Source organism: Exiguobacterium sp. MH3 (assembly GCF_000496635.1).
In the GTDB taxonomy this organism is placed as follows: domain Bacteria; phylum Bacillota; class Bacilli; order Exiguobacteriales; family Exiguobacteriaceae; genus Exiguobacterium_A; species Exiguobacterium_A indicum.
Genome location: NC_022794.1, coordinates 576,045 through 633,715 on the forward strand (window position 1 = coordinate 576,045; position 57,671 = coordinate 633,715).

The 57,671-nt window shown below is 46.1% G+C and carries 54 protein-coding genes, 1 tRNA gene and 1 other annotated feature (2 of these 56 cut by a window edge); of the genes, 32 read left to right on the forward strand and 23 right to left on the reverse strand.

The window, feature by feature from the left end; all coding sequences use genetic code 11:
- The 4 genes in view from U719_RS02915 to argF are tightly spaced (each overlapping or abutting the next) and all read left to right on the forward strand, a layout consistent with a single transcriptional unit that may run on beyond the window.
- A protein-coding gene (locus U719_RS02915) for an acetylornithine transaminase (RefSeq protein WP_023467221.1) crosses the window boundary here: on the forward strand, positions 1-966 show its 3' portion. It extends 180 nt beyond the left edge of the window; the window shows 966 of its 1,146 coding nt (coding positions 181-1,146); its start codon lies off the left edge, out of view; the stop codon is at positions 964-966.
- A complete protein-coding gene (locus U719_RS02920) occupies positions 963-2,021 on the forward strand; it encodes a carbamoyl phosphate synthase small subunit (RefSeq protein ID WP_023467223.1) in 1,059 nt (352 codons plus the stop codon). The genes U719_RS02915 and U719_RS02920 overlap by 4 nt, the downstream gene beginning before the upstream one ends.
- Positions 2,011-5,043, forward strand: a complete 3,033-nt coding sequence (gene carB / locus U719_RS02925) for a carbamoyl-phosphate synthase (glutamine-hydrolyzing) large subunit (protein ID WP_023467224.1) — start codon at positions 2,011-2,013, stop codon at positions 5,041-5,043. The genes U719_RS02920 and carB overlap by 11 nt, the downstream gene beginning before the upstream one ends.
- The gene (gene argF / locus U719_RS02930) at positions 5,040-5,969 is read left to right on the forward strand and encodes an ornithine carbamoyltransferase (protein ID WP_023467226.1); all 930 of its coding nucleotides are present in this window, start codon (positions 5,040-5,042) and stop codon (positions 5,967-5,969) included. Before carB ends, argF begins: the two co-directional genes overlap by 4 nt.
- A 53-nt stretch (positions 5,970-6,022) precedes the next feature.
- On the opposite strand, the gene U719_RS02935 is transcribed toward argF, so the two are convergent.
- Positions 6,023-6,832 (reverse strand): MBL fold metallo-hydrolase, encoded by an 810-nt coding sequence (locus U719_RS02935; RefSeq protein ID WP_023467227.1) that lies wholly within the window; start codon positions 6,830-6,832, stop codon positions 6,023-6,025.
- A gap of 152 nt (positions 6,833-6,984) precedes the next feature.
- Positions 6,985-7,058 (reverse strand) — tRNA-Gly (locus tag U719_RS02940).
- Positions 7,059-7,227: 169 nt separating this feature from the next.
- On the opposite strand from U719_RS02940, the gene U719_RS02945 reads away from it, so the two are divergent.
- Positions 7,228-7,773, forward strand: a complete 546-nt coding sequence (locus U719_RS02945) for a hypothetical protein (RefSeq protein ID WP_023467228.1) — start codon at positions 7,228-7,230, stop codon at positions 7,771-7,773.
- Positions 7,770-8,189, forward strand: a complete 420-nt coding sequence (locus U719_RS02950) for a hypothetical protein (RefSeq protein WP_023467229.1) — start codon at positions 7,770-7,772, stop codon at positions 8,187-8,189. The genes U719_RS02945 and U719_RS02950 overlap by 4 nt, the downstream gene beginning before the upstream one ends.
- 73 nt (positions 8,190-8,262) lie before the next feature.
- Here the strand turns inward: U719_RS02950 and U719_RS02955 are convergent, their stop codons facing one another.
- Positions 8,263-9,219 (reverse strand): alpha/beta fold hydrolase, encoded by a 957-nt coding sequence (locus tag U719_RS02955; protein ID WP_041254998.1) that lies wholly within the window; start codon positions 9,217-9,219, stop codon positions 8,263-8,265.
- Positions 9,220-9,235: 16 nt separating this feature from the next.
- Positions 9,236-10,915: a formate--tetrahydrofolate ligase gene (locus U719_RS02960; protein ID WP_023467231.1), complete on the reverse strand. Its 1,680-nt coding sequence runs from the start codon at positions 10,913-10,915 to the stop codon at positions 9,236-9,238.
- A 166-nt stretch (positions 10,916-11,081) separates the two neighbouring features.
- Here U719_RS02960 and U719_RS02965 point away from each other — a divergent pair, with 166 nt between their 5' ends.
- From U719_RS02965 to U719_RS02985, 5 genes are all read left to right on the forward strand, one after another.
- Positions 11,082-11,969 carry a carbohydrate ABC transporter permease gene (locus U719_RS02965; RefSeq protein ID WP_023467232.1) on the forward strand — a complete coding sequence of 296 codons (888 nt, stop codon included), beginning with the start codon at positions 11,082-11,084 and terminating at the stop codon, positions 11,967-11,969.
- Positions 11,966-12,853, forward strand: a complete 888-nt coding sequence (locus U719_RS02970) for a carbohydrate ABC transporter permease (protein ID WP_023467233.1) — start codon at positions 11,966-11,968, stop codon at positions 12,851-12,853. The genes U719_RS02965 and U719_RS02970 overlap by 4 nt, the downstream gene beginning before the upstream one ends.
- Positions 12,854-12,997: 144 nt before the next feature.
- Positions 12,998-13,245: a binding site (T-box leader), on the forward strand.
- Between the two features lie 66 nt (positions 13,246-13,311).
- Positions 13,312-14,286 (forward strand): aspartate--ammonia ligase, encoded by a 975-nt coding sequence (gene asnA, locus U719_RS02975; protein WP_023467234.1) that lies wholly within the window; start codon positions 13,312-13,314, stop codon positions 14,284-14,286.
- Positions 14,287-14,452: 166 nt separating this feature from the next.
- On the forward strand, positions 14,453-14,674 hold the full coding sequence (locus U719_RS02980; protein WP_023467235.1) for a hypothetical protein: 222 nt from the start codon (positions 14,453-14,455) through the stop codon (positions 14,672-14,674).
- Between the two features lie 16 nt (positions 14,675-14,690).
- Positions 14,691-15,314: a DedA family protein gene (locus tag U719_RS02985; protein WP_023467236.1), complete on the forward strand. Its 624-nt coding sequence runs from the start codon at positions 14,691-14,693 to the stop codon at positions 15,312-15,314.
- 64 nt (positions 15,315-15,378) lie between these two features.
- On the opposite strand, the gene U719_RS02990 is transcribed toward U719_RS02985, so the two are convergent.
- Positions 15,379-16,839 carry a potassium/proton antiporter gene (locus U719_RS02990; RefSeq protein ID WP_023467237.1) on the reverse strand — a complete coding sequence of 487 codons (1,461 nt, stop codon included), beginning with the start codon at positions 16,837-16,839 and terminating at the stop codon, positions 15,379-15,381.
- Between the two features lie 188 nt (positions 16,840-17,027).
- On the opposite strand from U719_RS02990, the gene U719_RS02995 reads away from it, so the two are divergent.
- Complete coding sequence (locus U719_RS02995; protein ID WP_023467238.1) at positions 17,028-18,308, forward strand: ABC transporter substrate-binding protein; 1,281 nt, start codon at positions 17,028-17,030, stop codon at positions 18,306-18,308.
- Between the two features lie 58 nt (positions 18,309-18,366).
- Here the strand turns inward: U719_RS02995 and U719_RS03000 are convergent, their stop codons facing one another.
- On the reverse strand, positions 18,367-19,656 hold the full coding sequence (locus U719_RS03000; RefSeq protein WP_023467239.1) for an NCS2 family permease: 1,290 nt from the start codon (positions 19,654-19,656) through the stop codon (positions 18,367-18,369).
- 197 nt (positions 19,657-19,853) lie between these two features.
- Here U719_RS03000 and U719_RS03005 point away from each other — a divergent pair, with 197 nt between their 5' ends.
- The 11 genes from U719_RS03005 to U719_RS03050 all read left to right on the forward strand — a co-directional run bounded on the left by U719_RS03005 (position 19,854) and on the right by U719_RS03050 (position 30,754).
- Positions 19,854-21,617, forward strand: a complete 1,764-nt coding sequence (locus U719_RS03005) for a sensor histidine kinase (protein WP_023467241.1) — start codon at positions 19,854-19,856, stop codon at positions 21,615-21,617.
- Entirely contained in the window at positions 21,614-22,318 is a 705-nt protein-coding gene (locus U719_RS03010) for a helix-turn-helix domain-containing protein (RefSeq protein WP_023467243.1), read from the forward strand. Before U719_RS03005 ends, U719_RS03010 begins: the two co-directional genes overlap by 4 nt.
- Before the next feature lie 24 nt (positions 22,319-22,342).
- Positions 22,343-23,050 carry a purine-nucleoside phosphorylase gene (gene deoD, locus U719_RS03015; protein ID WP_023467244.1) on the forward strand — a complete coding sequence of 236 codons (708 nt, stop codon included), beginning with the start codon at positions 22,343-22,345 and terminating at the stop codon, positions 23,048-23,050.
- Between the two features lie 100 nt (positions 23,051-23,150).
- Entirely contained in the window at positions 23,151-24,533 is a 1,383-nt protein-coding gene (locus U719_RS03020; RefSeq protein ID WP_023467246.1) for an aldehyde dehydrogenase, read from the forward strand.
- Between the two features lie 64 nt (positions 24,534-24,597).
- Complete coding sequence (locus U719_RS03025) at positions 24,598-25,767, forward strand: CDP-glycerol--glycerophosphate glycerophosphotransferase (protein ID WP_035398867.1); 1,170 nt, start codon at positions 24,598-24,600, stop codon at positions 25,765-25,767.
- 17 nt (positions 25,768-25,784) lie between these two features.
- Positions 25,785-26,174 carry a glycerol-3-phosphate cytidylyltransferase gene (gene tagD / locus U719_RS03030; RefSeq protein ID WP_023467250.1) on the forward strand — a complete coding sequence of 130 codons (390 nt, stop codon included), beginning with the start codon at positions 25,785-25,787 and terminating at the stop codon, positions 26,172-26,174.
- A gap of 63 nt (positions 26,175-26,237) precedes the next feature.
- Positions 26,238-27,371, forward strand: a complete 1,134-nt coding sequence (locus tag U719_RS03035) for a CDP-glycerol glycerophosphotransferase family protein (RefSeq protein ID WP_235147662.1) — start codon at positions 26,238-26,240, stop codon at positions 27,369-27,371.
- A gap of 158 nt (positions 27,372-27,529) precedes the next feature.
- The gene (locus U719_RS03040; RefSeq protein ID WP_023467252.1) at positions 27,530-28,243 is read left to right on the forward strand and encodes a Crp/Fnr family transcriptional regulator; all 714 of its coding nucleotides are present in this window, start codon (positions 27,530-27,532) and stop codon (positions 28,241-28,243) included.
- A gap of 221 nt (positions 28,244-28,464) precedes the next feature.
- A complete protein-coding gene (locus tag U719_RS16725; RefSeq protein WP_023467253.1) occupies positions 28,465-28,578 on the forward strand; it encodes a hypothetical protein in 114 nt (37 codons plus the stop codon).
- A 12-nt stretch (positions 28,579-28,590) separates the two neighbouring features.
- Positions 28,591-29,061 carry a cytochrome c oxidase subunit II gene (locus U719_RS03045; protein ID WP_023467254.1) on the forward strand — a complete coding sequence of 157 codons (471 nt, stop codon included), beginning with the start codon at positions 28,591-28,593 and terminating at the stop codon, positions 29,059-29,061.
- Between the two features lies 1 nt (position 29,062).
- Positions 29,063-30,754, forward strand: a complete 1,692-nt coding sequence (locus U719_RS03050; protein WP_023467255.1) for a b(o/a)3-type cytochrome-c oxidase subunit 1 — start codon at positions 29,063-29,065, stop codon at positions 30,752-30,754.
- Between the two features lie 297 nt (positions 30,755-31,051).
- Here U719_RS03050 and U719_RS03055 read toward each other — a convergent pair whose 3' ends face one another.
- From U719_RS03055 to U719_RS03075, 5 genes are read right to left on the reverse strand one after another with little or no spacing between them, the layout of a single operon-like run.
- Positions 31,052-31,681 carry a response regulator transcription factor gene (locus U719_RS03055; protein WP_023467256.1) on the reverse strand — a complete coding sequence of 210 codons (630 nt, stop codon included), beginning with the start codon at positions 31,679-31,681 and terminating at the stop codon, positions 31,052-31,054.
- Positions 31,678-32,703 (reverse strand): sensor histidine kinase, encoded by a 1,026-nt coding sequence (locus tag U719_RS03060; RefSeq protein ID WP_023467257.1) that lies wholly within the window; start codon positions 32,701-32,703, stop codon positions 31,678-31,680. Before U719_RS03060 ends, U719_RS03055 begins: the two co-directional genes overlap by 4 nt.
- Complete coding sequence (gene liaF, locus U719_RS03065; protein ID WP_023467258.1) at positions 32,700-33,419, reverse strand: cell wall-active antibiotics response protein LiaF; 720 nt, start codon at positions 33,417-33,419, stop codon at positions 32,700-32,702. Before liaF ends, U719_RS03060 begins: the two co-directional genes overlap by 4 nt.
- Before the next feature lie 59 nt (positions 33,420-33,478).
- Positions 33,479-34,096, reverse strand: coding sequence for a hypothetical protein (locus U719_RS03070; RefSeq protein ID WP_023467259.1), 618 nt, complete (start codon positions 34,094-34,096; stop codon positions 33,479-33,481).
- A gap of 51 nt (positions 34,097-34,147) precedes the next feature.
- Complete coding sequence (locus tag U719_RS03075) at positions 34,148-34,525, reverse strand: hypothetical protein (protein WP_023467260.1); 378 nt, start codon at positions 34,523-34,525, stop codon at positions 34,148-34,150.
- Between the two features lie 273 nt (positions 34,526-34,798).
- Here U719_RS03075 and rsgA point away from each other — a divergent pair, with 273 nt between their 5' ends.
- Positions 34,799-35,848 carry a ribosome small subunit-dependent GTPase A gene (gene rsgA / locus U719_RS03080; protein ID WP_023467261.1) on the forward strand — a complete coding sequence of 350 codons (1,050 nt, stop codon included), beginning with the start codon at positions 34,799-34,801 and terminating at the stop codon, positions 35,846-35,848.
- Between the two features lie 72 nt (positions 35,849-35,920).
- On the opposite strand, the gene abc-f is transcribed toward rsgA, so the two are convergent.
- From abc-f to pflB, 4 genes are all read right to left on the reverse strand, one after another.
- The gene (gene abc-f / locus U719_RS03085; protein WP_023467262.1) at positions 35,921-37,621 is read right to left on the reverse strand and encodes a ribosomal protection-like ABC-F family protein; all 1,701 of its coding nucleotides are present in this window, start codon (positions 37,619-37,621) and stop codon (positions 35,921-35,923) included.
- Between the two features lie 20 nt (positions 37,622-37,641).
- Positions 37,642-37,809 (reverse strand): hypothetical protein, encoded by a 168-nt coding sequence (locus U719_RS16800; RefSeq protein ID WP_158408684.1) that lies wholly within the window; start codon positions 37,807-37,809, stop codon positions 37,642-37,644.
- A gap of 86 nt (positions 37,810-37,895) precedes the next feature.
- Positions 37,896-38,615 carry a pyruvate formate-lyase-activating protein gene (pflA, locus tag U719_RS03090; RefSeq protein ID WP_023467263.1) on the reverse strand — a complete coding sequence of 240 codons (720 nt, stop codon included), beginning with the start codon at positions 38,613-38,615 and terminating at the stop codon, positions 37,896-37,898.
- Between the two features lie 34 nt (positions 38,616-38,649).
- The gene (gene pflB / locus U719_RS03095; protein WP_023467264.1) at positions 38,650-40,899 is read right to left on the reverse strand and encodes a formate C-acetyltransferase; all 2,250 of its coding nucleotides are present in this window, start codon (positions 40,897-40,899) and stop codon (positions 38,650-38,652) included.
- A gap of 339 nt (positions 40,900-41,238) precedes the next feature.
- Between pflB and U719_RS03100 the strand changes: the two genes are divergently transcribed.
- From U719_RS03100 to U719_RS03110, 3 genes are read left to right on the forward strand one after another with little or no spacing between them, the layout of a single operon-like run.
- Positions 41,239-41,667 carry a hypothetical protein gene (locus tag U719_RS03100; protein ID WP_023467265.1) on the forward strand — a complete coding sequence of 143 codons (429 nt, stop codon included), beginning with the start codon at positions 41,239-41,241 and terminating at the stop codon, positions 41,665-41,667.
- A 28-nt stretch (positions 41,668-41,695) separates the two neighbouring features.
- Positions 41,696-42,868, forward strand: a complete 1,173-nt coding sequence (locus U719_RS03105; protein ID WP_023467266.1) for a DEAD/DEAH box helicase — start codon at positions 41,696-41,698, stop codon at positions 42,866-42,868.
- Positions 42,865-43,509 carry a hypothetical protein gene (locus U719_RS03110; RefSeq protein ID WP_023467267.1) on the forward strand — a complete coding sequence of 215 codons (645 nt, stop codon included), beginning with the start codon at positions 42,865-42,867 and terminating at the stop codon, positions 43,507-43,509. The genes U719_RS03105 and U719_RS03110 overlap by 4 nt, the downstream gene beginning before the upstream one ends.
- A 55-nt stretch (positions 43,510-43,564) precedes the next feature.
- Here U719_RS03110 and U719_RS03115 read toward each other — a convergent pair whose 3' ends face one another.
- The 7 genes from U719_RS03115 to U719_RS16910 all read right to left on the reverse strand — a co-directional run bounded on the left by U719_RS03115 (position 43,565) and on the right by U719_RS16910 (position 50,950).
- Complete coding sequence (locus U719_RS03115; RefSeq protein WP_023467268.1) at positions 43,565-45,352, reverse strand: GGDEF domain-containing protein; 1,788 nt, start codon at positions 45,350-45,352, stop codon at positions 43,565-43,567.
- Between the two features lie 10 nt (positions 45,353-45,362).
- Complete coding sequence (locus U719_RS03120) at positions 45,363-47,204, reverse strand: GGDEF domain-containing protein (RefSeq protein ID WP_023467269.1); 1,842 nt, start codon at positions 47,202-47,204, stop codon at positions 45,363-45,365.
- Between the two features lie 171 nt (positions 47,205-47,375).
- Positions 47,376-49,277, reverse strand: coding sequence for an ABC-F family ATP-binding cassette domain-containing protein (locus tag U719_RS03125; protein ID WP_023467270.1), 1,902 nt, complete (start codon positions 49,275-49,277; stop codon positions 47,376-47,378).
- Position 49,278: 1 nt separating this feature from the next.
- The gene (locus tag U719_RS03130; protein WP_023467271.1) at positions 49,279-49,977 is read right to left on the reverse strand and encodes a 1-acyl-sn-glycerol-3-phosphate acyltransferase; all 699 of its coding nucleotides are present in this window, start codon (positions 49,975-49,977) and stop codon (positions 49,279-49,281) included.
- Positions 49,978-50,055: 78 nt separating this feature from the next.
- Entirely contained in the window at positions 50,056-50,313 is a 258-nt protein-coding gene (locus tag U719_RS03135) for a hypothetical protein (protein WP_023467272.1), read from the reverse strand.
- Between the two features lie 38 nt (positions 50,314-50,351).
- The gene (locus U719_RS03140; RefSeq protein ID WP_023467273.1) at positions 50,352-50,657 is read right to left on the reverse strand and encodes a hypothetical protein; all 306 of its coding nucleotides are present in this window, start codon (positions 50,655-50,657) and stop codon (positions 50,352-50,354) included.
- A gap of 125 nt (positions 50,658-50,782) precedes the next feature.
- Positions 50,783-50,950 carry a hypothetical protein gene (locus U719_RS16910; protein WP_023467274.1) on the reverse strand — a complete coding sequence of 56 codons (168 nt, stop codon included), beginning with the start codon at positions 50,948-50,950 and terminating at the stop codon, positions 50,783-50,785.
- Positions 50,951-51,183: 233 nt separating this feature from the next.
- On the opposite strand from U719_RS16910, the gene U719_RS03145 reads away from it, so the two are divergent.
- From U719_RS03145 to map, 5 genes are all read left to right on the forward strand, one after another.
- On the forward strand, positions 51,184-52,038 hold the full coding sequence (locus U719_RS03145; RefSeq protein ID WP_023467275.1) for a S1 RNA-binding domain-containing protein: 855 nt from the start codon (positions 51,184-51,186) through the stop codon (positions 52,036-52,038).
- Between the two features lie 332 nt (positions 52,039-52,370).
- Complete coding sequence (locus U719_RS03150) at positions 52,371-53,933, forward strand: DEAD/DEAH box helicase (protein WP_023467276.1); 1,563 nt, start codon at positions 52,371-52,373, stop codon at positions 53,931-53,933.
- 106 nt (positions 53,934-54,039) lie between these two features.
- Entirely contained in the window at positions 54,040-54,306 is a 267-nt protein-coding gene (locus U719_RS03155) for a hypothetical protein (RefSeq protein WP_023467277.1), read from the forward strand.
- A 72-nt stretch (positions 54,307-54,378) separates the two neighbouring features.
- The gene (locus U719_RS03160; RefSeq protein WP_023467278.1) at positions 54,379-55,569 is read left to right on the forward strand and encodes an EAL-associated domain-containing protein; all 1,191 of its coding nucleotides are present in this window, start codon (positions 54,379-54,381) and stop codon (positions 55,567-55,569) included.
- A gap of 13 nt (positions 55,570-55,582) precedes the next feature.
- Positions 55,583-56,344 (forward strand): type I methionyl aminopeptidase, encoded by a 762-nt coding sequence (gene map / locus U719_RS03165; protein WP_023467279.1) that lies wholly within the window; start codon positions 55,583-55,585, stop codon positions 56,342-56,344.
- 292 nt (positions 56,345-56,636) lie between these two features.
- Here the strand turns inward: map and menC are convergent, their stop codons facing one another.
- Positions 56,637-57,671 carry the 3' portion of an o-succinylbenzoate synthase gene (gene menC / locus U719_RS03170; protein WP_023467280.1) on the reverse strand. The gene runs 36 nt beyond the window's last position, so only the last 1,035 of its 1,071 coding nucleotides appear in the window; its start codon lies beyond the right edge, outside the window — the gene reads right to left on this strand; it ends in the stop codon at positions 56,637-56,639.

Genomic DNA, 57,671 nt, shown 5'->3' on the forward strand with positions numbered 1-57,671 from the left:
ATTTGGCATACGTCGAATCTGTTTCAAATCGCGGCACAAGAGCGGGTCGCCGAGCGACTGACGGAAGACAGTCATCTCAGTCATGCCTTCTTTTGTAACAGTGGTGCGGAAGCAAACGAGGCGGCGTACAAACTCGTTCGAAAATGGACAGGGAAAACGGAAGTCGTCACATTTAAACAATCTTTCCACGGACGGACATTTGCGATGATGGGCGCAACAGGACAGGAGAAAATCAAAGCGGGATACGGGGAGATGGTGAATGGCTTCAAACATCTATCGTTTAACGAGATGGAGAGCCTATCAGCGATTACGGAACAAACTGCTGCCGTATGGCTCGAAATCATTCAAGGAGAGGGTGGGGTCGTCGTTGCTGACGATGCGTGGCTCGAAGCGTTGATGAAGAAAGCGCAACAATACGATGTCAAAATCATCGTCGACGAAGTACAGACTGGCATCGGTCGAACAGGCTCTCGTTTTGCGTTTGAGCAGACACCACTCGTACCGGATATCATCACTCTTGCGAAAGGGCTCGGAAGTGGGCTTGCGGTCGGTGCGCTACTCGCGACGGCAGAAGCGGCAGAAGTATTTACACCTGGATCGCATGGTTCGACCTTTGGTGGAAATCCACTCGCGATGACAGCTGCGGAAGCCACACTTGACCTTTTGTTAAATGACACTGTCATGGCAGACGTTCAAGGAAAAGGCGAATTTTTGAGACAGCAATTAGAGCAAAAGCTACCTAAATCCATCGTTCGCTCTGTTCGCGGACGTGGCTTGATGATTGGTATCGAGTGTGTGATGCCTGTTGCACCGCTGATTGACGCTTTGCGTGAGAATGGTCTTCTCGTCGTCTCGGCTGGTCCTCATGTCATTCGCTTGTTGCCATCATTATTCGTGACAGAACAGGAACTCATGCACGCCATCGAAAAAATACAACTTGTTTGTCAACAGGAGGTCATCGTATGAAACAATCCGGAAAATTAACGCTTGCGAACGGAACGACGTTTACCGGTTCGTGGCAAGGAACAGCTCCAGTCAAAGGAGAGGTCGTCTTTTTTACAGGAATGACAGGATATCAGGAAGTCTTGACGGATCCATCTTATCAAGGACAAATTCTTGTCTTCACATACCCGTTGATCGGTCAATACGGTATTCAAGCGGAAGCGTCAGAAAGCAACCAGATTCAAGTCGCTGGTGTCATCGTCCAAACTTTGGCTGAGGACGGGGAAGGAACATCGCTCGCGAGTTGGTTGGGTGAAGCAAATGTGCCGATTTTGTCGGGAGTCGATACGCGTTCTCTTGTGCATCTATTACGGACGGAAGGCGATCAATTCGGTGACATGATGCAAGTGGATATGAGCGTCACTGCGTCAATCGACACAGCATACATCGCTTCCGTATCAACGACTTCAAACATCGAATACGTACCGGAAGTCGAACAGGGGCACATCGTCTGTATCGATTACGGTGTGAAACAATCGATGATCGATGCTTTGCTTGAACGCCATATGCGTGTAACGGTCGTGCCATATGATACGACACCGGAACGGATTCAAGCGCTGGCTCCAGATGGTCTACTGTTTTCCAACGGACCTGGTGATCCGACACAACTGGATCCATTTCTTTCAGGAATCCGTGAACTGGCGACGAGCTATCCGACACTTGGTATTTGTATGGGACATCAGGTTCTCGCTCATGCCTTCGGCTGTACCTTATTAAAACAACATCACGGACACCGAGGAGCGAATCATCCTGTGCGTCATCTAGCATCCGGACAAGTGTTCATGACGTCTCAAAATCATGGTTATGCCGTTGATGTAAAAAGTATCGAAGCGTCTGAGATGGAACTTGCGTACGAACACATCAATGATGGATCCGTTGAAGGATTGATTCATCCGGTACTACCGATCATGACAGTCCAATTTCACCCAGAAGCGAGTCCAGGACCGACAGAGGCGATGGTCGTCTTCGATCAATTCGTAAATAGCGTATTACATCAGGAGGTAGCATATGTGGGATAAACAGAAAGTACTCGTCATCGGTTCGGGTCCGATCGTCATCGGGCAAGCAGCAGAATTTGATTATTCCGGCACACAAGCCTGTCAGGCGCTTCGAGAAGCGGGATGCGAGGTCATCTTAATGAATTCGAATCCGGCTACTATCATGACGGATCCGAGCACGGCAGATCATGTCTATATTGAGGCGATGACTCTTGAAAAAGCAACGGCCATCATCGAACAGGATCGACCATCCCATCTCCTAGCGACGGTCGGCGGTCAAACGGCACTCAATCTTGCGATGTCACTCGAAGAAGCAGGCGTACTTGAACAATACGGTGTCGAACTTCTAGGGACTTCGCTTGAGACGATCCGAGACGGAGAAGATCGTGAACGATTCAAGCAAAAGATGATCGAACTCGCGCAACCGCTCCCGGAAAGTCAAACGATCGAATCGTTAGCAGAGCTTGAGGAATTCATGGCAGTACACGGGGTACCACTCGTCATCCGACCAGCCTTTACGCTCGGTGGAACGGGCGGCGGAATCGCAGTAACGAAGGACGAGGCACGTCTGTTGGCGCAGAACGGTCTACAAGCAAGTCCGATTTCACAGTGTTTGGTTGAAGTGAGTATCGCTGGCTATAAAGAAGTCGAATATGAAGTCATGCGTGATAGCGCAGATACGACGATCATCGTCTGTAACATGGAAAACATCGATCCTGTCGGTGTCCACACTGGAGACTCGGTCGTCTTTGCACCGATTCAGTCGATTTCGGATCGAATGAATCAACAATTGCGTACGGAAGCGCGTAAAATCGTATCGCATCTCGGTGTCATCGGTGGATGCAACATTCAATTCGCAATCCATCCGATGGAAGAACGCTATTTCGTCATTGAAGTCAATCCGCGTGTCAGTCGTTCTTCGGCACTTGCTTCCAAGGCGACGGGATATCCGATCGCAAAATTAGCGACACGTCTTGCGCTCGGTGAGCGACTCGACGATTGCATCAATCCTGTCACGAAAGAAACGATGGCAAGTTTTGAACCGACGATGGATTATATTACGGCAAAAGTGCCGTGTTTCCCGTTCGATCTATTTACTGGCAGTAACCGGACGCTTGGAACACAAATGAAGGCGACGGGTGAGAGCATGGCGATGGGGAAGACGTTAGAAGAAGCGTTACAAAAGGCGTGGCGCGGTGCAGGAGTCGAGCAATCGCCTCTTTATCCGACATGGATGAAAACAGCGGAATCGGATGCGTTGTGGAAGGAAGTGATGGCGCCGACGGATCGTCGCTTGCTTGCGATGCTCGCGCTACTCGATCGCAAGGAGACGACCGTCGAATCACTCGTCGAACAGACGAAAGTACAAGCTTTATTCGTCAAAGTACTTCAACGCCTCGTCGATCAGCAACAAAACATCGATGTATCGAATGAAAGTTCTCTAAAGCAAACCAAAATGATGGGCTTCACGGACGAACAAATTGCGCTTCTGACAGGTGTTAGTGCTGTAGAGATCGAGCACTTACGTAAAGAAAAAGGCATCCTCCCTGTCTATCATATGATTGATACATGTGCAGGAGAGTTCAAGAGTGCGACACCTTATTTCTACGGAAACTGGAGTGGTCAAACGGAAGTCACAGCATCGACGAAAAAGAAAGTTGCTGTCATCGGTGCGGGACCCATTCGAATCGGTCAAGGAATCGAATTTGATTATTGCTCCGTTCACGCGGTACGTGCATTGCAAGCATCCGGTTATGAAACGATCATGATTAACAATAACCCAGAGACCGTCTCGACCGACTTCGAAGTCGCAGATCGCCTGTATGTCGAGCCGTTGACACTTGAAGACGTCATGCATGTGCTAGAAGCAGAGGATTGCCAAGACGTCCTAGTCCAGTTCGGAGGACAAACGGGAATTGCGCTGGCGTCTGGTTTGGAGAACGCCGGTTATCATCTTCTCGGAACGACGGCAGATGTCATTGACCAAATGGAAGACCGTGAGCGGTTCTATCAATTTTTAGATGATATCGGTATCGATCGTATTCCAGGACAAGAAGTGGCGACGCATGAACAAATGACAGAAGTTGCAACAACGATCGGTTATCCGGTTATGATTCGTCCTTCCTATGTCATCGGAGGTAAAGGAATGCATATCATCCACGATCAAGAGCAATTAGAGACGATCGTGTCTGAATTGGCATTCCCTGTCCTCGTGGATGCCTACCTCCAAGGAAAGGAAATCGAAGTCGACTGTATTACGGACGGCACAACGACGTACGTTCCGATTTTGATGGAGCAATTGGAACGGGCAGGGGTTCACTCTGGAGATTCAACGATGATTCTGCCACCTGTATCGCTCAGCGCTACCGTTCAGAGCGAAATCGAGCGATTTGCACAGATGATCGGGCAACGAATGGATTATAAAGGAGCGTACAATATCCAATTCGTCTTGCACGACGATCAAGTCTACGTGCTAGAAATCAATCCACGTGCCTCCCGCACGTTACCAATCGTCGCCAAAGTAACCGGTCAACCGATCTTGCAGTGGGCAGTCCAAGCAGCGGTCGGTCAAGCGGTCGCACTACCAACGGAACAGACGAAACTTGATTTCCATGCCGTCAAGACCCCTGTTTTTTCAACGTTGAAACTACAAGGCGTCGATCCGAAAACAGGTCCCGTCATGCGTTCGACAGGTGAAACGCTGCAATGGACGACAGACGGACTGGCGCTGGAACGTTTCATTTTCGACGAGACGACAAAACGACATTTGACGACGAGAGACATCATCGTTGCTGGAGCAGATACAGAGGCTTTCGGAACGGGTGTAGCATTAGATGAAACGATTGACTGGGCACAATGTGCGATTTTCTATTCGCACGTGATAGAAGAAAAAGCGAGTCGCGAAGCAGCGCTTGCTGCCGGGGTACAAGTACTGACAGAACCTGAATTAGCGCATTATCATCTACAAGCGATAGAAAAGTCCTCTTATGCTGTGAAGCCACTTCATACATGGACAGAGCCGATCAAGGAGGAAGTAAAATGAAGACGATGCAACAATTAAAGCATTTCTTGACGATGGCGGAACTGACGCCGGAAGCACTGACGGAGCTATTGGCACTCGCGAAAGACATCAAGCATCAGCCGAGTGTCTACCAAAACGCATTAAGCCATAAAAAAGTGGCCTTATTGTTTGAAAAGGCATCGACGCGAACACGTCTATCGTTTGAGGTGGGTGTCGTCGAACTCGGTGGACATCCGATCGTGCTAAGTGGAGCAGATATGCAAATCGGGCGGGGGGAGCCGCTCTCAGATACGATTCAAGTCATGAGCCGTTACGTCGATGCCCTGATGATTCGGACGTTCGGTCATGAGATCGTCGACACACTTGCGGCACACGGTACGATTCCAATCATCAATGGATTGACGGATCTACACCATCCGTGCCAAGTCCTTGCTGACTTGCTGATAATCGAAGAGACATTTGGAACACGATCTGGAAAGATTTTGACATATATCGGGGACGGAAATAACATGGCCCATTCGCTGATGATTGGTGGAGCGCTCAGTGGAATGGAAGTTCGCATCTGTGCGCCGGAGGCGTATGCTCCTGATCCACAAATCGTTCATGAGGCACAAGTCATTGCGAAGGAAACGGGTGGAAACATCATCGTCATGACGGATCCTGAGGAAGCAGCGAGTGGTGCAGACGTCGTATATACGGATGTCTTCGCGAGTATGGGACAAGAAGAAGAAGCGACGATGCGTCTGCAAGCATTTGAAGGATATCAGGTTAATGCCAATATCATGAATCAAGCAAATGATAAAGCTATTTTCTTACATTGCCTTCCGGCGCATCGCGGGGAGGAAGTCACGGCGGACGTCATCGATGGCAAGCAATCGGTCATCTTCGATCAAGCTGAGAATCGCCTCCACGCACAAAAAGCGTTGCTCGTCACATTACTTGGATAACCCTAAAAGACTCGGTCACCAATTTGGCGACCGAGTCTTTTAGTTGAGCGAAGTTAATCATAATGGCGTCGGGCTAATCGTTCTTCTTGTTCTTTTTTGACTTGTCGCTTATTTTTTTCATGCAGACGTTTCATAAAAGGAGTCGTTTGCCAAGATGGAGCCCAGTCGGATTCTTTTCCGGCACGGAGGGCAAGAATATAATCATAGCTCTGATGAAGTCGTTCGATCATCTCTGTTCGGATATCACAAATGTGACCGTGTCCGGGAATCAAGAGTTTGACTTCATATTCATAAATGAACGACTCGAGTAACTCGAGCGTCGTCAAATACTCAGAGGAATCGTGTTCGATCAAGGGGATTTCAACGTCTGAAGCGTAATCGCCGCAGACTAACAAGTGAAGTGGCATGACGATGAAGGAAAGATGAGTCGCTTCATGACCGGGCGTCAAAAAGAAGATTAACTTCGTTTGTCCGATCGTTAAAATCGTCTCAGACTCATGGATGACATGTGTCACGTCTGGGAAAAGGACGGGAGAATCGATATAGAATTCATCATTAAAATCTTGTACGGCTTGGAGCGCTTCTTGTCGGTCGACATCGATGAACGGTTTAGAAGCGATGACGATGGCATCCGTAAAGGCATAGGCTCCTAAAATATGATCGAAATGGGCATGCGTATAGACGACGTATAATGGTCGTTCGCGACGCACGATTTCGACGTCTCGACGAATCGTTGCAATCTCATCGGGAAGCCAGCCAGGGTCGACGACGATCAGACAATCAGGCGTCTCGATTAATGTCGAAGTCGTTTTCATGAGTGTACTTTGATAGATCGTCACGCCGGGCATTTTCATCTGAATCATACGAATCCTCCTTTACGAATCTCTATCTATATCGTTGTATACCCATAAATTCGTTGGAATCATCAGCAGAATCAATAAAAAAGACGACTCGCACGTCGCGAGTCGCCTGCCCTCTAGAGGGAAATGGTCCTAGACCTATGTTATGTCATAATTGGAGCGGGTGAAGAGAATCGAACTCTCGTCATCAGCTTGGAAGGCTGAGGTTTTACCATTAAACTACACCCGCGTATTGGCTACATGAAATATAGTAGCATAGCAAAGAGGGCATTTCCATAACTTTTATGAAAAAAAGCAATTTCTTTTAAGATTCGGTGTACAATAATACTAGTTAATCGTTTCCAATGGTAATCTTGATTTGCAATATGGGTAAAGTTGGGTAGAGGAGAGAGTGTCTGGTGAATGAAGTGCGAGTTTGGAGCGAACAGCCGATGGGAAAAGGATGGAAGGCGATCTGTCACCATCAATTCGATCGTCATCGCTTATTGATAGGAGAGTGGTTCCATAACGTAGGTGTACTTGCTTTTTCCATCAATCAAGATGCGGATTTGCTACCGGATGTCCTTCCAAACACATTCGATCTGCCGCTCGTCTCGGAACGTGTGCAACGCGTCATTGCAGCATACGCGCCTTTTTCTGTACAATGTCTCAAGGTACATCTTGAGACGAAGGACGGAGTGGTTCCGTACTATCTTCTCAATCTCTTATCTGTCAGTCGGATCGAACATCTACATACGACGGATGTATTCCGTCCGGTCCCGAGACGACGCGTCTATTTTTTGACAGAGCGACGAATCAGCGATTCGATTTGTCCGCATCATCTTATGCGAGATGAGCGCACGCATCGCATGTTCGTCTCTGCTCAACTCGCTCGACAATTCGAGCGTATGGCTGTGACGGGTATCCGCTTTGAAGAGATACAACGAATGGAGGAATTCAAATGAAACAGTACACAGTCGATCATTGGATCACGCTAGAATATCCAAAGGTATTCGAATATCAAGAAGAAGAGACATATGTCAGTTTTTATTCGACGGATGAAAATGCAATGGGAACGCTCCAATTATCCATTTATGAGTCCGATTCAGAAGAATTGACACCGTATGAGGCGGCGGAACAAGAAATCAATCTGTTGGTGGAAGAGTTCGGCATCGAACTAACAGGAGCACTTGAAGTCCGTCGTAATTCAACAAAAGAAGCGTTGCTTGCAGTAGATGGGAAAGAAGAAGATATCTTCTTACGGATCTACGCGTATTCGGACGGGGAACGGTTAGTCTTATTGACGTACTCTGCAGAACGCGAGACGCTTGAAATCGAAGAAATCGAAGCTATGATTTCTTCACTGACTTGGATTCAATGAAGGATACGATAGAAGTGCAAAAGGCAACGGATCACAAGGATTCGCTGCCTTTTTTTATATCGATCGATGTAGCTTAAGAAGAACGGGAAGATGACTGTTTAGCTGCAGGATTGACTTGTTTATTCAACCAGCTCGCGATATCGGCAAAAACGCGGATGCGTTCGAACTCATGGAAGAGCTCATGACGTAACCCTCGATAAATCGTCAGCTGTACAGCATCGACACGGACACGATTATACATATCAAACAAATGATGGATACCTTTTCCGTCGAACGCGACCGCGTCATCTCCACCAGCAAGCAATAAGAGAGGTAAATGACGTGGATGCTGATAGATGGAAGCAAGTGCGTTGACGAGTTTCGTTGCATGTAAGAGTTCGTGGAAGAACCCAAGCGTGACTGTTTGACCGGACAATGGATCTGCATCATAGCGCATGACGGATTGAGGATCCGAAGAGAGCCAAGCATTTTTAGAAAGTGCTGGGAAAAAACGTAAGTTATACCGTCCGAACACGAGTTGTCCAAACCGTTCAGCAGGGTGTATTGCTGACAACTGATGGATTTGACGTTCGACGAGTTTTTGGCTGACATCACCGAGTAAACCTGTACTTGTCGGGGGTCCGCTCGCGATGATTCCAGCTACTGTATGACCGAGTGTTTGACCGATTCGGCGAGCAATCAACGAACCAAAACTATGACCGAAGATGAACACCGGTAGCGTCGGATAACGCTCTTTGATGTCAGAGACGAGTTCTTCTGCATCCTGCATCAATTGTTTAAACCCTTGATTCGGCTCGAGGTGTCCAAGTGTTCCGAGCTGTGCTGCTCGGGTTCCGAAACAGCGTAAGTCTGCGATGATCGTGTGGTAATGATGCGCATAGAGGAATTCGGCGAATTCCTCATACCGCGCGCCATGCTCCATCATCCCGTGAAAGACGATCACGACTCCTTTAGGGTCGTGGGCTTCGAGGCTATGCAATGTCGTAGTATAGCCGTCAGAGGCTATCCAATGTGAATGATCAATCGTCATGTAACTCATCCTCTCATTAAGAAAGTCCAAATACCTGTCCGTCTTCCGATACGCCCATGTGGAAGGCGGCAGGAACTGCCGGTAATCCTGGCATCGTTAATACATTCCCAGTCAATGCAACGATGAACCCTGCACCAACCGATGGACGGATTTCGCGGACCGTGATCGTGAAGTCTTCGACACGACCATAACGAGCAGGATCATCCGTTAAAGAAAAGGGTGTTTTTGCCATACAAATCGGTAACTCATTCAATCCCATCTCCGTACACCGTTCGAGTTCGCGGAGCGCTTTGTCTTCAAAATGAACGTCGGCTGCGCCGTAGACACGCTTTGCGATACGCTCGATCTTTTGACGAAGCGGTAAGACGTCAGGATACAGAGGGCGGAACTGGCTCGGTTCCTCAAGAGCTTGCATGACTTCCGTGACGAGTGCTTCGCCGCCAGCTCCCCCTTTACTGAAGACTTCACTTTCCGCGACACGAATATTACGATCCTGACACCATTCCAAGATCATATTCCGTTCTGCTTCCGTGTCGGTGAAGAAACGGTTCAAGGCAACAACGGCAGGGACACCGAACAGATTCATCGTCTCGACGTGTTTTTCAAGTAACGCAAGACCATCTGTTAAGGCGGCGAGATTTTCTTCGCTGAGTTGCGTTTTGTCGACACCTCCGTGCATCTTCAAGGCACGAACCGTAGCGACGATAACGACGGCATCCGGGTGAAGTCCGCCGATCCGTGATTTGATGTTGAAGAATTTTTCGGCACCTAAATCGGCTCCGAATCCTGCTTCTGTGACAACGTAATCACTTAGCTTCAGTGCAGTTTGCGTTGCAATCAAAGAGTTACAGCCATGTGCGATGTTCGCGAACGGTCCACCATGAATCAGTGCTGGTGTTCCTTCGACGGTTTGAACGAGGTTCGGGCGGAACGCATCTTTCAGGAGTAACGTCGCAGCTCCTGATGCCTGAATATCTTTGACTGTAACCGGCTGTTGATCGTACGTATAGGCGACGACGATGCGACTCAACCGCTGTTCAAGATCCGAAATGGAGTCTGCTAGACAGAGGACCGCCATGATTTCGGAAGCGACCGTGATGTCGAATCCATCTTGACGCGGCACACCATGCGCAGGACCACCAAGACCAATCGTAACTTGGCGCAAGGCACGGTCATTCAAATCAAGAACGCGTTTCCAGACGATACGACGCGGATCGATACCAAGGATGTTACCTTGATGCAGGTGATTGTCGAGCAAGGCACTGATTGTATTATGAGCAGATGTGATCGCATGCATATCGCCTGTGAAATGCAGATTGATCTCTTCCATCGGTAGAACTTGGCTATAGCCACCACCACACGCGCCACCTTTTAAGCCCATCGTCGGACCGAGTGAGGGTTCCCGTAAACAAATCATCGTCTTATGGTTTGCCCGATGCAACGCCTGTCCGAGTCCGACAGTGACGGTTGATTTTCCTTCACCGGCAGCTGTCGGATTGATAGCTGTGACAAGGATTAATTTCCCGTCAGATTTCGTTGCCAATCGGTTCAACAGTCCATCTGTCAACTTCGCTTTATACTTTCCGTACGTATCAAAATCCTCTTCTTGCAAACCAATCCGGTCCGCAATTTCTCGAATCGGGCGTAAGACGGTTTGTTGTGCGATTTCTAAGTCTGAACGAATGGTCTTTTCCATGGTATCGACTCCCTCTTTGATTGGATCTCTCTTTTTTCTAATAGTAGCGTATCTAGTGCGAACGCGCCAAAGGAAAACGTTCAATATTTTCCACCCAATGGGTCAAATGGTGACGTGTTCAAGTGTTAGAGAAAGACGTACTGTAGAGTGGAGGAGGGATGAAACAATGACATCTGGACAAAAGAAGTGGAAACGCGGTCTTGATTTTTGGCTCTTCGTCGGACCGGTCTTTCTTGTATTCGCAGTGATCGTGCTTGTACCGTTTTTCAATGGCGTTATGTATTCGTTCACGGATTGGAACGGTGTAACCGGAGAATTGAATTGGATCGGCTTTGATAACTATGTCCGTCTCTTTACGAGTGACGAGCAGTTCCAGCAGTCATTTTGGTTGACGACGAAATATACGGTCGTTGCCGTCATCTTAACGAATGTCGTCGGTTTCATCTTGGCGTTCTTATTGACACAAAATATTCGCACACGTAATTTCTTACGAACGATTTTCTTCATGCCGAACTTGATCGGTGGGTTGATCCTCGGTTTCGTTTGGCAGTTCATCTATGTCAAAGGCTTCGCATCGATCGGTGAATTGACAGGGTGGAGTATATTTGAACTTCCATGGTTAGGAGATGCCCGGACAGGATTCTGGGGTATCGTCATTGTTTCGATTTGGCAAGGTGGCGGTTACATCATGGTCATCTATATCGCGGCTCTGCAAAACGTGCCACAAGAGCTGATTGAAGCGGCAAAAATCGATGGTGCCAATCGTCTATCGACGTTACGGAACATTACGTTGCCACTGATCATGCCGTCGGTCACAATCTGTCTCTTCTTGACGATTTCATGGTCTTTCAAGTTATTCGATACGAACTTATCCCTAACGAATGGCGGACCATTCAAATCGACCGAGATGCTTGCTCTAAACATTTACAAAGAATCGTTTACGAATAATAATCTTGGACTCGGATCAGCGAAGGCAATCATCTTCTTCGTTGTTGTTGCAGCGATTACAGTCACTCAAGTCTATCTGACGAAAAAACGGGAGGTGGAAGCATGAGTACAGCACAACCATTACCCACTCCGCAAGAGGAGAAACCGAAGCGCTCTAAAAAGACGAGAGGTCGTTATTCACTCCGTCTTGGAACAGTCGAACTGGCAGCCTTATTGATGGGGCTACTGTACATGATCCCGTTTTATTACGTTGTCTCGAATTCTTTCAAGACGCAGGGCGATATCTTTACGAACACAACGGGTCTACCAAAGGAATGGATGACGTCCAACTATTCAGAAGCATGGGAAGCCATGAACTTCGGAAAAGTCTTTTTAAACTCCGTCATCATTACAGTCGGTGCTAACGCGGTCATCATCATCTTTTGTTCGATGGCGGCCTGGAAACTCGTCCGGACGAAAACACGCTTGTCGACGATCATCTTTTTCTTATTCGTTGCGGCGATGATCATTCCATTCCAGTCGATCATGATTCCCTTATCGAAATTGTCTGGTGATCTCGGATTGCAGAACAGTTATTGGGGATTGATTCTGATGTATCTTGGTTTTGGATCTGGATTATCAATCTTCTTATACCATGGATTCATGAAGTCGATTCCTGAAGAAATCGAGGAGGCGGCCATCATTGATGGTTGTTCACAATGGGGTGTGTTCTGGCGCATCGTGTTCCCATTACTCAAGCCCATCACGGTCACGATCATCATCTTGAACACGCTGTGGATTTGGAACGATTTCCTACTGCCATCGCTGATGTTACGAGACGTCGATTTACGGACGATTCCACTCGCGACGTTCTATTTCTTCGGTCAATATACGAAGCAGTGGGACTTAGCACTTGCCGGACTCGTCCTCGGGATCATTCCGTTATTGTTGTTCTTCTTTGCCTTGCAAAAACAGATCATTCAAGGAATTACGAGTGGATCGATCAAATAATTTTTGTAAGCGCGTTCTCGCTTCTGCGAGAACGCTTTTTTCATGATTCACACGTCAGATTAATCTGACAACTTTTATTTTTTTTGAAAAAAAGTCTTTTCAAATGCTTGCGACCTGTTGTACGATGTTCTCAATTCAATTGTAACAACGACGTTGAAGGGAAGAGTAACACCTTGTACGACCGTATAGCGAGCTGGGGATGGTGAGAGCCCAGTCGGAAGCAAGATGCGAAGAACCTCCCGGAGTCGCTACCCGAACCCGAATGTCAGTAGGCGTAGCCGGAGTTGCCTGTCCGTTATCATAAGGCCGAAGATGAAGTGATTCGTCTTTTGAGTGAGCAACATCGTTGCTAACATGGGTGGTACCGCGGAACCGAGTCTTTCGTCCCATATTCTTGGGAAAGAAGGGCTCTTTTTTATGGCTTCTTTTTCAAAACACAATTGAGGAGGAACACCACCATGACAACACTCGTATCGATGAAACACACACAGGAAGCGATCACACTCGTAAAGAAACGCTTTGAAGAACGCTTTTCGACAACACTCGGATTGACACGTGTCGAAGCACCATTGTTCGTAGAAAGTACACTCGGTGTCAACGATCATCTCAACGGCGTAGAGCGAATCATTCGTTTCGATGCTTTGGATCACACAGCAGATCTTGAAATCGTACAATCTCTTGCAAAGTGGAAGCGTCAAGCGCTTCATACGTACGGATTTGAAGCGGGAGAAGGATTATACACGTTGATGCATGCGATTCGTCGCGATGAGATGCTGGATGCGACACACTCCATTCACGTCGATCAGTGGGACTGGGAACGGATCATCACGAAAGAACAACGGACGAGTGCTTATTTACAAGAAACGGTACAAGCGATTTATGCAACGATTCGCCAAGTCGAAAAAGAAGTAGAAGCGGAGTATGGTATTTCAGCAATCTTACCGGAAACGATTCATTTTATGACAACACAAGAGTTAGAGGATGCGTATCCGACACTTTCGACGAAAGAACGTGAAACAGAAGTCACGAAAGCATATGGTGCCGTTTTCCTCATGCAAATCGGGGGCGCACTGGCTTCAGGTGAGAAGCATGATGGTCGAGCGGCTGACTACGATGACTGGACGCTCAACGGTGACATTTTAGTACACCACCCAGAAATCGGAGCATTCGAATTGTCTTCAATGGGTATTCGCGTTGATCGTGAAGCGTTGTTGAAACAGACAGCGATTGCTCAAGAAGAAGATAAATTGGCATTCCCATTCCATCAAGGTGTACTCGAAGAGCGTCTACCGTTAACGATGGGTGGAGGAATCGGTCAATCTCGTATGGCGATGTTCTTATTGAAGAAGCGTCATATCGGCGAAGTCCAAGCTTCTGTCTGGTCAGAAGAGACGCGTAAAAGTCTTCAAGCGGAAGGCATCCACTTGCTCTGACATATATATAGTAAGAAAGCGTCAAAACAGGAAGTTTTATAAAGCAAAGGGCATGCTCCGATTCGGAAGCGTGCCCTTTTTTAGGTTCGTACGACCTCAGGCGGAGGAAAGACGTGTCGATTCCTGATAGAATGGGGATAACAATAAATAAGAAAGAGGTGAAAGCATGTCTTCTCTATTAATTGTTGGGATACTCATCCCTATTTTGTTCATTGCGTTTCTTTGGTTTAACATTAAGGGCTTACGAACGATGTGGCGGGATTATAAACGGACAGGCTCAATCGTTGCACTCGGTTTCTTCATTGTCGGGATCATCGGAATCTTCACAGGCGTCTGGACGACACTAGTCGTCATCATCTATTATCTCCTCCGTCCAGCGAGAGGATGAACGGAGGGTTACTTGTATGTTGGAATGGTTGTTCTCAGCCGGAGAATCCAATCTCTGGCTGTTTTTAGGAATTATGATCGTTGGTCTTGGTACGGAATTGATCCCAGCAGAAGTCGGCTTACCATTACTTGGTCTATATGTATCGAACGGAACAGTCAGTTGGACAGTTGCTGTTCTTGTCGGTTTTTTAGGAAGTCTAATGGGCGCGACGGTCTTTTATCTTTTAGGTCGTTATGCTGGTCGTCCGATACTTATCCGGTACGGCAAATGGTTACTGATTAAAGAAAAAGAAATTGAGCAAGGGGAGCGCATCGTCGCGAAATACGGCACATGGTCTGCTTTGTTCGGACGCTTCTTCCCAGTCGTGCGCTCGGTCGTCTCGATTCCATGTGGTTTGTTCGGCTTATCATTCAAACGTTATCTACTCGCTTCAAGTATTGGACTTTTCCCAGTTTCCTTCTTCTACATTTGGGTTGGTGAACGGTTTGGAGTAGAACGCGCGGAATCGATGCTAAAAGGATTAGAGCAAGAGTTGTGGTGGATCTTAGGTGGAATCGTCGTGATTCTTGGAGGGTATATCCTTTATCGTCGCTCTAAAGCAAAACAGAAGGAACAGACGCAAGACACAAAGACGAAATAATAGAATAAGTGAACATATAAAAAGGGAGTAGATGGCAAGCATCTACTCCCTTTTTATATGAAGCTCAAGCGGGTGGGAACAAAAATCGTTTCAGTGTTTTGATGCGATGTTTTGGTGTCAGCAATAACAGTTGATCATTGCCTTCAAGGGCAGTGTCGCCACGCGGTGTGATGATTTGATCATCACGAATGATGGCAGTGATCAAAAATTCTTGTGGCAAATCAATCTCTGAGATCGTCGTTCCAATGAATGGATGGGACATTGGTAACGTTAACTCAATAATTTCGGCGTTCGGTTTACCAATCGACATGAATTCAATGACCGTATGAATAGCAGAAGTCTGTGTTTCGTTCAGTCGTAATCGCTCGGAAAGAAACGTCAACATACTCCCTTGAATTAGCGTAGATAGTAAGACTGTGAAAAACACGATATTGAAGATCATCGATGCATTCTCGATATCCGCAACGAGAGGGTATGTCGCGAGAATGATCGGTACCGCTCCTTTTAGGCCAGCAAAGGAAATGAAGACCTTCTCTTGCCACGAATAACGAAACGGAAGAAGACTCACCCAGACTGACAAAGGACGAGCGATGAAAATTAAGATCAGCGCCAGCGCAATGGAAGATAGGATGACCTGGACATCGAGCAATTGTTTCGGAAAGACAAGCAGACCGAGCACGATGAACATTCCGATTTGAGCAAGATGCGCCATACTCATCGTAAAACGAACGAGTGTCTGTCGATAGACGAGTTCATGATTACTGATGTAGATCGCTGTGACATAAACGGCTAAAAATCCACTTGCATGGAACGTATCAGCTAAACCGAAAGACAGGAAAGCAAACGACATGAGCATGATCGGATAAAAGCTAGAAGAGGACAAATCGATCCGATTGATCAATGTCGAAGCTGCCCATCCGATGAACAAACCAATTAGAAGTCCCATCGCCATTTCCCAAACGAGTGATCCAAGTCCCGATAAGAGCGATGCTTCTTCAGGGTTCGTCACGAACTCAAGGAACAAGACAGTCAAAAAGACGGCCATCGGGTCATTCGTACCGGACTCGACTTCAAGTGTTGATCCGACTTTCCGTCGAATCGGCTGACCACTCAAGACAGAAAAGATGGCAGCGGCATCCGTCGAACCAACGATTGCCCCGAGTAAAAAAGCATTCGCCCAACTAAAGCCCAGAATATAATGGGAAGCAACGGCAACGATGGATGTAGCGATGAAGACCCCGAACGTCGCAAGCGAGAGGGAAGGGGCTAATTCATGACGCACTTCCTTCCAAACCGTTTGCAGACCACCCTCGAATAAGATGATGATGAGAGCGACAGTTCCAAGAAGCTGAGCCAGTTCTGCATCGTCAAAACGAATGAACCCCGTAATGTCGCTTCCAGCAATCATACCAAGGGCGATAAAAATCAGTAGAGCAGGAATATTCAGACGACTTGATAGCTTCGTCGTCCAGACGGCGGCAAACAGCAATATACCAATCAATAAAATCGTGAGTTGCAAGGACATGGCATCAAACTCCTATTCATAAAAGAATCTCTAGTTTCATGATACAACAATTCCGATGAAAAGACTCGGATAACGATTGTTCAATATTTTCCACCACACCGGACAACTTTCTCTCTCTTCATTGCAAGCGTTTTCATTTATTGTGAAGATGTAGCACGAAATGAAACGAAATCAGGGAGGGAATCCGAATGCGTAAAAGAAGATGGGCAGCATTACCTGTCGTCACGACGGCGATGGTCGTCGCTTTGGCAGCATGTGGTGGCGGTACATTGAATAGCGATGACTCGAAAGATAGTGGTTCAAAAGACGGTAAGACGCTCAACGTATTCCAATTCAAGGCTGAAATCGCAAAAGACATGGAAAAGATGGCAAAAGCGTATGAAAAAGAAACTGGGACGAAAGTCGTCGTGCAAACAGTCGGTGGTGGATCGGACTATGGCGCGGCTCTGAAATCACAGTTCGCTTCAGGTAATGAACCAGATGTCTTTAACAATGGTGGCTTTACGGAAGCAAAAACATGGCAGGATAAGTTAGAAGATTTGTCAGATGAAAAGTGGGTCGGTGATTTAACGGATCTATCAAAAGAGCCAATGACGATTGATGGTAAATTGTATGGTATGCCAATGAACCTTGAGGGATATGGCTTTATCTACAATAAAGATATCTTCAAAAAAGCCGGTATCACGGAACTTCCAAAAACATTAACGGAATTGACGGAAGCTTCTAAGAAGCTGAAGGCAGATGGAGTGACACCGTTCTCGATCGGATACGGGGAGTGGTGGGTTCTTGGAAATCACCTTTTAAACATTCCGGTCGCACAACAGGATGATCCAGATCAGTTCATTGCAGATCTCAACTCTGGAAAAGCGAAGTTCGAGGACAATAAACAGTTCAAGGAATTCATGAATCTATTTGATTTGACGATTGAGTATGGAAATAAAAATCCGTTAACGACAGACTATAATACACAAGTCTCTCAGTTTGCTGAAGGTAAGACAGCGATGATCCAACAAGGGAACTGGGCACAACAATTGATCACGGATGTCAATCCGGACATCAACATGGGCTTCATCCCGATGCCGATCAATGATGATAAAGAAAAAATGGATCGTCTGCCTGTCGGCGTACCAAACAACTGGGTCGTCAATAAGAACTCGAAGAACAAAGCAGAAGCGAAGAAATTCCTCGAGTGGATGGCGACGTCTGACACAGGAAAAGACTACATGGTCAATAAATTTAAATTCATCCCTGCCTTCAAATCAATCGAAGCGAAGGATTTAGGACCGCTTGCAGATGATATTCAAGCGTACTCGAAAGATGGAAAAACCATCTCATGGAACTGGTTCAAGTATCCGGATGGTGCTGTAAACGAGTTCGGAGCGATCATGCAAGCATACGTTGGTAAGCAAAAAACAGCTGATGAGATGTTGCAGGACTTCACAAAAACATGGGATAAAATGAAGAAATAAGAAGTGATTTAAAAAACATGCCTGTTCCGACTAACTGACGGAACAGGCATGTTTTTTATTATAAGAAGAATAATTGGATGAAGAAGAGAAGCGCGAACACATAGATGAGTGGATGGACACGCTCTTTTTGGATAGCTTTCATGATTGGATAGACGATGAAACCGAATGCGATACCGGTTGCGATGCTACCGGATAATGGCATGATCAAGATGACGAGGAAAGCCGTGAAAGCTTCGCTGAAGTCATCCCATGGAATCTGCTTGATGTTTTGAATCATGAAGGCACCGACTAAGATCAATGCGGGCGCAGTAATCGCAGGGACGCTCGAAATCGATTGAACGAACGGCCCAAAGACGGCAGATAATGCGAATAGAATCCCGACCGTCACGGATGTGAGTCCAGTCCGTCCACCAGCAGCGACACCCGCTGCAGATTCTACGTAAGCCGTTGTAGGACTTGTTCCGAATAATGAACCAGCGACCATCGCAGTCGAATCAGATAATAGGGCACGTTCGCTGTTTTTCAATGATCCATCTTTTTCAATCAATCCAGCCTGTTCTCCGACAGCGACCATCGTACCTGTCGTATCAAACATCGTCACGAGAACGAAGGAGAGGACACCGCTGAACAGACCGTATTGGAACACGTCTTGAATGGCGTTGAACGGATTCGTGATGATCAATCCTTCTGGTAACGTCGGTAACGCAACGAAGGAATCGGAAAACTTCAATTCACCTGTCAGGAATGCAATCAATCCAGAGAGGATCATGGCATATAAAATAGCACCTGGTACACGTTTGATTGTCAAGATCGCTGCAACTAATAATCCGATGAGTGTGATCAATGCTTCTGGTGACGTCAATGCGCCAATCGTGACGAGTGTATCTTCACTAGCGACTAAAATTCCTGACATCTTGAGACCGAGTGAAGCAATGAAGAGACCGATTCCACCTGTGATCGCAAGCTTTAATGTCATCGGAATGATTTCAATCAGCTTCGTACGAATCGGTGAGAGTGATAACAATAAGAAAATGACACCAGCGACGAAGACAACTGAGAGTGCTGTCTGATATGGAATCTTCTCACCAACGACAAGTGTATAAGTAAAATACGCATTGAGTCCCATTCCAGGTGCGACTGCGATTGGTAGATTCGCATAAAGCCCCATCAGAAGCGTACCGATCAATGTCGCGATGATCGTCGCAGAAAAAGCTTGGGCTTGGGGGATACCGGCATCTGCTAAAATCGTTGGGTTGACGAGCAGAATATAGGCCATCGTAATGAACGTCACGAATCCAGCTTGGATTTCACGTTTTACGGTTGTTTGATGTGCGGCAAGTTTAAACATGGGTAAAAGGACCACCTTCATAACAAATTGATTAAAAAACGAACATTGATGATATTATAGTAAAATTCATTCGGAATCAAGTCGAAACAAAAAAGAATTTTTTATAGGAATCATGAAAGAGAATATCAGGAAATGATGTAAGCGGATTCAAGGTTATGATACGATTGATTACAAGAAAAAGGATGGGGGCGCCTTTCATGAAAAGTATCCGGACGCGTTTGATTCGTCTCGTCGTCCTGGCGATCTTGATTCCGACTGCCCTCGCGACATCGATTTCCTATCTGTATGTGCGGCACCAAAACATTGAACAGGCAGAACGTTCTAGCCTGAACGTATTGACGCGGGGAAATACACAGGTGACCCATTATATAGAGGATATCCGCCGTCTATCGACGAGTCTGTACGCGAATCGTTCGTTGATGAACATCATGCGCGTCGGGGCAGATCAGGAACTAGACGAATCCGATGGAGTCGTTTCGCGGGCGATGTTAGGTCTGTTTTTATCACGTCAGGATATCGAGCAGTTACATTTCGTCATTTTAAATGGTTATTCGGAGTATTCGGTCTATAACATGAAAACAACGAGTCGAGGAAAGTTTGATTGGATGCAAGAAACGGATTATTTTCGATTGATGAAACAAAAAAACGGCTGGTTGATTGACGAAGCGCACACGATTGAACCATATAATGTGCACACGATGATTCTTGATGAAAAACAAGTCGTTAGTTTTCGTTATCGCATCGATCGTGTCGAAACAGATGAGCCACTCGGCTTCCTTTCGGTGGATATTCCCGTCCGTGTATTTGAACAACAGTTAAAACTGTTCGAGAATGATCCGGAAGAGTCGTTATGGTTGATGACAGAACAGCGTGTGTTGGCACAGACTGGGGCAGAGATGGAACTACCGGTCGATCGATTCACTGGGCAGAGTGGGAGTTTACGTGTCGGAAAATCGTTCATCGTCTACTCAAAGACGATGACGAATGGCGTTCCACTCATACTCGTCAAACGGATTCCGTATGCGTCAGTCATCCAAGGGGCGAATGAAACGGCATTGATTCTTGTTTTGATTGGTCTCGTCTCACTGTTCGTTATGATCATTGCCGCAAGTCTCGTTGCCATGCAGATCACGAAGCCAATCAAACAGTTGACAGCAAACGTCTGGCGAGTCGAACAAGGGGATTTATCAGCACCATTCGTTGCGACGACGAATGACGAGATTGGATTACTCAACCGTCAGTTCCAACGCATGATTCAACGGATTGATCGTTTAATCAAACGGGAGTATCGACTGGCACTCGAAAACCGGACGAATGAGCTACGGGCATTACAATCTCAGCTCAATCCGCACTTCTTATTCAATGCCTTACAATCGATCGGAACGACGACGTTACAAGGAGACCGGAAGATCGCGTACCGCTCCATCACCGGATTATCACAAATGATGCGCTACTCGATGAATAATGAGCAGACGATCGTGACGTTAAAACAAGAAGTCGATCATCTTCAAGCGTATATTCGTTTGCAACAGCAACGTTTTCCGGAACGTTTCCGTTATATCGTTGACGTCCCGTGGCATCTCAATGACATTGAAGTGCCGAAGATGATCTTGCAACCGTTCGCTGAAAATTACTTTAAACACGGCTTTCGACAGCAATTAGCAGCGACGGAGAACTATCTTGCTTACAAAGTCCGGACGGATGGCGGACGCCTCATTATTCAAATCGAGAATAGCGGTGCCGTCCTCGAAACAGGACGACTTGAAGAGATTGATCGTAAAATGCGCATGCATCGTAGCCCAGAGGATCTCGAGACGAGCGGCATTGGTCTCCATAATATTTATGAACGGCTCTTGATTTTTTACGGGGAACAAGCAAATATGACGCTCTCTTCTTCAGCTGTAGAGGGCGGATTCAAAATCGTGATTCGGATTCCATATGAGAAGGGGGACTTGGCATGAACGTGTTGATCGTAGACGATGAACGACATGTACGGGAAGCGGTCAAATTGCTCGGAGAATGGGACAGTTGGCAGGTCTCACATATTTACGAGGCGGAACATGGGGAAGAAGCGAAACGATTACTGGATACTGGAACGATCGATTTAATGCTGACAGATGTCGAAATGCCTGGACTCGACGGATTAACATTACTAGAATGGACAAAAAATCATCATCCAAAGGTCGTCACGATCGTGCTGACAGGGTATGATGATTATACGTATATGCGACGTGCCATTTTGCATCAATCCTTTGATTATTTATTGAAGCCGGTTGATCCAGATGTACTCAATGATGCCTTGTCCCGCGCGATGGAATGTATCCATCCGGTAGTGGAATCAGGGGAAGCGATTGATCAAATCGCCAAATACATCGAAACGCATTATGCGGAAGAATTGACACTGCAATTCATGAGCGAACGGTTTTACTTGAGCCGAGAGTATATATCACGACGCTTCAAACAGCGTTTTTCTGTTAACTTATCTGATTACATCCAAACGATTCGCTTGAATCGGGCGAAGGAATTATTGAGTGAGACGGAAGCACGCATTTACGAAATCGCACTTGAAGTCGGATATCAGGACGATAAGTATTTTCGGAAAGTGTTCAAAAAACAATTCGGTATGACACCGAATGAGTTTCGTGAATTGTTGTCGATTTAAACGACTATCGAGGAGGAATCGTACATGAGTGTACACATTAACGCAGCTGAAGGACAAATCGCCGAAACGGTCTTACTTCCAGGAGATCCGTTACGTGCTAAATACATCGCTGAGACGTTTTTAGAGGATGTTGTTCTTTATAACGAGGTTCGAGGCATGTATGGCTTCACAGGTACTTATAAAGGGAAAAAAGTTTCGGTTCAAGGAACAGGTATGGGTGTACCATCGATGTCGATCTATGCGAACGAACTCGTTCAGTCATACGGTGCGAAGAACTTGATCCGTGTCGGTACTGCCGGTGGGATCACGCCAGACGTTAAAGTTCGTGACGTCGTCATCGCGATGAGTGCTTCGCATGACATGGCACAGAACCGTGTCCGTTTTAATGGACTAGACTACGCACCGACAGCTTCTTTTGATCTGCTGCATAAAGCATATACAGCAGCTAAAGAACAAGGTATCGATGCAAAAGTCGGTCAAATCTTCACGACGGATCAGTTCTATCAAGATGATTTCCATCATTTCAAAAAATGGGCGGATTTCGGATGTCTCGCAATCGAGATGGAAGCGGCAGGTCTTTACACACTTGCAGCAAAACATAAAGTAAACGCACTGACGATCCTGACGATTTCAGATCATCTGTTGACAGGTGAAGAAACGACATCGGAAGAGCGCCAGACGACATTCAACGATATGATGAAAGTCGCGCTTGAAACAGCGATTCAATTATAAGAAGTAAGACGGAGAAGCCTCTCCGTCTTTTTTCATAGTCGAAAAGAGATATGGTAAGATAAAGGCAGTGTTATAGATCAGTTAAAGGGGAGATTCTCGGATGGAGACAACGATGACAGAGACAGTGCTTTCAGAGCGCCTTGAGACACAGCGTCACTTTTTCCAAACAGGTGCAACACGTAGTCTAGCTTTTCGCTTAAGCATGCTGACATTCTTACGCCAAGCGATTGAAACGCATGAAGCGGAGATCTATGAGGCATTAAAACAAGATCTCAATAAAGGACAGCATGATGCTTTTACGACGGAAATCGGTTTCGTTTATGGGGAGATTCAACGGATGGAGCGACAACTCCGTCGACTGGCACGCCCGAAGCGTGTCGCAACACCGCTTCTGCATATCGGCTCAAAAAGTGAAATCCAGTATGAACCCTATGGCAACGTTCTTGTCATCGCGCCATGGAACTATCCTTTCCAGCTGGCACTTGCTCCGGTCATTGGTGCGATTGCAGCGGGGAATACGGTCGTCCTTAAACCATCCGAGCTGACACCGAACGTCTCTCGTGTATTACGAGAAGTTTTTGAAACGGCATTCCATGAACGATTCGGAAACGTCATAGAAGGAGATGCTGAAGTCAGTAGCGCTTTATTAAACGAACGCTTTGATTATATCTTCTTTACGGGTTCCACACGCGTCGGAAAAATCGTGCATCAAGCTGCAGCGAAGCATTTGACACCGGTCACACTTGAACTGGGTGGTAAATCACCGACAATCGTTCACAAGGATGCGGATCTTCGTCTAGCAGCGAAGCGGATCGCATGGGGAAAATGGCTGAATGCCGGACAGACATGTATCGCCCCGGATTACGTATTGATTCATGAGGACGTTAAAGAACGTTTCTTGCAGTTGATTGAAGAAGAAGCCTTCAAACAGTATGGGAATGGCGTCGGCGTCTCATCCTACGTCAAAATCGTATCGGACGATCATCTGAATCGCCTCAGCAGTTACTTGTCGCAAGGGACGATCGAATTCGGTGGACAAGTCGATCCGGAAACGCGTAAGATGGCGCCGACCGTCATGACGAATGTAGCGGTGGATGCTCCAGTGATGCAAGACGAAATCTTCGGACCGATCCTGCCGGTGTTGACCTACCGTGAAATCGAAGAGGTCATCGCGTTCGTCAATAATCGTGACAAACCGCTTGCACTTTATCTGTTCACAGAGAACAAAGCCGTCGAACATCGTATCCTTGAACGGATTTCATTCGGTGGTGGATGTGTCAATGACACATTGATGCACGTCGCACAACATCACTTACCATTTGGTGGAGTCGGGGCGAGTGGCATGGGTGGATATCATGGCAAGTATAGTTTCGAGACGTTCAGCCATCGTAAAGGAATCGTCAAAAACACGACGACTTTCGATTTACCTTTCCGCTACATGCGAACAAATAGCAATTCCAAATGGATGCGCTTTTTGTTATGATGAGCTGTATTGAATACGTGGTATGAGAGGGATTTTGATTGTGAAGAAGAAATTAATTCGACTCATGAAAAAAACAGGTATGGTGGAGCGAAGTCTTCGGGTCATGATGCGAATCTTCACCTTATTTCCGGTACGGAAAAATCGTGTCATGTTTGAAAGCTTTTTGGGCAAACAGTACAATGATAGTCCTAAAGCCATCTACGATGAGTTGAAAAAGATGAACGTTGACTTAGAATTGATCATCAGCAAACAACGCGGTGTTTCTATGACGGATGAACAGGTGACATCTGTGAATCGGATGACGATCAAATGGATTTTTTTATTAGCTACTTCTCGCGTTTGGGTGTCCAATAGTCGCCTTCCTTCATGGCTAGTAAAACGAAAAGGTACTCTATATTATCAAACATGGCACGGAACGCCACTCAAAAAATTAGCGCTTGATATGGTGGATGTCCGAATGGCGAACACATCAACTGATCAATATAAAAAAGATTTTGTAAAAGAATCAGCAAAATGGGATGTCCTTCTCTCTCCGAACGCATACTCGAGTGAAATTTTCAAAAGAGCGTTTGGATACGAAGGAAAAATGTTAGAAATCGGATATCCTAGAAACGATGTGCTGTACCAAAATGAAAAACATGAAAGTATTATTGAGCGGGTAAAGGCACATTATCAAATAGAAACCGATAAAAAGATTATTTTATATGCTCCAACATGGAGAGATGATGATTACGTTGAGCAAGGAAACTACTCATTTACGTTACCTTTCTCCATTGAACGATTTGAGGAAGAATTTGGAGATGAGTATACAATGCTTGTACGACTCCATTATCTTGTTGGCGATCAATTGGATTTGAGTGCTGTCTCAGCGATTAAGAATGCCTCTAGATATCCGGAAATTTCTGAGCTATACTTAGCGGCAGATATCTTGATAACGGATTATTCCTCAGTGATGTTCGATTATGCGCACTTAAAACGTCCGATGCTATTCTACACCTATGATCTCAAACATTATCGTGATCATCTAAGAGGATTCTATTTTTCTTTTGAGGAAGAAGCACCGGGTCCGTTGATTCAAGAAGAGCAAATTCTTTTTGAAGAAATCAGACAGATCGAGTCGTGGGAGCGACGATTCGATTTGAAAAGTGAAGCATTTCGTCGTCATTATTGCGAATGGGATGACGGTCACGCAGCACAAAGAGCTGCGCTGGATATCTTAGAGAATATTAAATAAACGGGGAGTGTTTTTAGATGAAGAAGGTCATTACGTACGGTACATTTGATTTGTTACATTGGGGACATATCAATATTTTACGTCGCGCTAAAGAAATGGGAGATTACCTCATCGTGGCAATTTCGACAGATGAATTCAATCGTCTTAAGCATAAACAAGCGTACCATAACTATGAGAATCGTAAATTAATCTTAGAAGCAATTCGTTATGTGGATGAAGTCATTCCAGAGAACAACTGGGAACAAAAAGTAGAAGACGTTCAAAAACATAATGTTGATGTATTCGTTATGGGTGACGACTGGAAAGGTGAATTCGACTTCTTAAAAGACCATTGTGAAGTCGTTTACTTGGAGCGCACTGAAGGAATTTCAACTAGCCAAATTAAGAATGAGCTAGGCTCGAATTAATGGATGAAGAGACCTCGCGGGAGTGAGGTCTCTTTTTTAAGGGAGTCACTAAATATGCGTTCAATGATTATTTCGATCTATTTATTTATCTTTCGAATAGCCTATCAACTATTTTGTTTTTTACCCATTCAAGAAAAGACGTTATTTTGGATGAGCTATGGTGAAAATGCTATGCCAATACATCTTCGCTTAAATCAACGAAACAACCAACAAAAGCAAGTTCTTATCTTCGACGAACGCTATATGCGGGCGACAGATTGTTGGAATGTCAGTCGCAAAATTGCTTATCATCCAATGCGATTGATTACGATTTCTTATCATTTAGCTACTTCTCGTCATGTTTTTTTAGATAATTATATTGGAGAATTCAGCGTTTCCTCTACTCGAAAAAATACAAGGCGGATTCAATTGTGGCATGCCGCTGGAACGTTAAAACAGTTTGGGCTGACCTCATCGAAAACTCGTTCGATGTCCACGTCGACACAGAAACGATTTCGACGTGTCTATCAAGAATACGGAGATTTTATTGTTCCAGGAATGCGGTGTGCTGAACAATTCATGATGCCGCACGATTTAGAACGATCCCACTTTAAAGCGTTCGGCATGCCAAGAACGGACTATTGGTTTGATGAGGAGCAACGAAAACAGAAAACAGTGGAATTAAGAAAACAATACGCAAAGACTGATCGTCGGATCTTATTGTATGCACCGACATACCGGGAATACAAAGAAACAGAAGATCATACGATTCAACAGTTTGAAAAACTTGCTCAAGCGGGATGGACGATTCTCGTTAAATTGCATCCGACGATTCAAGCGCTTTCGACCTATCGTTCTAGCCATATCCATCTTGTGGACGATACGTATTCAATCAATGATTACTTGCTGATCACAGATGTGCTCGTAACTGATTATTCCTCCATTCCATTTGAAAGCTGTCTCCTCAACATTCCGGCGTTCCTGTACACACCGGATATCGATACATATCGACAACTACCAGGTCTCGTCGATCAGTATCCGAAACCATTGCCTGTGCGACAGACGGAGCGAATGGAACAATTGATGGATTGGATCATGTCTGAGACGATACTAGAAGAGTGCCGTCAGCACATGGAGGAATTTCAAACGAGTTGGTATGATCATCCCCCTGGTCAAGCAGTGGAACGCATCGTTGATCATTATTACGGAGATATATGATACTCAATCTGACGATTGCTTTAGTTTTAGAAAGCGGTCGTCAGATAAATTTTCGAAAACAAATGTGAAACATTGAACAAAGTTTGACAATCTTTTGAAAATCCATTCTTTTCGACTGTGATGTTCTATACTAAAAGCAGAAGAAGAGGAGAGGAGAAATGGATATGCTAACTTGTGGAACGACTGAAGCCAATACGTTCGTCTTATCACCCGAAACGCGAACGTTGCTTGAGAGCTTCATGACAGAAACGACGTTCAAAAAGGATTCCATTGTCTGTTGGGAAGGGGAAATGAACGATAAGTTGTTTTATGTGAAACAAGGAGGCGTCAAACTATCGAAGTTGACGAAAAAAGGCAGTCCATTACTCATGTTTTTATATTTCAAAGGAGATTTGTTTGGCGAATTTGATGTAGGAGAAGCTTTTCCGAGTTCCTACAGTATTGAAACGATGGAAGATAGCATCATCGGATTCTTATCGAAAAACCAATTAGAAGAGCTTATGAAAAAAGACGGTGCCTTTGCGCTTGAGATCATGCGATGGCAAGCATTAATGCGGAAGCAAACGGAAACGAAATTACGTGACTTACTACTGTTTGGAAAACCAGGGGCATTAGCTTCGACGTTACTTCGCTTGATTGCGATGGAAGGGGAACAAGTGGGAGAAACGTATCGTCTTGCGAAGCGACCATCCGATGGTGAGTTTGGTCAATTGATTGGTGCACCACGTGAGACCGTTAATCGTATGTTTTCTCAGTGGAAAAAAGAAGGGGTCGTTTCGATGACAGCAAAAGAAATCACCATTCACGATCCGCAATATCTACGGGATCTGTGTCATTGTGAAGGGTGTCCAGCAGGTGTTTGTCGAATTTAATAAGATGTACGAATCATCCCGACGCGAAACAGGACTTTCCTGTCTCGCGTTATTTTTGTGTATAAAAGTTTTTTCTACGCTCGTTTAGATGTGAACTTTCTGTGTGTTTTCGAAATGAAAAGTGCGGAATTTTCATATTTAAAGTGATATTTATCACAGTTTCCAGACTTGCTGAATTCTTACAATAAAGACAAGTTCAGAGTAGGAAAGGAGTAATCACGATGAGTCAAAAGACAGAATCGAACCTAAAAGGAACATTCGTTGCCGTCCTGATCGTAGCAGGTGTCATCATCGGGATGTGGAGTTCAATCTTTCTATTGTTCATATCACGTTAAGGAGGAATCACGATGCACATTCATCGTTTAGAAAAAATCTGGCTGATCTTCGGAGTAGCGATGCTAGCGATCTTCTTGACGATCATCGGTATATCCGCTTTTGCATCCGGAAATCAACCGCCATCCGATGCGACATTGATTGATCCGACGAAAGTCGATCAGACGAAACCGTTTGATAAGCCAGGACTAAAGAAAATTGATGACAACCGATATGAAGCGGTCATCGTTTCACAAGCTTTTCAGTTTACACCCAAAGATATGGTCATACCTAAAGGGGCGACAGTCGATTTTCTCGTGACATCGAAGGACGTCGTTCATGGATTTGAAATCGTTAAGACGAACGTCAATATGATGGTCGTTCCCGGACATATTAATTCGATTGAGTATACGTTCAAGGAAGCAGGCGAATATCTCATCGTCTGTAATGAATATTGTGGTAATGCCCATCATATGATGGCAACGAAAATCAAGGTGGTGGAATAAGATGAATGCTATATCAAATAAACTAAGACAGTTCGAGATGGAGCGTGGTCTACCCGCTACCGTCATCGGAGTCAAGGAAGCGAAACTGGCCTTTGCACATGTTAGTTTTTCACTTGTCGCCTTATTGATCGGTGGTCTATGTGGATTACTACAAACGATGGTACGGACAGGTGCCATTCCAGAAATCGCTGGAATCGGATACTATGAGCTTCTGACTGCTCACGGATTGATGCTTGCAATCGTCTTTACGACGTTATTCATTTTCGGATTATTGTTCTCATTTTTAGGTCAATCGTTCGGACGCTTCGAAGAGTTTCCGCGACGTCTCGGATGGGTCGGGTTCTGGTTCATGATTCTCGGTGTCGTCCTCGTCACGTGGATGGTGCTTGCAGGTGAAGCTTCCGTCCTCTATACGTTCTATGCACCACTCAAGGCACATCCTGTTTTTTATATCGGACTCGTCATCTTCGTCGTCGGAACGTGGATCGCGTCTGGTGCCATGTTCCGAATGTATGCTGATTATAAGCGGGAACACCCTGGTGTTCATCCACCGCTTCAAGCCTACATGAGCATTATGACTGCCTTGTTATGGGTGGTTGCGACACTCGGCGTAGCGGCAACGATTCTCTTTCAACTTCTTCCTTTATCTCTTGGTTGGACGGATAAGGTCGGGATCGAGCTATCTCGGACGCTATTTTGGTACTTTGGTCATCCGCTCGTCTATTTCTGGTTGTTACCTGCCTACATCGTCTGGTATACGGTCATTCCGAAAATCGTTGGTGGGAAGATTTTTTCTGACGCGTTAGCACGCATGTCGTTCTTGTTATTCCTACTCTTTTCATTCCCTGTAGGTTTTCACCATCAATTGTTAGAGCCAGGGATTTCTGCATTTTGGAAGTATGTCCAAGTCGTCTTGACATTCCTCGTCATCATTCCATCATTGATGACTGCCTTCTCGATGTTTGCGACATTTGAGCTAGCAGGTCGCCGTAAGGGAGCAACTGGCATATTTGGTTGGGTGAAGAAAATGCCATATCGGGATGTCCGGTTCCTTGCACCGTTCATCGGGATGTTGTTCTTCATTCCAGCAGGTGCAGGTGGTGTCATTAATGCATCGCATCAGCTGAACATCATCGTTCATAACACATTATGGGTTACGGGACACTTTCATATCACGGTCGGTGCTGCTGTCGCACTAACGTTCTTCGGAACAGCCTACTGGCTTGTCCCGCTCTTACGTGGTCGGACGTTAACAGCGGCAATGAATCGTCTTGGACTTATTCAAACGGCTGCCTGGACGATCGGAATGCTCTTCATGTCGACTGCGATGCACATCTCAGGATTACTCGGTAATCCACGACGGACGGGACCAGCCACCTACTTCAAGGATTCAATCGTCGCTGACTGGATTCCATATCATGTCGCAATGGCGATCGGCGGAACGATTTTATTCATCTCGATTCTGCTATTCCTCTATGCGATGTTCCAACTGGCCTTCCGAGCGCCAAAAGGAACGGAAGAATTTCCGATTGCTGAAACGGAAGAAGAGGCGATGGCAACGCCACTCTTCTTTGAAAATTGGAAGCTATGGATTTTCGTGACGTTCGCTTTGATTGCGTTTGCGTACACGGTACCGATTTGGCATATGATTGAAAATGCCCCTCCAGGAGCTCCCGGATGGAGACTCTGGTAAGACAGTGAAGAGGGGACTGACTCAAAAAAAGAATGACGCGTCATTACACACCATTTCCTCAGGCGAGACAAAGCCCCCCTTTCCTACTTCATTTAAGCAAGAAAGGGGGGCTTGTTTGTCTCTGACAACGCATAAATGCGCTTTTCCTGTAGGAGTTGCGTGTGACGCGTCATTCTTTTTATTACGAGATAAGGGAGGCAGATCATCAATCTGCCTCCCTTATCTTTGTAGAGACTGACTTTTGAGTCAGCCCCTTATTTGCGTGAGCTTAAGGAATAAGTAATGAAGGGCTAAATCTTATTTGACGAGATTATGCTTGAAGGCATAGACGACAGCTTGTGTACGGTCTACGACATCGAGTTTCGATAAGATGTTCGAGACGTGTGTCTTGACGGTTTTTAAGGAAATGAATAATTCGTCTGCGATTTCTTGGTTCGCCATACCACGAGCCATCAATTGAAGAACTTCCTGCTCACGTTCCGTCAAATCGTCATGCAAGTGTGTCGTAGGACGACGAAGACGTTCCATCATTTTACCGGTCACTTGTGCTGCCATGACAGATTGACCGTTTGCCGTCTTGCGAATCGCTTCTGCGATGTCAAAGGCGCTAGCCGTTTTTAAGACATAACTCATCGCACCGGCTTCAATGACAGGATAAACTTTCTCATCATCAAGAAAACTCGTCACGACGAGAATTTTTGCTTCCGGCCAGTCTTTGCGAATCAGTCGCGTTCCTTCGACGCCATCGACTGGCTCCATCACTAAATCCATCAAGATGACATCCGGTCGGTGTTCAAGCGCAAGCAAGGCTCCTGCTTGACCATCCGACGCTTCGGCGACGACCTCGATGTCTGGTTGTGTGGAAAGGAAAGCAGACACACCGGCCCGGACCATCTCGTGATCATCTACTAATAATACGCGTATCATACTTGCACCATCCGATCTTTTCTAAGTTTGACTTCGATTTGGGTTCCTTGTCCTGGAACACTGATGAGACGAATCGTTCCGCCCATCTCAGCCGTTCGTTCCCGCATCGAATTAATGCCATAAGAGGCAAGTTTTTTTTCATCAACGACGAATCCAACACCATCATCATTCATGCTCAGAATGATCGTTTCGTTGAATTGTCGGAGCTCGATATCCATATGAGACGCTTTCGCATGACGTAATGCATTCGTCAATCCTTCTTGGACGATCCGGAACAACTCGTTTTCGATTTGTCGTGGAAGTGTCATCTCTTCTAACTTCCAACTCAACTGTGTGGACTGCTTTCTAGATAATTCTTCGAGCAGTTGCGAAAGTCCTTGTTGTAACGTCATCCCTTCTAGTTCGACAGGGCGAAGCTGAAGTAAGAGGGAGCGCATTTCAGACTGCGCCGTTTGCGCCATCGTCTCGACCATCTCGATCTGTTTGGCTGCAGCTTCAGGTTGAGACAGAATCGTCTGTTTAGCTGCTGTCGTCATCATGGAGATGGCATAGAGCTGTTGCGAAACGGAGTCGTGTAAATCACGTGCGAGTCGCTTTCGTTCCTCCGTGACGGCTTGAACTCTTACTTGTTCAACGTGTTGCGGACGTGTACTGATTTTTTGGACGGTCTCGACTTGTTCGTCGATACGTTTTCCAATCCGCGACAAGCGCGTCAACGTATGAAAGTAGGGACCCGGAACGATCGTCACATCTTTTCCTTGTTCCAGTTCAATGATGGCAGTCGTGACACGTTTGAAGTCACGTCGCAAGAAAAAGTAATGCATGCTACCGATGGCAAGCGGTAGTAATAACGAGAGTCCGATGACGAGTAGAAGGACAGGGAAATCTTGTTGACGGACGAATAGGACATGCCAATCGACTTGTCGTGTACTTAAGAATAACAACGTCGTCATGACGGCAGTCAAAAAGCCCGTCATGACTTGGAGTGCAATGACACCAAGCGGGAATTGATCACGCTTCATATCGAAGACACCTCCACGTTGCCAATACCGAGCATGACATGAATGCGAACCTTCCGCGTCGCTTCGCCGTATTCCGGTGCCCGGAATTGAATGCGTCGATTAAAGAAGGTCGGAATCCGGCGGATATCTGTCTTGACGCTTCCGAAGCCGATTGACGTGTCGAGTGTATAGTCGTAGCCGGACGGTAAAAGAATTCGGACGTCCCCGACGACACCACTGACGACGATCAAGGTCTCGCCTTCTGGAACATAGGCGTGCGTCAAATCGATTTCTAAATCCTTGACGATGAACTGTTCGCTCAAATCCTGTAAGACGTACGGTACATCGGCTTGAGTCGAGAAGGAATAAGCGGGTTGAATCTTGATCCCTTCCTCTTCATATTGATGCGGAGCAATCCGTGAAAATAAAAATTCGCGGACAGAATGTCGTGTCACGAGAATGATCCCAAGATAGAGCAAGATACCAGCAATGACAAAACCGATGGCAGCCGAACTAAGGACGACGCCAGCAAGAATGATCGTACCGACGATGTAGAAGAGGATTGCTAATTTTTCATGATTGCGTCGCCGGAAATGAATCCCGACATAATACAGCAGGAACGGAAATAAGACACCAAACAATACATTTCCTGCACCGGACAATAGGTCATAGAACAGACCGAGGGCGAACAGGATCGATACGTAACCGACCAGTTGTTTCGTACTTAATCGTCGCACGATCAATCTCCTTTCTAACATGACAAAGGGAGGCATACGCCTCCTTCATCATTGACTGCTTATTGGTGAATGCGGCGTTCGAGTTCAGCGATACGCGCATCGATATCATCTTCATCAACGGCTGGTTGTTTTGCTTCAGGCTCTTCTGCCGTGAACGGATGTGCTTCTTCTTTTATAGTAGCATTTGGTTCGCGATCTAGCACCTGGTTCATCTTGTTTTTTAAGTTCGAGACGTTTTCGCGCATCATCCATTCGTACCGTTTGTTTTGTAGATCTTCGAGCTTTAACTTCAATTCGAGGGCTTCACGTTCCAATTCGTTCAGCTCGCGTTTCGTCTCAGCGACGAGTTCTTCAAAGAACCGGTACTGCTCCCCGTAATGCTTCGATTCGATGGCTGCACGCTCAGCCAGTTGTTGTTCACCGGCTTCGTTCGCGATTTCGACTTGCTTGAAGCGTTTATCGGCTAAATCCTTCGCTTCTTCCTGTTTTTGTGTCAGTTCCAGCAGCAATGTCCGTTGACGCTCGAGTAGTCGATCAATCTCTTTTAAATCAGCTTCTGTTGATCGGATATGACGAACAAGTTTCTTAGCAGGTACTTCGCCCTGTTCAGCAGCTTTTTTGACTTCTGTCATCATTTGTGTCGCAAAATCGTTGAGTTGATCAAATACGTTTTTCATGAAAAAATTCCTCCTTGGAAGTGGCGAATGATATCGGGTCACACATTTTGATTAGAAACGTTTTTCGTCTAGGTCTTTCCAGTCTGCTTCGAAATGTGTCGTTGATGTACGGCGACGGTTAAAGAGATCTTGAACATTGACACGTTGTAGTTTCATACGCATGTAACCGACGTACAATGCGATGGCTGCTGCGATTCCGATGACTGCCCAGATGTTCGAGAGGGCAAGCCCGATTCCGATGGCTGCTAGGAATCCGAAGCCGAGTTTCGCTGGCCATTTGTTCGACTGCATGAACTTACTGATCGAATAGAACGCGAGTAACGCCCCTAAACCAAGTCCGATCATATGCGGTAATGTTCCGATGACGACGGCAAGTAACGCCAGTCCGGCGAGAATCATCACCAGTTGTTTTCCTTTCGATTGCTTCATGAGGAAGCCTCCCTTGTGTTGATACCTTTATGATACGGGAGTCCTTCTATTCCTACGACACTCTTTGGACCGTATTTGCTCTCGGGCTTAAGGCGGAGAGAAGGTCTGACTTTAAGGGAAGCGCTATCAGCACCAATGATTCATGTGATACTCTATAAGGGAATCGAATCGAGAGGAGTGATGTTGATGAGTGCAACAATCAACGTAAACCAAGTAACATGTGTCGGAAACCAGGGAGGGGTTTCCCTCCCTTAAATCAGAGGAGGAAACCATTTGAACGAATGGGGTACACCACCTGTCTACGAAACGACAGGAACAGAACGATTAGGACGGATCATAGCCGTCTATCAAACACATTATCGCGTCATGACGGAAACAGGAGAATCGCTGAGCGAACTGTCTGGTAAATTGCGTTTTCAATCGGGAACGAAAGCTGAATTGCCAGCGGTTGGTGACTGGATCATCCAAACAGAGCGAGAACCGGGGAAGGGACGGATCGAACGTGTCTTGCCACGATCTTCTCAATTTTCCCGAAAAGCGGCAGGAACGGAGACCGAGGAACAAATCATCTGCGCGAATGTCGACGTTGCCTTGCTCGTCATGGCTTTTGGACATGACTTCAACGTCCGTCGACTGGAACGTTATTTAACGGTTGCTTGGGATGCAGGGGTGACACCAATCATCGTCCTGACGAAAAAAAGTCTGATGCCGTCGATTGAAACGGAACTGCAGGCTGTCGGAGCGATCGCGTTCGGAACACCAATCCTTGCCGTTGATTCTTTGACCGGCGACGGATTAGAGGAGTTGCGTGAACAGTTACAAATCAAGCAGACGATCGTGTTAGTCGGATCGTCCGGCGTCGGGAAGTCGACGCTCGTCAATGCTTTAGCTGGAGAACAGTTAATGGAGACGGGTGGCGTACGAGAAGACGATGAACGTGGACGTCACACGACGACGCATCGCGAACTGAAACGACTATCGAACGGTCTACTGCTCGTTGATACACCGGGGATGCGAGAATTGGCCTTATGGGATGGAAGTGACGGACTATCGTCGACGTTTTCCGATATTGAGGAGCTTGCTGAAAACTGTCGTTTCCGAGACTGTAAACATGATAAGGAACCGGGCTGTGCCGTTCGGACAGCTTTAGAAGATGGCACACTAACTGCTGAACGCTGGAATAGCTTCGTCAAGCTAAAACGAGAAATCGCTTATGCGGAACGCAAGCAAAATGTGGCGTTGCAGGCGGCGGAGAAAGAAAAGTGGAAAAAAATCCACAAGCAGGCCCAAGCGCATACGAAAGTGAAGTATCAAAAGCGATAATACGACTGAAATATGAAAAGCATCTGCAACGGAAAAAGGAGTCTCTTTTTCTATGCAGATGCTTTTTTCTCGTTATTCTTTTGAAAGGAATTCATTTGGTTCTATATGGAACGGCACGTTACCCGTCAACGCATCAAGACGATGTAAGTCGGATTGAATCGCTTCAGGGTCACTTCGGCGCGCGTTTCGTACCGTGGCCGTTCCGACCGGATGATCGTTGAATCCAGTCGTTAAATCAAACGTCCGATTCGACAGCCGATCAGTAAAATAACGATCGTGGGAGACGAAGAGGAGCTCACCAGGGAAAACATCGAGGGCGGCTTCGATTTGTTCACGAGTCGCAAGGTCCAAATAGTTCGTTGGTTCATCGAGAATAAGCAAGTGAGCACCAGAAAAATACAGGCGTAAGAAAGCAATCCGACATTTCTCACCCATACTGGCGTCGGAAATCGACCGGTAAACATCATCGCGACGGAATAAAAAACAGGCGAGTAACGTCCGGGCGTCCGTTTCACTCATCGTGCCGTACTCAAGTAATGCCTCTAACAACGTACCTGATGTCGGTAAGTGGGAAAGGGCTTGTGAAAAATAGCCGGTCTTCAATCGAGGATGACGGATTATGTTCCCTTGATGAGGAGCATATTCGCCCTCGATGAGACGCAGTAAGGTCGTTTTTCCGCTTCCATTCGGTCCGATGACAGCAATTCGGTCACCATGTTCTACCGTAAACGAAACATCCTTTAGGATCGGTTTCGTCTCATGCATGAAAGAGACACGTTCAAACGAAATCAGTCGTTTCGCACGAATCGCTTCATGTTCGAATGCGACGTGAACAGTCGGTGCAACTTGTGGTTTTTGTACACGATCCTCGAGTAGACGCTCGAGTTGCTGCTCTTTTGCCTTGACCTTCGTCGCATGTTTAGCAGCCTTCTTTTTCGCATACGGATCCCGTTCACTCGCTTGATTCGAGGCTTTTTGATGCCATTGCCGGTATCCTTGAATCATGCGTGTCAGCTCTTTGCGGGTGCGTTCTTGTTTTTCGTACGCTCGTTGTTGCGACAGAGCTTGATGTTCCTTTTGTTCTTTATAGGACTGATAGTTTCCGTTGTATCGCGTTGCCCCTGATTCAGATAATTCAATGACGGCATCAGCTGTTGCGTCGATGAAGAATCGTTCGTGTGAGACGTAGAGAATCGAGGTCCGTGACATGTTGACCCATTCCGTGAGCCACTCGAGCGTCTCTTGATCCAGATGATTCGTCGGTTCATCGAGAATGATGAAATCAGGTCGTGACAGAAGCAGGCAGGCAAGTTGGAGGCGCGTCTGTTCACCACCGCTTAAACTGGATGCTTTGTGTGTCCAGAGTGCTTCCTCTAATTTGACTTCTTTTAAGACGCGTGCTGCATCTGCTTCAAGCGAGAAGGCGTCCTGATCGAGTGCTTGTTGATAGATCGTCAAGTCACCATTCATGGCATTAGCGCGAAGTTGATAACGAACCGCATCCGCTCGTTCGACGACATCAAGAACGGTGTGATCGCCCGCTACGAAGTGTTGTGATAGTAGACCGAGTTTTTTGTAATGACGCTTGATCGAACCGTCAGTCGGCTGAAGTTGGTCAGCGATCAAGTGTAACAGTGTCGTTTTTCCGATGCCGTTCGGACCGATTAAGGCGACATGTTCACCGGTATGAATATGAAAAGAAACGTCCGAGAAAAGACGTCGTTCGTCGTAGTCCATCGATAGGTGTTGGATCGTAAGTGTTTCAGTAGGCATAAAAGCAGCTCCTTTAGTGTTCATTTCCGATAAGATGAAATGAAAAACACACCATCCGAAGCGAGCGGATGGTGTGCCGGAGTGTAACTCAAAGAAGGTGCTGGCCAGAGGTTGGTCACACCGAAAAAGAGCAGACTCGTAGCGTCAGACATCCGCAACTGCATTGCGAAAGAGATGATTTCATTCATCAAGCGACGTGTACGAGTGATTGCTTCATTTCGGTGTTGTACCTCCTGTTCATAGTCTATGCCGTCATTGTAACAAAATGGAAACGTTAACACAAGTACGATTCAAGTAAGGTTTGCGCAGTATCCGTTTCTTCTGATGAAGGGGGAAGCACATCAGTTAACGGATAAGCAAGACCAAGATTTTCCCACTTATAGACACCGAGTTGATGATAAGGGAGTACTTCGACGCGCTCGACGTTTCCGAGCGTCCGGATGAACTCGCCGGTCTGACGGAGGAAATGTTCTGACATCGTAATACCTGGTACAAGGACATGGCGAATCCAGACGGGAATGTTTCGCTCGGCTAGGCGTTTTGCGAAGGCGAGTGTATTGGCGTTACTCCGTCCAGTCAAGACGCGACAAGCGGCATCGTCGATATGTTTGATATCGAGTAGTACTAGATCCGTCGCATCGAGAATCGCATCGATGTTTTTCGGGACGACGGATCCCGCGGTATCGATGACCGTATGCAGTCCATGGCGTTTTGCTTCTGTTAAAGCAGCCTCCAAGAATTCTGGCTGAGCGAGCGGTTCACCTCCAGAGAAGGTGATTCCGCCACCCGTGGCCTCGAAAAAGGAGCGATAGCTGATCGCTTCTTTTACGACTTCGTCTGCTGAGACACGCCGTCCGCAACCGAACTCCCATGTATCCACGTTATGACAGTATTGACATCGTAGTGGACATCCTTGCGTAAAGACGATGAATCGAATGCCAGGACCATCGACTGTTCCACATGATTCAACGGAATGGATCATACCATAGGTCATCCTGCTCACTTCCTTTCACATACTACACATCATTTTAGAGAGAACCGTGGAACGTTCGATTGATGACATCGATCTGTTGTTCACGCGTCAGTTTAATGAAGTTGACTGCATAACCGGATACCCGAATCGTTAACTGTGGATATTGTTCTGGATGCTCCATGGCATCGAGTAACGTCTCACGGTCAAAGACGTTGACATTCAAATGGTGTCCTTTTGAAGTCGTACCACCCATATATCCGTCAAGTAATCCGACTGTATTGCGAATGCGTGTGGCTTCATCCTTACCAAGTGCTTTTGGCACGATCGAGAACGTGTAGGAAATCCCGTCGAGCGCATGTTCATATGGTAATTTTCCGACAGACGTCAGTGCGGCGACAGCTCCTCTAGTGTCACGTCCATGCATCGGGTTAGCACCCGGTGCGAATGGTTCACCCGCACGGCGTCCATCTGGCGTATTTCCTGTTTTTTTACCGTAGACGACGTTTGAAGTAATCGTCAGGACAGACTGCGTCGGAAGGGCATTGCGATACGTTGGATGTTTACGGATTTTCTCCATGAACAGTGTGACGAGATCGACCGCCATCTGATCTACCCGTTCATCGTTATTCCCGAACTTCGGAAACTCGCCTTCGATCTTGAAATCAACTGCAACCCCATCCGCATCTCGGATTGGACGAACTGTCGCATAACGGATGGCGGATAGACTGTCAGCGACGACCGATAAACCAGCGATACCGCATGCCATCGTCCGTAAGATTTCTGGATCATGTAAAGCCATCTCAATCCGTTCGTAGCTGTACTTATCATGCATGTAGTGGATGACATTCAGTGTGTTGACGTACAGTTCTGCGAGCCAATCGAGTTGACGATCATAAGCCGCCATGACGGTTTCGTAATCGAGTACTTCATCAAGCATCAATGGACTTGCTGGGGCGACTTGGATTTTGAGCTTCTCGTCCATTCCGCCATTGATCGTATAAAGTAATGCTTTTGCCAGGTTTGCTCGCGCACCGAAGAACTGCATCTGTTTCCCGATCTTCATCGCGGAGACACAACAAGCGATGCCGTAATCATCTCCATAAACCGGTAACATCAAATCATCGTTTTCATATTGAATCGAGCTTGAAACGATCGACATCTTCGCACAGAATTCCTTGAATCCGCGTGGAAGCTGAGTAGACCAGAGAACGGTTAGATTCGGTTCCGGTGCCGGACCAAGTGTCGAGAGAGTGTGTAAGAAGCGGAATGAACTTTTCGTGACGTTTGATCGTCCATCTTCACTCATTCCACCGATTGATTCCGTTACCCACGTCGGATCACCCGAGAATAGATCGTTGTAGTCTGGTGTCCGTAAGAACTTAACGATCCGAAGCTTCATGACGAAATGATCGACGAGTTCTTGTGCAGTCTCTTCCGTCAAGCGACCAGCCGCAAGATCACGTTCGACATAAATATCAAGGAACGTCGAGACTCGACCGAGTGACATGGCTGCCCCGTTTTGCTCTTTGATGGCAGCAAGATAGGCAAGATAGACCCACTGGAATGCTTCTTGTGCTGTTTCTGCAGGGCGGGAGAGATCGAAACCATAGCGAGCTCCAAGCTCGGTCAATTCCGTTAATGCGCGCAACTGTTCATTCATCTCTTCACGGTCGCGAATCATCGATTCAGATAAGAACCCGCCACGTGCCTTTAAATCCTTCTTACGTTCTTCGATCAAGCGTGCCGTTCCGTACAAAGCAACACGACGATAGTCACCGATGATCCGTCCGCGACCATAAGCATCAGGTAATCCGGTGATAATACCGGCTTTACGTGCAGCGCGCATTTCAGGGGTATAGGCATCGAAAACCCCTTGGTTATGTGTCTTCCGGTACTCGCTGAAAGTTTTCGTGACGGTCTCGTCTGCTTCAAAGCCATACGCAGCTAGGGCATCATTCACCATCCGAATCCCACCGTTCGGATGAATCGAACGTTTAAACGGTTCGTCTGTCTGTAAACCGACGATTTTTTCAAGTGAGCGATTCAGATACCCTGCATCATGCGAGAGGATCGTTGATGGTGTTTTAGCATCGACGGCATATACACCACCACGTTGTCGTTCTTCATTCGTCAGCTGTAGAATTTGTTGCCAGAGACGTTCCGTTGCTTGCGTCGGACCGACTAAAAAGTGATCATCTCCTGTATATTCCGTGCGATTGAGTCGAATGAAGTCTGCGACATCGATCGTCTTTACCCATTCACCAGACGTAAAGTTCGTCCAAGCACTCGTTTTTTCTAATAACATGGATACCACTCCTTTAATATTGAGCTAATCATCAGTTCCTTATGTGAATAGTGTAACAAAAGGAAGGGGTGATTCCCTTTACGTTCATGTGAATGTTTTAACAAGTGGACAAACGTTGATATGACGGGCTTTCTTTATTTCTGTATTCATATGAAAATAGTTTTAAAAAAACAGTTTTAGATTGCTAATTCAAGGTTTTTTGGAAACTGTATGAGTTGATTTGAAAAAGATTCACTAGAACAGTTGAAACTGTGAGGAATGTCACGCTACGGTGCCTTGTATTTTTAAGACGTATCGTTGACAATGAAAAAGGGAATATAGAACGTGGAGGTGTGCCAAATGGAGTATGTATCATTAACACAACAAGGAGAGTATCAGTCGGGAGACTGGGTCTCGCTGAAAATCGGATCGGACGGTTCAACGCGAACGGGAATGATCACGGAATTCGAAAATGATGGATTCTGGATTCGATTTGAAGATGATTTTGATTATGAAGACTTTATCGGCTATGATGAATCGTATTGGATTGCGCTTGTTCGTCGTCCGGTTGACGTAAAAGCGACGTATGCGAGTCTTGCGGAGTACCCGGCACTCGCTGCAGAATTACAGGATCGTGTCATCCAAGGATTCGAGATTTTAGAAGAAGAAGCCGGTGAAAGCGAGATTCGATTCCACATTCGATTGCTCGACGCAGGAAATGAATATACACAGACATTACGGGGATACCGTGATGCATCAGGAGATCATGTCGAATACGTAACGGCATGATGGAATTAAGAGAGTAGGAGAAATCGTTATGAACTTTACAAAACCATTTTTACAGGAAGCATGGGAACGGGCGCGCTTTACCGAGTTGATGCCTGTTCAAGAACAAGCGATTCCGTTGTTGCGCGAAGGAAAAGATGTCCTGGCTGAAGCGCCAACAGGAACAGGGAAGACGCTTGCTTATGTCATTCCAGCTTTAGAAAAGATTGAAGTAGAAGAACCACACGTGCAAGTCGTGATCACGGCACCAACACGGGAACTCGTCATGCAAATTCATCAAGTCATTCAATTGTTTGCTCAAGGAAGTGGTATCAAATCCGGTGCATTCATTGGTGGTGTTGAATTAAAACGACAATATGAACGATTGAAGAAAAAACCACAAATCATCGTCGGAACGCCAGGGCGTCTCGTTGAGTTGATCGATTCGAAGAAGCTAAAGATGCATAAGGTGAAATTGATCGTCTTGGACGAAGCGGATCAAATCTATGAGAGTGGTATGAGTGACTCGGCGACGCGAATCGCAAACAGTGCACTACGCGATCGTCAGTTAGCATTCGTCTCCGCGACATTGCCGGAACGGACAGCAGAATGGGGACGGACGCTTGCAAACAACCCTGAGACGATTCGGGTTGAGCGTGCCGTCAGCACACAAGTGACATTCGGTTATTTGGAGACTTCACGTCGTCAGAAGCCGGAATTGTTACGTCGCCTGGCGAACATGCAAGGATCAAAAGTGCTGACATTCATCAACAACCGCTCCTTCCTCGGACCATTAAATGGTGAGTTGAGTAAATTCTCATTGAAATATCGGATTTTGGATGCTGAAAAAGGAAAACGAGAGCGAATGGAGACATTACGTTCTTACAAAAAAGGAGAGTTTCCTTTACTCGTCACGACAGGTCTTGCGGCACGTGGTCTAGATATCGAAGCAGTCACGCATGTCGTCCATTACGATTTACCGGAGTCGCTTGACGATTTCGTACACCGTTCAGGTCGGACGGGACGTGGAAATGCGAACGGAATGGTACTTGCTCTTGTTACGGATCAAGACTTAAAACACTTAAAAACACTTGCGAAGCAAATGGGCGTCGAGATGGAAGCAATGGAAATTTACCGTGGGGAAGTCATTCCAAAACGTGAATTCACAGCACCTCAGACGATTAAACGACCGGCTACTCCTCACCGGAAAGGGCGATCGAAATGAAGAACGATCGAAAAGTAATTCCGTTTCCGACGACGGTTTCTGAAGCGGAAATGAATGCAGCCTTGAAGAAGATGTATCAAGAAGCAGCGACAGCACGTAGTACGGATTGGGTCGCTTTCATAGAAGAGATTGCAACGGAGGGACGTTGGTATTTAAAAGATGCTGAGTTGTTCCGGGACTTATTCGTAGATTGGGCCATCTTCTATGAGACGGATGATCAAGGAAAAACGCCGCACGGTCGTTTTCTTGAGCAGGTCAAAGAAGAGTTATCGCCTAGCCTCTATCGTGCCTTGCGTGGATTAGCGGACCCGATGCCTTCGTTGTTTCAAGTCGAGGCGGATGGTGTCGTTGATTTAATGTCAAAACAGACGTATCAAACGGATTTGTCTGAGATTGAAGTCGAACCAGGTGATTTGTTGATTGGGAAACTGCTCTACATTTCTGGGAAGTGGCGCTTTGCGATTGCCTATATGAAAGTAGCGCGCGCACTGGTACCAGAAGTCCTCGCTTTGTTGACGGACTTCGTGGATGAAGTAGGAGAAGACGCATTGCTTCGTCAGTATCCAGAATTTTGTGCGGAATTGATCGACTTACTCCTCGATATCGAAGAAGGCAATATTGCACCGAGACCAGAAGAATAATCGAAAAAACCTAGCATACATGACCCGATTATGGTCAACGTATTCTAGGTTTTTTTCATGAATCTGCTCGATATAGGGCGACATCGTTTTTATCCCGATGTTTCACGCGATACATGGCAAGGTCGGCTTGCTTTAAGCATGTTTCAAGATCAGCCTTATGACACGCGGTCACACCGATGCTTGCAGAAACGAATAAGGATTGTCCTTTATAGACGTAAGGTCGTCTTAAAAAGTGTAAGGAGGATTTGCATTTTCGACGTAAGGACAGTTCATCATCGGCGTGTAAGAGGATTGCGAACTCATCTCCACCCAGTCGATACACGGATTCTAAAGAATTCGTATGCTCACTCAATCGCTTCGCGACCTCGATCAAAACATAATCGCCTGCCTCGTGACCGTACGTATCATTGACTTGCTTAAAACCGTCTAAATCGACTACCGCAAGATAATTCATCTCGAGGAGATGATTTGAAAAATCTCGCTCCAACGAACGACGGTTTCCGATACTTGTCAAGGCGTCATGATAGGCGTGGTATTCGATCCGTTTTTGTCGGAGCTTTCGTTCAGTGACGTCATGTAAAATCATGAAACGTCCCATCGAAGTGGCAGCAATCTGAATCGGAATATCGATGATCTCATACCTTCTGTGTTGTTCATCTTCATACTCATCGATATCTGTCTTAAGTGTTTCTAATAAGTGACGCATCGTACGAGGAATATGTTCAATCGTCATGTCGGGTAAATGAAACAGACGTTGGGCAGCTAAGTTCGCGTATAGTGCCGTTCCGGATTGATCGAGTCGAATCATCGGATCAGGATGACCGAGAAAGAGTGGGATGACTTGCTGTTCACTATCTTTGATTTGTTGTTTTCGATGTTCGATACGTGAAGCAAGTTGTTCGTTCCGTTCGTGTAATTGTGCAACGATCAAGCCATGCTGACGGGCAATCAAGATCTGTCGGATGATTAGTAAAACTAAAATGATGAAGATATCGAGCTTCCCGCCTTCTTGTTCTACCATATAGTGAATGAATAAAGGAACGGCCAGTAGAGGGAGCCAGGAACGGGGAATGACCGTCGTTCGAGTGGTTCCTTCTTCAATATGATCGACATGCCATAAAATAGCTGCACTTTGCGCCAAACGAATCAAGATCGGGAAAAACAATAGATAATTTGCTGAGAAGTCCGGGAAATAAACACTCGAGACTTCGTAGATACCACGAATGAAAATGGATAAGAACAATAAGAACAATGCCATCCTTGATACCCAATGGGTTTCTTGAATGAACGTAAAATAGAAGAAGACGAATAAACCGAGTGATGTATTCGTGATGACGATGATGGCATAAGGAACAGTTTGCAGTCCCGGATTCGTCAATTCATTGAGGACATGAAACGCAACAAGTGCTATGAAAACGACGATGATCGCGGCATCGACGAAAGCGAGTACGTGTTGTCCGAGTGTCCGTTTTGTGATGATTCGGTAAAAAATCGCGTATAAGAATACGTAATGAGATATTGAAAATAAAATCAGGCTATAAATAGATGGAACTGGAAAGTCTTGATCGAAGAAATGTAATGTCTCAAGAACGGAACCGATGCATGATAAAACCAGTGATCCTAAAGCGATCAGCCAAAACTTTCGTCTGGGTACGATCAATGTTTGTTCCTTACGATAAGCAGTAAGAATAAAGTAAGCAATCAATCCAAGAGAGGCATACTGTAGTACTTGTTCAACGATCCGATTAGAGATGGAAGGAGTCCATGTAGCAAGGATCATTAGAGCAAAAGAGATGACGAGCATGGCAGGAAACCAACGGATGAAATAGTTCGATTTAAGCATGGACTCCCTCCTAACGTTTAATTTGAGTAGCGAACAAAAAATTGTTTTTTTCGGTCTTCTTAATATGGTACATGGCTTCATCTGCTCGAATCAATAATTGTTCTGAGCTTTTACCATCTTCAGGGTATAAGGAAATTCCGATTGATGGTGTGACTTGAAGCGTATGTGTCTGAATATAGAACGGATGATTTAGAACTTCGAGAACGTGTTCGGCAAACTGACGTGTTTCCGAAGCAGATGCCTGAATGAAGATCAAGAACTCATCTCCTCCAAGACGTGCAACGAGATCAGTTGACGTCGTCATCGATTGAAGGCGGCTCGCCGTCTCTTGTAACACGAGGTCACCAACATCATGCCCATAAGTGTCATTGATTTGTTTGAAACCGTCTAAATCAATGAATAGTAAGGAGCCGTATTCTAACGTCGGCAGAGTTAGATAAAGTTGTTCCTCGAAGTAACGTCGGTTTGGCAAATGCGTGAGCGAATCATGGTACCCCATACGTTCTAGCCATACTTCCTGTTGATAATCTTCCGTGATATCCGCCAAGATGACGAAATAGCGTTGTTGATCCGGGATATCGATGATTGTCGTATTCAAAAAGATTTCCGGATGTTCCTCCGTGGCCGGTACATGTAGCAAATGAGAGGGATAAATCAGCTGCGCTTGTTGAAGCAATGGAATGAGTCGATCGAGTTGTAGCCGTTGGCTCGGTCCGAGCGGTAAATCGCTCCATCCAGCTTCGACAGCAGCTGGATTGACAGATCGAATCTGATACGTAGCATCGATTTCAAGAACAACTTCTGGATAAGATAGAAAAAGCGACGTTAGTTCTTTTTCACGTAACTGTAAGAGTGCTGTCTTTTGATGGACGATGTCTTCTAGATTCGTTTGCAATGCTGTTGTTTCCTGTAACAACCGCAGATTTTCCTGATATGAAAAAAGCTGTCGTGTTAAAAATAATAAAAACGTAATGCCGACGGAAAGTGAGAAAAAGGTTTGGGAGACAGGGAAGAATGTAATATAGAGAATCAGTACAGATAATAAGATGTACGACATCAAGGAACGCGTAAGTGTTTCGACCCGAATAAGAGTTGCTTGTTGTTCATGACTGATGGGAAGAGCGCGAGTATTCATGAAGGCAAGGATGAAGAGTCCGCTGAGTGGGTATAGCGGAAGCAATAAACCAGCTATTCGCGGTTCACCGTTCAATAACAACGTATAAAAAATAAAGTTCGTCATACCGAGCACGAACGTTCCGAGTACGAGAAAGAGGAATCCTAATCTCGATACGTTTCGCTTTAGTCCAGAAGCATAAAGTAAGAAAAAGAACAGCGTCAACAGAATCGTCAAGAAGGCATAGAAGGTCCAACTGATTTGCTCGAGCACCGTTCGTGTATAAGAGGGGACAAAGCGGAAAATAGCGATGTATCCAGCAATCATCGATACAGTGAACAATGTTAAAGAATCAAGAATCAATAATTTTTGTTTTTGAAACAAAGTCAAATCCAACTGCCGAAATAAAAAGATGACTATCATCGTTAAATGAACCGTGTAAGGCAAATCCAGTAAGACGTTCAGGTTAACAGCGTTCCATTGAAAAAGACGACCAATCATATTGAGGAAATCGCCTAGAAAATACGAGAAAAAGGCGACCGATAACCATTTATATGGAATGGAAGATTGTTTGAAAGCCTTCGATTGACTAAGTAGGAAAATGACGAAAGAACCGACTAGACTAATGATCGCTGAAAGTTGTAACGAGCGATCTTGTGGTAATAGCCAGAGCAGGGTGTACGTGACAACTAAGTAGAATGCGACGGTAGGGTAGATGTTTTGAACGATCCGTTTCACCGGAACTCCTCCTTTCGCAAGCCTTCCATAAAAACGAAATATGCTATAACATTACCCGATATTTAGTTTGAATTCACATTTATTTTCAGATTTAAAATGAAAATAAGAGGTGATTCCCATTTCATGAAAAAAGCGGGGTTCTTCTTTAAGGAAGAACTCCGCTTATCGAAATTATTGATTAGATTGACGATAGTTTTCAAATGCCTCGATTTTTTCAGAAAGGTACGTCCAATACTCCATCCGTTCATCAAGCATCGCTTTCGTTTTTTCAATGGCTTGATACAGTTCATTGACTTTACCAAGATCGCTTCCTGCCGAAGCAAGTTCGGCTTCTAATTGCTCCAGTTCTGTCTCACTTTCTTCGATTTGTTGTTCAATGATTGCCCAATCTTGTTGTTCCTGATAACTTAGTTTTTTTGGCGTCTCTATCTTTGGTGCTGTAGCAACCTCAACCGTCTTTTCAACAACGATTGATGGAACGGGTGCTGTCATTTGCTCAAGATAGTCTGTATATTGTCCATAATAAAAGACGACATTCCCGTCTTCAAATGCAATCAAGCGATTGACGACCCGGTCGAGGAAGTAGCGATCGTGGCTGACCGTGATGACGGTGCCTGGGAATGATTCTAAATAATCTTCGAGGACGGATAACGTCTCAGTATCCAAGTCGTTCGTCGGCTCATCAAGGAAGAGGACGTTTGGTTCTTCCATCAAAATCGTCAACAATTTCAGACGTCGTTTTTCGCCACCGGACAGCTTACCGATTTGTTTATATTGGGCTTCCGGTTTAAAGAGAAACTGTTCGAGCATCTGACTTGCCGTGATCTCCTCACCAGCGAGTGTCGTGATGACTTTTGCGATCCGTTCGACCTCGTCGATGACACGACGTTCGGGATGCGTGAATTCGGCAAATTGCCCATAAAAGCCGATCTTCACCGTTTCGCCGTGAATGATTTCACCGGTTGTTGGTTCTAAGCGTTGCGCAAGAATTGAAAGAAGTGTTGATTTTCCACTCCCGTTTCGTCCTACGATGCCATACCGTTCTTTCCGTCCAATCAGAGCGTTAAACGATTCAAAAAGGGTCCGTTCACCAAATCGATGAGAGACATCATGCGCTTCGATGACTTTTTTACCAAGACGGGTCGAACCGACCTGTACTTCGAGTGCTGATTCTTCTTCCTCGTACGAGAGGTCTTGTAAAGCATCCACGCGCTGGATTCGCGCTTTTTGTTTCGTCGTCCGCGCCTTTGCTCCGCGACGCAACCAGGCGAGTTCGCGACGGAGGATGTTTTGACGTTTTTCTTCCATAGAAGCTATCCGTTCACGACGTTCGGCACGTTTTTCAAGAAATGATTCATAGTTTCCGACATAGAAATAAGCTGTACCGTTCGCGATCTCCATCATATGATTCGTCACACGATTCAAGAAATAGCGATCGTGGGTGATCAGTAGAATCGCACCACGGTATTCCTTGATTTGAGTTTCAAGCCAGCTGATCGTTTCGGCATCCAGTTCGTTCGTCGGCTCATCGAGCAGGAGAAGATCGGCTTCATCGAGTAAAGCTTCAGCGAGTCCGACACGTTTGCGTTGTCCTCCGGAAAGCGAGCCGATCAACGCGTTCAAGTCGAGGATACCGAGTTTGTTTAAAATCATCTTTAAGCGTGATTCCGTGTCCCAAGCTTGCGCAGCATCGACTTCTGTCTGAGCAATGATGAAGCGATTGAGTAACGTTTCACTCGTCGGATCTTGTTCGAGTGCTAGACGCGCCGTTTCATAGTGACGTAAGGCGTTAATCGTTGGTGTATCACCAGACAATAGTACTTCCATGACCGTTTGGTCTTCCGGATAATCGGTCGTTTGCGATAGCAAGCGGATCCGATAATCATTCGGGTGATGCATCGTACCAGCGTCTGCCGTCTCTTTACCTGCCAAGATATGCAGGAGAGTCGACTTACCGGTACCATTGACGCCGATGATACCAATCCGGTCGCCAGGTGAGACGGAGAATGTCACATCTTCGAAGACGATTTTATCGGCAAATTCTTTTTTGAGATTTTCTGCTTTCATTAACATATTAGACACCTTCTACAATCTGTTTGATTTGCTGTTCGACTGTCTGGACGAGTTCTTTCTGTGTCATCGTACTCGGATCAATCGACGGTAAAATCGTAACGTCGACCGTGGCAGGGCGAATTTTACCCGTTTCCTCCATAACGCGATAGCTCCCCGAAATTGCGACGGGTACGACACGAGCACCACTTGATGTCGCGAGTGTGAAGCTTCCCGCTTTGAACTCCGCCATTGGACCGCCTTTAGAGCGTGTTCCTTCCGGGAAGATGATCATCGATTGTCCGTCCTTGATCGTGTCGACACCAGAACGAATCGCTTTCAGCGATTGGCGTCGATCTTTTCGATCGATCATGACACATCCCATCAGATTCATCCAAACATTGACGATCGGAATTTTATTCACTTCGATTTTTGAGATGAATGCTTTCGGTTTATCGATTGTTCCAAGTAGAATCGGAACATCGAAGTTCCCTTGGTGATTCGAGATGAAGACGACGGGTTCGTTTGCCGGGATATGCTCACGACCCGTCACGTTGACACGAACGCCAGCGAGTCGGAGAAGAGAGTTTGCCCAGACGCTCGCTACACGCTGAACGAATGCATAGCGCGCGAGATGCGTTCGACGTTTTGCGCTTGGTAAAAACGGTAAGGTACAGGGTAAGACAAGTCCAAAATAAATGAACCAAATGACAGTACGGATCATGGTGAAGTGACAGCTCCTTTTTTCATTGCTGATGTTATTGTACAAAAAAAGACCGGGCGTCGCACCCAGTCTGCGTGATTATTCCCAGTAACGAGGCTCAGATTCCTCTTCGCTTTCTCCAAGTTCAAAGGTGAGGCGACGTGTCGTCGGATCAACAGAGAACGTGGCGTTCGTATTGTCGATCTGTTTGATTTCCATCGTTTCCTCATCCAAAATGAGAGTCAAGCGGACCTTATCTTCGTGATCTACGAGCAGTACGCCATCTTCCTTCAACCATAAATCGATGACAGGAGAGTAGCGAAGTGTCCAACCGTTTGATAAAGGGATTTCGTTCATAATGAATCTGTTCCTCCTAGGTGATGAAATCGTGTTCTTTACTTATCATGCTGGTCTGTCGCGGAGAATGCAAGTGGTGTACTCGAATCTCGATGAGGATAGCCGATTTGATAAGATTGTTCTCGTTTCTTCATCCGTTCGTACTGTTTTTTGACACGACGGTGTTGAATGTATTCAATGTAAGTCAGATAGGACGTACGGATCAACTGGCGGATCGATGATAGTGACAGACAAATCGCTAGTGTAAAGACGAACACACCGATCGAACTCGTATAATAACCGGTAACAAAACTTAAGTATGTAGTGATGAGACCCGTAATCGTCGTAAATAAGTAGAAGAGCACGTCCGTTTCCTCCTCAAAAATTAAAATGATGGCATGTTCATTTAATTCGAGGTCAAACGCAATTTTCCTTTATCGTCCTGTAAATGTCCGGAAAAAATAAAAAATCCACACGGAAGGTGTAGATTTTAAGGGCGATCGATTTGCTGAAGCGCTGGTGTCTTCGGTGTCATATCCGTACTGTTCGATCCTTCTGCGAAGACAATTCCAATCGTAGCAAGGAACGCAAAAAATGCAAAAACCAATGTTTTCGTGAAGCGTCGTGCGAACGAACGCGATTGAATGTTATGAAACATTTTTATCCCCCATATTTACCTAAACTAAACCTTCTTTTTCCTGTTATTTAATCATATATCTTTTTTTCAAAAAAATCACGCAAATGTGTTCCGTTCACAAATATGTCACAACTGTCACCATTGTGTCGATATCAGAGATGAATGGAAAAAGAGTATAGTATGGTAGGGAAAGAACAGCAGAACGATTCACAAGAACTGGAATCGATTCAAGTACAGAGAGGAGATGACCCGAAATGGGATTACGCGCAGGACAGGTTGTCACATTAAAAGTAGAACGCGAAGCAGAGTTCGGAGTGTTTCTGACAGATGGAAATGAAGACGTGTTGTTGCATAACAATGAACAAACACGGAAAGTAGCCCTCGATGAAGAGGTAGAAGTCTTCTTGTATCAAGATAATGAAGGGCGTCTAGCATCATCGATGACGATTCCAGAAGCTTCATTTGAAGACTATGTCAAGACGACGATTAATGGAACACGCTATAACACAGGAGTGTTCGCGAACATCGGTATTCAAAAAGACGTTCTCGTCTCACTCGACGATTTGCCGCAGCGCCGGATGTTCTGGCCAGAAGAAGGCGATCAACTCTTCATTCGTCTGAAACATGATCAGAAGCTTCGGTTACTCGGAGACCCTGCACCTTATGCATACTTCAACTTACGTGCGAAGCCAGCTCCAGAGGAGTGGAACAACATGGACGTCGAAGGTCTCGTCTTCTCACAACGTGAACCAGGCGTTAACGTCTGGGTCAACGATCAATCGATCGGATTCTTGCATGAACGTGAGATGGAACGTTGGCCGCGTCTTGGAGAAGTCTTGAAATTACGAGTGACAAATGTAAAACCAGATGGTACAGTATTACTTTCAGCACGACCACGTGCCTTTGAAGCCATTGATACAGACGCGGAGTTGATTCTGAACCATCTACTTGAACATGATGGTCAGATGCCGTATGGTGATAAGACAGCTCCCGAGACGATCGATGAAGTATTCGGTCTCAGCAAGGCAGCATTCAAACGAGCGCTCGGTCGCCTGTTGAAAGATAAAAAAATAGAAAAAAATGAAACGGGTATTCGGTTGACGAAATAATCGGACCGAGTAAGCCTGCGTTTCGAATAGATAGTAAGGAATTCATCATTTTGGTGGTTGCGGCTGGTTTGATTACCGGCGACCATTTACTGAATATACCCCATCACTAGTGGGGGCACGCGATGACGTACATCGCACGGTCCGGGCACTTCGCCTTTCCCTCGCCCTTATGGCAACGATTATGATGGTGACTTCCCTAAACATTATTATAAGAGAAACCACTCTATCTTTATGTGATAGATTCTGTTATAATAGGTAGTCGATTGTATTCGTTACGGTAGCGTCTGTTTAGTGGCAGACGCTTTTCATATGACAAAGGAGAGTATTTAGCATTGACAACATTTCGTGAATTAAATCTTAGTGAGGCACTTATCAAAGGTGTCCTAAAAATGGGCTTCGAAGAAGCAACACCAATCCAAGCAGAAACAATTCCAGTCGGACTCAGCGGCGTTGACTTAATTGGTCAAGCACAAACAGGTACTGGTAAAACTGCAGCATTCGGTATCCCAACAATCGAGCGTCTTGACGCAAAATCACGCAACATCCAAGCGTTGATTCTTGCTCCAACACGTGAGCTCGCAATCCAAGTAGCAGAAGAATTGAACCGGATCGGTGAAGTAAAACGCGTTCATGCACTTCCTGTTTACGGCGGTCAGCAAATCGATCGTCAAATCCGCGCACTTCGCAAAAATCCACAAATCGTCGTTGCGACACCAGGACGTTTGATGGACCACATGAACCGTAAGACGTTGAACCTCGATCACGTTCAAACGGTCATCCTTGACGAAGCAGATGAGATGTTGAACATGGGATTCGTCGAAGACATCGAGAAAATCCTCGGTGCACTTCCTGAAACACGTCAAACACTCTTATTCTCAGCAACGATGCCACCACAAATTCGTAAAATCGCAGATCGTTTCATGACGACTCCGACACACATCAAAGTCAAAGCAAAAGAAATGACAGTTGAAAACATCGACCAGTCATTCATCGAATTGAAAGAAAGCCAAAAATTCGACGTTCTTTGCCGTTTGATCGACACGGATTCTCCGGAACTCTCAATCATCTTCGGTCGTACGAAAAAACGTGTTGACGAAATGACTGAAGGTTTGATCCAACGTGGATACACAGCTGACGGTTTACACGGTGACTTAACACAAGCAAAACGTGACCAAGTCATCCGTCGTTTCAAAAAAGGAACGATTGATATCCTCGTCGCGACAGACGTTGCAGCACGTGGTCTTGACATCTCTGGTGTCACACACGTCTACAACTTCGACGTCCCACAAGATCCAGAGAGCTATGTTCACCGGATCGGTCGTACGGGTCGTGCTGGTAAAACAGGATCGGCTGTCACATTCGTTACACCACGTGAATTCGGTCAAATCAAAACAATCGAACGTGTCACGAACAAAAAAATGTCACGTCGTCATGCACCAACACTTGATGAAATCTTAGAAGGCAACTTGAAGCTTGCTGCACAAGAACTCATCAAACGCGTTGAAGCAAAAGACTCAAAAGAATATACGACACTTGCACAAGAACTCTTAGAAGAGTACGAAGCAGTGGAACTTCTTTCAGCAGCACTTAAAGGATTGACGAAAGAGCCGGATGCAACACCAGTCCAAATCTCTTCAATCGAACCAATCCGCGTGAAACGTTTCGGTAGCAACGGTGGTGGAAACCGTCGTCCTTACGGAAACAAAGGTGGAAGTGGAAGCGGCAACCGCAGTGGCGGATACCGTGGAAACAACCCACGCGGTGGCGAGCGTCGTGAAGGTGGTCGTTCATCTTCTTCTTCATCAGATCGTCGTGAAGGCGGTTATGCTGGACGTAGCAACCGTAGCGAAAGCGATCGTAACCGTGGTGGACGTAAACCACGTTTTGAAAAGTAAACGATTCGAACCGATTTGTCACAGACAAGTCGGTTCTTTTTTATGATTTATCTGAGCGGTCATGATAAAATGAGCCATGAACGATAGGGAGAGGGCTGAATCATTCGTGTATACCATTTATGTAGCAGCATCCGTCTGTCTCGTTGCACTGATCGTCGCGACGAAAAAGATTTGTGAGCGGACGACAAAAGGACATTTTCGTTATATTCCGTTGGCGACCTTATTATTTGGCGGCATCATCTTTCTTGTGCTAGCCATCGGTAAGGGAGGAGCCGTCGGAATCCAATACGGTGTCCTGAGTATCATCTACTTGACGGCGACATTCGGTGTGTACTTGTATATCGCATTGCGGAAAGATACGACGTTATCGTAAAACAGGGGCTCTCTCGTTACAGAGAGGCTCTTTTTTTGTTAAGATAGAACAAGAGTACAAGGGGGGAATAGAATGGATGCATTAGATGTCATCGTTCATCCCGAAGAGATAGAGGCATGGTTTCAACCGATCGTAGGCGCTGCCCCTTTTAAGGTGGAAGGGTATGAAATCCAGTCCCATTTTCGTGGAGAACCGTTAAAACCATTTTTTCAGGAAGACGATGTTCCAATCGAGTATCAACTCGAAGTCATGGGGCATGTCGTCCGTCAAGCATTCCAAAAAGTACCCTCCGATGCACAAGCGTTTATTCTGATCCGTTGTCGTCCAGCTTGGCTGTTTGAAAACGGTGGGGAGGACTTCTTGCATGTCTTACGGACGGTCGACTCGTCGTTTCCAAAAGAGCGGATGTACGTTACTTTGACGGATGTCCAAGTCGATGATTTTGACCGTCTGGGTCGGATCGTCGCGTATTACCAGAACTCTGGACTGAAGGTAGCGCTGGACCGTGCGGAAGCAACGAGTCTTGAACGTGTCTTTTCGATGTCGCCGGATATGTTGATCGTCGATTTATCCTCCATGATTGAAAAAAAGACCGTCTCAGCGTCGTATCCACATCTCTTACAGACGATGGAGCATCTTTGCGACCAGCTTGGAGCGCCACTTTTGTATAAGAATATCAGTCATCTCGGTCAACTTCGGTATGCGTGGCAACACGGAGGACGTTACTACATGGGGAATCTACTTGGAGAAGCATCACCTGAATGGGTCATGACCTGTCCTGGTATGGAAGTGTTGATCCATGAAGTCCCGATGTTTTATAAATATGATCGCGAGCAGATGAATCGCTTGTTTCAGCTAGAGCAAGACTGGACGGTTCGATTTAATGAAGATTGTCAGTCCTTGAAGCCGGAGCAAGATCTCGATCAATGGTTGCTGACGCTCGCCCGGAAGATGGAGCCGGAATTCATCCGGTTTTATATCACGGATGCGAATGGATTCCAACAATCTTCAAACGTCAGTAAAAAGAGTGGGGAGTGGAAACTGTATTCCTTCTACAAAGGGTACAACTGGAGTTTCCGTCCTTACTTCATCCGGACGACGGTAGCGATGGAACGACGACATAGTGGATATTTGTCCGAACGGTACGTCGACTTCAGCTCGAGTGAACAAACGCGGACATTTAGTATGCCGCTCAGTAATGGGATGTTCTTATTTGCGGATATCTCTGCAGATTATCTATATCAAGAACGATTGAGTGAATGAGGAGGAAATGAAAGTGTTAGATTATGATTACGAGGCATTACGAGAAATTGGACGAATCGTCGCCATGGCACGCGATGAGATGGCGGATGCCGTCAAACCGGGAATCACGACGAAGGAACTCGATGACATCGGAGCACGCATCCTGAAGGAACAGGGAGCAGAGTCTGCTCCAATCGTCATGTACGATTTCCCAGGAGCGACATGTATCAGTGTTAACGATATCGCAGCACACGGTATCCCAGGGAAGTATGTCATTCAAGAAGGTGATATCGTCAATGTCGATGTCTCGGCTGTGAAGAACGGTTACTACTCGGACACAGGGAAGACGGTCATCGCAGGAGAAGCAAAACGTCCGGAAGATGTCCGACTCGTTGAAGTGTCATTGACGGCGCTTGAGAAAGGACTTGAAAAAGTCAAAGCCGGAACGAAGGTCAACCAGATCGGAAAAGCAATCTATGCTGAAACACGTAAGAGTGGTTTCACGGTCATCCGTAACTTAGCGGGACATGGTCTCGGTAAGACACTTCATGGTGAGCCAGAATCCATCTCGAACTACTTCAATCGTGAAGAGAATGATTTGTTGAAGGAAGGCCAAGTCATCGCTGTCGAGACGTTCATTTCAACAGGAGATGAGTTCTGTATCGAAGATGAGCGGGACGGTTGGACGTTATACACACCGAACCGGAGTCTCGTCTCACAATTCGAGCACACGGTCGTCGTCTTGAAGGACGGGTATGAGATTTTGACGAAAGTCGAAGGCAAAGAATCGTTCTAAGAAAAGCTCATATAGTAAAACACGAGAAGGGGGCTGACTCAAAAGTCAGTTTCCACAAAGGTAAGGGTGGCAGAATGATAATCTGCCACCCTTATTTCATAACAAAAAGAATGACGCGTTTCACGCAACTCCTACAGGAAAAAGCGCATCTTTGCGCTGTCAGAGACAAACAAGCCAGCTTTCCTGCTTGAATAAGGCAGGAAAGCTGGCTTGTGTCTCGACTGAGGAAAGGGCGTGAAAAGACGCGTCATTCTTTTTTGAGTCAGCCTTCTTTTTCGTCGTAGTGCTCCTATTATAAGGATATCCGGGACGTTGCCAATTTGTTTAACTGTGACTCGGATACGGCTGGAGCGGAATAACGAATGTGTCCGTGTTCGACATGATACGGGGTCTCAAGCAAATCTTCTTCGAAATAATCGGCAGTACTTGCCATATCGATCGGATAAGCGAGTCCAGGCAGTGTTGCAAAAGCAAGGGTCTGACGACGCCCAATACCGCTCTCGAACATCCCACCGAGCCAGTAGGGTGCTTTTGTTCGAAGGGACAAAGCGTTCGTCAGTCCACCGACGCGTGCCGGCTTGATGTTCAGAATCTGACCAGCGTGGAGCGTCTGCATCAACTCGGCATCTGCTGGAGCGACGATGGATTCATCCAGACAAATCGGTGTCTGTAAGAGTCTAGCGAGACGTTGATGTCCGGACCAATCCGACGCTGCGAGCGGCTGTTCCATCATAACGAGACCGAATGAATCCCACTGTTGTAATAGAGGAAAGTCTGCTTCAGTAAAGCTGCCGTTGGCGTCAAACATCAAGGGCGCATCAGGGAAAGCGGCACGTACTTGCTCAAGAACGACGGTATCCGTCGGAGCGAGCTTCAGCTTGATCCGTCCATATCCGGAAGCGATCGCTTGTCCGACGGCTTCGACGGTCTGTGCTGCGGAAGCCCGTCCGAGTGCTTTCCCGCAAGGTACGAGAGATGATTCATCACCTCCGAGATACGTGGCGAGCGATTGACCGGTAGCTGCTGCGAATAATTCATAGATCGCTCCTTCGAACATCGCCTTTGCCATCGGATTACCTTGGACGATGCGGAAACGATCCGTAACGTCTGCTGGATGATGGAGCGGTTGTTCAAGTAATCGATACAGCAGCGGAGCGATTCCTTGAAGAGAGTGCTGTGTTTCTGATGTATACCACGGTGTATCAAACGCGACACCTTCCCCGTAACCGATTCGTCCTTCCGAATCAGTCAGACGCAAAATCGTCGTCCGACGTACTGTCAGCGTCGAGAGGGCGGTTTGCATCGGACGACGAAAGACGAGCGGAAC

Excerpts from the sequence above, each read along its gene's own strand:
- U719_RS02920 (WP_023467223.1), top strand. The coding sequence starts at position 963 with ATGAAACAATCCGGAAAATTAACGCTTGCGAACGGAACGACGTTTACC.
- carB (WP_023467224.1), top strand. The coding sequence starts at position 2,011 with ATGTGGGATAAACAGAAAGTACTCGTCATCGGTTCGGGTCCGATCGTC.
- argF (WP_023467226.1), top strand. The coding sequence starts at position 5,040 with ATGAAGACGATGCAACAATTAAAGCATTTCTTGACGATGGCGGAACTG.
- U719_RS02935 (WP_023467227.1), bottom strand. The coding sequence starts at position 6,832 with ATGATTCAGATGAAAATGCCCGGCGTGACGATCTATCAAAGTACACTC.
- U719_RS02950 (WP_023467229.1), top strand. The coding sequence starts at position 7,770 with ATGAAACAGTACACAGTCGATCATTGGATCACGCTAGAATATCCAAAG.
- U719_RS02955 (WP_041254998.1), bottom strand. The coding sequence starts at position 9,219 with ATGACGATTGATCATTCACATTGGATAGCCTCTGACGGCTATACTACG.
- U719_RS02960 (WP_023467231.1), bottom strand. The coding sequence starts at position 10,915 with ATGGAAAAGACCATTCGTTCAGACTTAGAAATCGCACAACAAACCGTC.
- U719_RS02965 (WP_023467232.1), top strand. The coding sequence starts at position 11,082 with ATGACATCTGGACAAAAGAAGTGGAAACGCGGTCTTGATTTTTGGCTC.
- U719_RS02970 (WP_023467233.1), top strand. The coding sequence starts at position 11,966 with ATGAGTACAGCACAACCATTACCCACTCCGCAAGAGGAGAAACCGAAG.
- asnA (WP_023467234.1), top strand. The coding sequence starts at position 13,312 with ATGACAACACTCGTATCGATGAAACACACACAGGAAGCGATCACACTC.
- U719_RS02980 (WP_023467235.1), top strand. The coding sequence starts at position 14,453 with ATGTCTTCTCTATTAATTGTTGGGATACTCATCCCTATTTTGTTCATT.
- U719_RS02985 (WP_023467236.1), top strand. The coding sequence starts at position 14,691 with ATGTTGGAATGGTTGTTCTCAGCCGGAGAATCCAATCTCTGGCTGTTT.
- U719_RS02990 (WP_023467237.1), bottom strand. The coding sequence starts at position 16,839 with ATGTCCTTGCAACTCACGATTTTATTGATTGGTATATTGCTGTTTGCC.
- U719_RS02995 (WP_023467238.1), top strand. The coding sequence starts at position 17,028 with ATGCGTAAAAGAAGATGGGCAGCATTACCTGTCGTCACGACGGCGATG.
- U719_RS03000 (WP_023467239.1), bottom strand. The coding sequence starts at position 19,656 with ATGTTTAAACTTGCCGCACATCAAACAACCGTAAAACGTGAAATCCAA.
- U719_RS03005 (WP_023467241.1), top strand. The coding sequence starts at position 19,854 with ATGAAAAGTATCCGGACGCGTTTGATTCGTCTCGTCGTCCTGGCGATC.
- U719_RS03010 (WP_023467243.1), top strand. The coding sequence starts at position 21,614 with ATGAACGTGTTGATCGTAGACGATGAACGACATGTACGGGAAGCGGTC.
- deoD (WP_023467244.1), top strand. The coding sequence starts at position 22,343 with ATGAGTGTACACATTAACGCAGCTGAAGGACAAATCGCCGAAACGGTC.
- U719_RS03020 (WP_023467246.1), top strand. The coding sequence starts at position 23,151 with ATGGAGACAACGATGACAGAGACAGTGCTTTCAGAGCGCCTTGAGACA.
- U719_RS03025 (WP_035398867.1), top strand. The coding sequence starts at position 24,598 with ATGAAAAAAACAGGTATGGTGGAGCGAAGTCTTCGGGTCATGATGCGA.
- tagD (WP_023467250.1), top strand. The coding sequence starts at position 25,785 with ATGAAGAAGGTCATTACGTACGGTACATTTGATTTGTTACATTGGGGA.
- U719_RS03035 (WP_235147662.1), top strand. The coding sequence starts at position 26,238 with ATGATTATTTCGATCTATTTATTTATCTTTCGAATAGCCTATCAACTA.
- U719_RS03040 (WP_023467252.1), top strand. The coding sequence starts at position 27,530 with ATGGATATGCTAACTTGTGGAACGACTGAAGCCAATACGTTCGTCTTA.
- U719_RS16725 (WP_023467253.1), top strand. The coding sequence starts at position 28,465 with ATGAGTCAAAAGACAGAATCGAACCTAAAAGGAACATTCGTTGCCGTC.
- U719_RS03045 (WP_023467254.1), top strand. The coding sequence starts at position 28,591 with ATGCACATTCATCGTTTAGAAAAAATCTGGCTGATCTTCGGAGTAGCG.
- U719_RS03050 (WP_023467255.1), top strand. The coding sequence starts at position 29,063 with ATGAATGCTATATCAAATAAACTAAGACAGTTCGAGATGGAGCGTGGT.
- U719_RS03055 (WP_023467256.1), bottom strand. The coding sequence starts at position 31,681 with ATGATACGCGTATTATTAGTAGATGATCACGAGATGGTCCGGGCCGGT.
- U719_RS03060 (WP_023467257.1), bottom strand. The coding sequence starts at position 32,703 with ATGAAGCGTGATCAATTCCCGCTTGGTGTCATTGCACTCCAAGTCATG.
- U719_RS03070 (WP_023467259.1), bottom strand. The coding sequence starts at position 34,096 with ATGAAAAACGTATTTGATCAACTCAACGATTTTGCGACACAAATGATG.
- U719_RS03075 (WP_023467260.1), bottom strand. The coding sequence starts at position 34,525 with ATGAAGCAATCGAAAGGAAAACAACTGGTGATGATTCTCGCCGGACTG.
- abc-f (WP_023467262.1), bottom strand. The coding sequence starts at position 37,621 with ATGCCTACTGAAACACTTACGATCCAACACCTATCGATGGACTACGAC.
- U719_RS16800 (WP_158408684.1), bottom strand. The coding sequence starts at position 37,809 with ATGAATGAAATCATCTCTTTCGCAATGCAGTTGCGGATGTCTGACGCT.
- pflA (WP_023467263.1), bottom strand. The coding sequence starts at position 38,615 with ATGACCTATGGTATGATCCATTCCGTTGAATCATGTGGAACAGTCGAT.
- pflB (WP_023467264.1), bottom strand. The coding sequence starts at position 40,899 with ATGTTATTAGAAAAAACGAGTGCTTGGACGAACTTTACGTCTGGTGAA.
- U719_RS03100 (WP_023467265.1), top strand. The coding sequence starts at position 41,239 with ATGGAGTATGTATCATTAACACAACAAGGAGAGTATCAGTCGGGAGAC.
- U719_RS03105 (WP_023467266.1), top strand. The coding sequence starts at position 41,696 with ATGAACTTTACAAAACCATTTTTACAGGAAGCATGGGAACGGGCGCGC.
- U719_RS03110 (WP_023467267.1), top strand. The coding sequence starts at position 42,865 with ATGAAGAACGATCGAAAAGTAATTCCGTTTCCGACGACGGTTTCTGAA.
- U719_RS03115 (WP_023467268.1), bottom strand. The coding sequence starts at position 45,352 with ATGCTTAAATCGAACTATTTCATCCGTTGGTTTCCTGCCATGCTCGTC.
- U719_RS03125 (WP_023467270.1), bottom strand. The coding sequence starts at position 49,277 with ATGTTAATGAAAGCAGAAAATCTCAAAAAAGAATTTGCCGATAAAATC.
- U719_RS03130 (WP_023467271.1), bottom strand. The coding sequence starts at position 49,977 with ATGATCCGTACTGTCATTTGGTTCATTTATTTTGGACTTGTCTTACCC.
- U719_RS03135 (WP_023467272.1), bottom strand. The coding sequence starts at position 50,313 with ATGAACGAAATCCCTTTATCAAACGGTTGGACACTTCGCTACTCTCCT.
- U719_RS16910 (WP_023467274.1), bottom strand. The coding sequence starts at position 50,950 with ATGTTTCATAACATTCAATCGCGTTCGTTCGCACGACGCTTCACGAAA.
- U719_RS03145 (WP_023467275.1), top strand. The coding sequence starts at position 51,184 with ATGGGATTACGCGCAGGACAGGTTGTCACATTAAAAGTAGAACGCGAA.
- U719_RS03160 (WP_023467278.1), top strand. The coding sequence starts at position 54,379 with ATGGATGCATTAGATGTCATCGTTCATCCCGAAGAGATAGAGGCATGG.